General features: G+C 65.1%; 50 protein-coding genes and 1 tRNA gene (2 of these 51 only partly in view). 20 read left to right on the forward strand and 31 right to left on the reverse strand.

Annotation, left to right across the window (positions count from 1 at the left end):
* From ACE10X_RS33230 to ACE10X_RS33255, 6 genes are all read right to left on the reverse strand, one after another.
* Positions 1-260 carry the 5' end (the start) of a response regulator gene (locus ACE10X_RS33230; RefSeq protein WP_038382946.1) on the reverse strand. The gene continues 430 nt to the left of window position 1, outside the view, so only the first 260 of its 690 coding nucleotides appear in the window; its start codon is at positions 258-260; the stop codon falls past the left edge of the window.
* The gene (locus tag ACE10X_RS33235) at positions 257-2,968 is read right to left on the reverse strand and encodes a sensor histidine kinase KdpD (RefSeq protein WP_304557582.1); all 2,712 of its coding nucleotides are present in this window, start codon (positions 2,966-2,968) and stop codon (positions 257-259) included. The genes ACE10X_RS33230 and ACE10X_RS33235 overlap by 4 nt, the downstream gene beginning before the upstream one ends.
* Positions 2,969-3,007: 39 nt before the next feature.
* Complete coding sequence (locus ACE10X_RS33240; protein ID WP_375763404.1) at positions 3,008-3,613, reverse strand: K(+)-transporting ATPase subunit C; 606 nt, start codon at positions 3,611-3,613, stop codon at positions 3,008-3,010.
* A 12-nt stretch (positions 3,614-3,625) separates the two neighbouring features.
* Complete coding sequence (kdpB, locus tag ACE10X_RS33245) at positions 3,626-5,737, reverse strand: potassium-transporting ATPase subunit KdpB (RefSeq protein WP_038382939.1); 2,112 nt, start codon at positions 5,735-5,737, stop codon at positions 3,626-3,628.
* 23 nt (positions 5,738-5,760) lie between these two features.
* The gene (kdpA, locus tag ACE10X_RS33250) at positions 5,761-7,464 is read right to left on the reverse strand and encodes a potassium-transporting ATPase subunit KdpA (protein WP_375763405.1); all 1,704 of its coding nucleotides are present in this window, start codon (positions 7,462-7,464) and stop codon (positions 5,761-5,763) included.
* Positions 7,465-7,583: 119 nt separating this feature from the next.
* Positions 7,584-7,673: a K(+)-transporting ATPase subunit F gene (locus ACE10X_RS33255; protein WP_063709650.1), complete on the reverse strand. Its 90-nt coding sequence runs from the start codon at positions 7,671-7,673 to the stop codon at positions 7,584-7,586.
* Positions 7,674-8,160: 487 nt separating this feature from the next.
* Between ACE10X_RS33255 and ACE10X_RS33260 the strand changes: the two genes are divergently transcribed.
* The 6 genes from ACE10X_RS33260 to ACE10X_RS33285 all read left to right on the forward strand — a co-directional run bounded on the left by ACE10X_RS33260 (position 8,161) and on the right by ACE10X_RS33285 (position 12,561).
* Positions 8,161-8,625 (forward strand): hypothetical protein, encoded by a 465-nt coding sequence (locus ACE10X_RS33260; RefSeq protein ID WP_038382936.1) that lies wholly within the window; start codon positions 8,161-8,163, stop codon positions 8,623-8,625.
* A 13-nt stretch (positions 8,626-8,638) separates the two neighbouring features.
* Positions 8,639-8,914 carry a hypothetical protein gene (locus tag ACE10X_RS33265; RefSeq protein WP_375763406.1) on the forward strand — a complete coding sequence of 92 codons (276 nt, stop codon included), beginning with the start codon at positions 8,639-8,641 and terminating at the stop codon, positions 8,912-8,914.
* Positions 8,915-9,087: 173 nt separating this feature from the next.
* Positions 9,088-9,342 (forward strand): hypothetical protein, encoded by a 255-nt coding sequence (locus tag ACE10X_RS33270; protein WP_038382935.1) that lies wholly within the window; start codon positions 9,088-9,090, stop codon positions 9,340-9,342.
* A gap of 7 nt (positions 9,343-9,349) precedes the next feature.
* Positions 9,350-10,279 carry a 4-hydroxy-tetrahydrodipicolinate synthase gene (gene dapA / locus ACE10X_RS33275; protein WP_038382934.1) on the forward strand — a complete coding sequence of 310 codons (930 nt, stop codon included), beginning with the start codon at positions 9,350-9,352 and terminating at the stop codon, positions 10,277-10,279.
* A 114-nt stretch (positions 10,280-10,393) separates the two neighbouring features.
* Positions 10,394-11,803, forward strand: a complete 1,410-nt coding sequence (locus ACE10X_RS33280) for a nodulation protein NfeD (RefSeq protein ID WP_038382933.1) — start codon at positions 10,394-10,396, stop codon at positions 11,801-11,803.
* Entirely contained in the window at positions 11,800-12,561 is a 762-nt protein-coding gene (locus ACE10X_RS33285) for a slipin family protein (RefSeq protein ID WP_028332707.1), read from the forward strand. Before ACE10X_RS33280 ends, ACE10X_RS33285 begins: the two co-directional genes overlap by 4 nt.
* A 246-nt stretch (positions 12,562-12,807) precedes the next feature.
* Here ACE10X_RS33285 and ACE10X_RS33290 read toward each other — a convergent pair whose 3' ends face one another.
* Positions 12,808-12,972 carry a hypothetical protein gene (locus ACE10X_RS33290; protein ID WP_157345484.1) on the reverse strand — a complete coding sequence of 55 codons (165 nt, stop codon included), beginning with the start codon at positions 12,970-12,972 and terminating at the stop codon, positions 12,808-12,810.
* Between the two features lies 1 nt (position 12,973).
* Positions 12,974-13,246: a hypothetical protein gene (locus ACE10X_RS33295; protein ID WP_375763407.1), complete on the reverse strand. Its 273-nt coding sequence runs from the start codon at positions 13,244-13,246 to the stop codon at positions 12,974-12,976.
* A 256-nt stretch (positions 13,247-13,502) separates the two neighbouring features.
* Between ACE10X_RS33295 and ACE10X_RS33300 the strand changes: the two genes are divergently transcribed.
* Entirely contained in the window at positions 13,503-13,910 is a 408-nt protein-coding gene (locus ACE10X_RS33300; RefSeq protein WP_028332710.1) for an Hsp20/alpha crystallin family protein, read from the forward strand.
* 11 nt (positions 13,911-13,921) lie between these two features.
* Positions 13,922-16,300, forward strand: coding sequence for an endopeptidase La (gene lon, locus ACE10X_RS33305; protein WP_038382931.1), 2,379 nt, complete (start codon positions 13,922-13,924; stop codon positions 16,298-16,300).
* An 81-nt stretch (positions 16,301-16,381) separates the two neighbouring features.
* Here the strand turns inward: lon and ACE10X_RS33310 are convergent, their stop codons facing one another.
* The 5 genes from ACE10X_RS33310 to ACE10X_RS33330 all read right to left on the reverse strand — a co-directional run bounded on the left by ACE10X_RS33310 (position 16,382) and on the right by ACE10X_RS33330 (position 20,102).
* Entirely contained in the window at positions 16,382-16,630 is a 249-nt protein-coding gene (locus ACE10X_RS33310; RefSeq protein ID WP_028342462.1) for a hypothetical protein, read from the reverse strand.
* A gap of 153 nt (positions 16,631-16,783) precedes the next feature.
* A complete protein-coding gene (locus ACE10X_RS33315; RefSeq protein WP_038382942.1) occupies positions 16,784-18,439 on the reverse strand; it encodes an OFA family MFS transporter in 1,656 nt (551 codons plus the stop codon).
* 331 nt (positions 18,440-18,770) lie between these two features.
* The gene (locus tag ACE10X_RS33320) at positions 18,771-19,040 is read right to left on the reverse strand and encodes a sulfurtransferase TusA family protein (protein WP_038382930.1); all 270 of its coding nucleotides are present in this window, start codon (positions 19,038-19,040) and stop codon (positions 18,771-18,773) included.
* Positions 19,041-19,094: 54 nt separating this feature from the next.
* Positions 19,095-19,622: a molybdopterin-guanine dinucleotide biosynthesis protein B gene (mobB, locus tag ACE10X_RS33325; protein ID WP_375763408.1), complete on the reverse strand. Its 528-nt coding sequence runs from the start codon at positions 19,620-19,622 to the stop codon at positions 19,095-19,097.
* Between the two features lie 177 nt (positions 19,623-19,799).
* Positions 19,800-20,102 carry a hypothetical protein gene (locus ACE10X_RS33330; RefSeq protein WP_244435704.1) on the reverse strand — a complete coding sequence of 101 codons (303 nt, stop codon included), beginning with the start codon at positions 20,100-20,102 and terminating at the stop codon, positions 19,800-19,802.
* Positions 20,103-20,627: 525 nt separating this feature from the next.
* Between ACE10X_RS33330 and ACE10X_RS33335 the strand changes: the two genes are divergently transcribed.
* Entirely contained in the window at positions 20,628-20,939 is a 312-nt protein-coding gene (locus tag ACE10X_RS33335) for a hypothetical protein (protein WP_028342466.1), read from the forward strand.
* A 183-nt stretch (positions 20,940-21,122) separates the two neighbouring features.
* The gene (locus ACE10X_RS33340; protein WP_157787878.1) at positions 21,123-23,684 is read left to right on the forward strand and encodes a fused MFS/spermidine synthase; all 2,562 of its coding nucleotides are present in this window, start codon (positions 21,123-21,125) and stop codon (positions 23,682-23,684) included.
* 230 nt (positions 23,685-23,914) lie between these two features.
* On the opposite strand, the gene ACE10X_RS33345 is transcribed toward ACE10X_RS33340, so the two are convergent.
* Positions 23,915-25,864, reverse strand: a complete 1,950-nt coding sequence (locus ACE10X_RS33345) for a molybdopterin biosynthesis protein (RefSeq protein WP_038382921.1) — start codon at positions 25,862-25,864, stop codon at positions 23,915-23,917.
* Between the two features lie 9 nt (positions 25,865-25,873).
* Complete coding sequence (locus tag ACE10X_RS33350) at positions 25,874-26,983, reverse strand: molybdopterin-binding protein (RefSeq protein ID WP_038382920.1); 1,110 nt, start codon at positions 26,981-26,983, stop codon at positions 25,874-25,876.
* 185 nt (positions 26,984-27,168) lie between these two features.
* On the opposite strand from ACE10X_RS33350, the gene ACE10X_RS33355 reads away from it, so the two are divergent.
* Positions 27,169-28,380, forward strand: a complete 1,212-nt coding sequence (locus tag ACE10X_RS33355) for an ABC transporter substrate-binding protein (RefSeq protein ID WP_038382919.1) — start codon at positions 27,169-27,171, stop codon at positions 28,378-28,380.
* Positions 28,381-28,463: 83 nt separating this feature from the next.
* On the opposite strand, the gene ACE10X_RS33360 is transcribed toward ACE10X_RS33355, so the two are convergent.
* Positions 28,464-29,432, reverse strand: a complete 969-nt coding sequence (locus ACE10X_RS33360; protein WP_038382918.1) for a TAXI family TRAP transporter solute-binding subunit — start codon at positions 29,430-29,432, stop codon at positions 28,464-28,466.
* A gap of 119 nt (positions 29,433-29,551) precedes the next feature.
* On the opposite strand from ACE10X_RS33360, the gene ACE10X_RS33365 reads away from it, so the two are divergent.
* Together ACE10X_RS33365 and ACE10X_RS33370 are read left to right on the forward strand one after the other, a co-directional pair.
* Positions 29,552-30,520, forward strand: coding sequence for a tripartite tricarboxylate transporter substrate binding protein (locus ACE10X_RS33365; protein WP_038382928.1), 969 nt, complete (start codon positions 29,552-29,554; stop codon positions 30,518-30,520).
* Between the two features lie 186 nt (positions 30,521-30,706).
* Positions 30,707-30,782: transfer RNA gene (locus ACE10X_RS33370), tRNA-Ile, on the forward strand.
* A 17-nt stretch (positions 30,783-30,799) separates the two neighbouring features.
* Here ACE10X_RS33370 and ACE10X_RS33375 read toward each other — a convergent pair.
* From ACE10X_RS33375 to ACE10X_RS33400, 6 genes are all read right to left on the reverse strand, one after another.
* Entirely contained in the window at positions 30,800-32,026 is a 1,227-nt protein-coding gene (locus ACE10X_RS33375; protein WP_038382917.1) for a Zn-dependent hydrolase, read from the reverse strand.
* Positions 32,023-32,853 carry a type 1 glutamine amidotransferase gene (locus ACE10X_RS33380; protein ID WP_375763409.1) on the reverse strand — a complete coding sequence of 277 codons (831 nt, stop codon included), beginning with the start codon at positions 32,851-32,853 and terminating at the stop codon, positions 32,023-32,025. The genes ACE10X_RS33375 and ACE10X_RS33380 overlap by 4 nt, the downstream gene beginning before the upstream one ends.
* A gap of 3 nt (positions 32,854-32,856) precedes the next feature.
* Positions 32,857-34,029: an iron-containing alcohol dehydrogenase gene (locus tag ACE10X_RS33385; RefSeq protein WP_038382915.1), complete on the reverse strand. Its 1,173-nt coding sequence runs from the start codon at positions 34,027-34,029 to the stop codon at positions 32,857-32,859.
* A gap of 9 nt (positions 34,030-34,038) precedes the next feature.
* A complete protein-coding gene (locus ACE10X_RS33390; protein ID WP_375763410.1) occupies positions 34,039-35,424 on the reverse strand; it encodes an aldehyde dehydrogenase family protein in 1,386 nt (461 codons plus the stop codon).
* A gap of 33 nt (positions 35,425-35,457) precedes the next feature.
* Positions 35,458-36,765, reverse strand: coding sequence for a glutamine synthetase family protein (locus ACE10X_RS33395; protein WP_244435703.1), 1,308 nt, complete (start codon positions 36,763-36,765; stop codon positions 35,458-35,460).
* 110 nt (positions 36,766-36,875) lie between these two features.
* Positions 36,876-38,219, reverse strand: a complete 1,344-nt coding sequence (locus ACE10X_RS33400; RefSeq protein WP_038382926.1) for an aspartate aminotransferase family protein — start codon at positions 38,217-38,219, stop codon at positions 36,876-36,878.
* A gap of 352 nt (positions 38,220-38,571) precedes the next feature.
* Here ACE10X_RS33400 and ACE10X_RS33405 point away from each other — a divergent pair, with 352 nt between their 5' ends.
* The 3 genes from ACE10X_RS33405 (at position 38,572) to ACE10X_RS33415 (ending at position 41,297) form a co-directional block, all read left to right on the forward strand.
* A complete protein-coding gene (locus ACE10X_RS33405; protein ID WP_038382913.1) occupies positions 38,572-39,393 on the forward strand; it encodes a DeoR/GlpR family DNA-binding transcription regulator in 822 nt (273 codons plus the stop codon).
* A gap of 13 nt (positions 39,394-39,406) precedes the next feature.
* Entirely contained in the window at positions 39,407-40,438 is a 1,032-nt protein-coding gene (locus tag ACE10X_RS33410; protein WP_038382912.1) for a helix-turn-helix domain-containing protein, read from the forward strand.
* Positions 40,439-40,505: 67 nt separating this feature from the next.
* Positions 40,506-41,297 (forward strand): inositol monophosphatase family protein, encoded by a 792-nt coding sequence (locus ACE10X_RS33415; protein WP_051002816.1) that lies wholly within the window; start codon positions 40,506-40,508, stop codon positions 41,295-41,297.
* Positions 41,298-41,324: 27 nt separating this feature from the next.
* On the opposite strand, the gene ACE10X_RS33420 is transcribed toward ACE10X_RS33415, so the two are convergent.
* Entirely contained in the window at positions 41,325-42,281 is a 957-nt protein-coding gene (locus tag ACE10X_RS33420; protein ID WP_038382911.1) for a choline/ethanolamine kinase family protein, read from the reverse strand.
* Entirely contained in the window at positions 42,278-43,234 is a 957-nt protein-coding gene (locus ACE10X_RS33425; protein WP_038382910.1) for a phosphotransferase family protein, read from the reverse strand. Before ACE10X_RS33425 ends, ACE10X_RS33420 begins: the two co-directional genes overlap by 4 nt.
* Before the next feature lie 216 nt (positions 43,235-43,450).
* Here ACE10X_RS33425 and ACE10X_RS33430 point away from each other — a divergent pair, with 216 nt between their 5' ends.
* Positions 43,451-44,857, forward strand: a complete 1,407-nt coding sequence (locus ACE10X_RS33430) for an amidase (protein WP_038382909.1) — start codon at positions 43,451-43,453, stop codon at positions 44,855-44,857.
* Between the two features lie 4 nt (positions 44,858-44,861).
* Here the strand turns inward: ACE10X_RS33430 and ACE10X_RS33435 are convergent, their stop codons facing one another.
* From ACE10X_RS33435 to ACE10X_RS33450, 4 genes are all read right to left on the reverse strand, one after another.
* A complete protein-coding gene (locus ACE10X_RS33435; RefSeq protein ID WP_304556653.1) occupies positions 44,862-46,682 on the reverse strand; it encodes an ABC transporter ATP-binding protein in 1,821 nt (606 codons plus the stop codon).
* A gap of 1 nt (position 46,683) precedes the next feature.
* On the reverse strand, positions 46,684-47,601 hold the full coding sequence (locus ACE10X_RS33440; protein ID WP_038382903.1) for an ABC transporter permease: 918 nt from the start codon (positions 47,599-47,601) through the stop codon (positions 46,684-46,686).
* 2 nt (positions 47,602-47,603) lie between these two features.
* Positions 47,604-48,584: an ABC transporter permease gene (locus tag ACE10X_RS33445; RefSeq protein ID WP_038382902.1), complete on the reverse strand. Its 981-nt coding sequence runs from the start codon at positions 48,582-48,584 to the stop codon at positions 47,604-47,606.
* Between the two features lie 101 nt (positions 48,585-48,685).
* Positions 48,686-50,248, reverse strand: a complete 1,563-nt coding sequence (locus tag ACE10X_RS33450; RefSeq protein WP_038382901.1) for an ABC transporter substrate-binding protein — start codon at positions 50,246-50,248, stop codon at positions 48,686-48,688.
* Positions 50,249-50,589: 341 nt separating this feature from the next.
* Here ACE10X_RS33450 and ACE10X_RS33455 point away from each other — a divergent pair, with 341 nt between their 5' ends.
* The 3 genes from ACE10X_RS33455 to ACE10X_RS33465 all read left to right on the forward strand — a co-directional run bounded on the left by ACE10X_RS33455 (position 50,590) and on the right by ACE10X_RS33465 (position 54,716).
* Positions 50,590-51,399: an HAD-IIA family hydrolase gene (locus ACE10X_RS33455; protein WP_038382907.1), complete on the forward strand. Its 810-nt coding sequence runs from the start codon at positions 50,590-50,592 to the stop codon at positions 51,397-51,399.
* Complete coding sequence (locus ACE10X_RS33460; RefSeq protein WP_038382906.1) at positions 51,396-52,379, forward strand: phosphotransferase enzyme family protein; 984 nt, start codon at positions 51,396-51,398, stop codon at positions 52,377-52,379. Before ACE10X_RS33455 ends, ACE10X_RS33460 begins: the two co-directional genes overlap by 4 nt.
* A 177-nt stretch (positions 52,380-52,556) precedes the next feature.
* Entirely contained in the window at positions 52,557-54,716 is a 2,160-nt protein-coding gene (locus ACE10X_RS33465) for a N,N-dimethylformamidase beta subunit family domain-containing protein (protein ID WP_051002810.1), read from the forward strand.
* 119 nt (positions 54,717-54,835) lie between these two features.
* Here the strand turns inward: ACE10X_RS33465 and ACE10X_RS33470 are convergent, their stop codons facing one another.
* The 3 genes in view from ACE10X_RS33470 to ACE10X_RS33480 are tightly spaced (each overlapping or abutting the next) and all read right to left on the reverse strand, a layout consistent with a single transcriptional unit that may run on beyond the window.
* Complete coding sequence (locus tag ACE10X_RS33470; protein WP_038382900.1) at positions 54,836-55,873, reverse strand: tagatose 1,6-diphosphate aldolase; 1,038 nt, start codon at positions 55,871-55,873, stop codon at positions 54,836-54,838.
* A complete protein-coding gene (locus ACE10X_RS33475) occupies positions 55,870-56,829 on the reverse strand; it encodes a sugar kinase (RefSeq protein WP_375763411.1) in 960 nt (319 codons plus the stop codon). Before ACE10X_RS33475 ends, ACE10X_RS33470 begins: the two co-directional genes overlap by 4 nt.
* A protein-coding gene (locus ACE10X_RS33480; RefSeq protein ID WP_304556660.1) for an ABC transporter ATP-binding protein crosses the window boundary here: on the reverse strand, positions 56,826-57,671 show its 3' portion. 228 nt of this gene lie beyond the right edge of the window; only the last 846 of its 1,074 coding nucleotides appear in the window; its start codon lies beyond the right edge, outside the window; it ends in the stop codon at positions 56,826-56,828. Before ACE10X_RS33480 ends, ACE10X_RS33475 begins: the two co-directional genes overlap by 4 nt.

Genomic DNA, 57,671 nt, shown 5'->3' on the forward strand with positions numbered 1-57,671 from the left:
TCGCCGCGGCTCGACAGCACCACAATCGGCACGCTCTCGTTGCGGCCGCGGATCATGCGCAAGAGATCGTGGCCCTGGATGTCGGGCAATCCGAGGTCGAGGATGATGAGCGCCGGTTGCTCGGCCAGCATCTCCAGCGCCAGCTTGCCGTTGGATGCCTCGAGGATGTCATAGCCCTGCGTGCTCAGCCCCATCCGCAGCAGCTTGCGGATCGGCGGCTCGTCGTCGATGACCAGGACCTTGATCGGCGTCGCGTTCATGCAGCAGTGTCCAGCGCGTTGGTGTCGGCGGGAATCGGCAGGCGGATGGTGATGACGGCGCCGCTGCGGTCGGCGCGGTTGGCCGCCGCGATCGTGCCGCGCATCGCCTCGACGAAGCCGCGCGAGATCGCAAGTCCGAGGCCGGTGCCGGGGCGGACATGGTCGCCCTTCTCGGCGCGATAGAATTTGTCGAACACGCTTTCGAGCTCGGCCGCGGGAATCCCGTTGCCTTCGTCGAGGATCTGCAGCGCGATGGTGTCGCGGTCGCGGGCGCCGCGGATCGAGATCGTGGTGTCCGATGGGGCGTATTTGGCGGCGTTGTCGAGCAGGTTGAACAGCACCTGCTCGAACAGCACGGCGTCGAGCTCCAGCATCGGCAGGTCGGCCGCGAGCTCCAGCGACACCCGGTGATGGACCAGGATCTTGCTCGCCCGGCGCAGCGCGCTGCCGACGATCTCGCCGACATCATGCCGCGCCGTGTTCGGCACGATCGCACCGGATTCCAGCTTGGTCATGTCGAGCAGATTGGCGATAAACCGATTCAGCCGCTCGGACTCGTCGATCACGGTGGCGAGCAGATCGTGCTTCTGGGCATCGCTCAGATTGACGCCGAGATCGCGCAGCGCCGAGGCCGAGCCGAGCACCGAGGCCAGCGGGGTCTTGAGATCGTGCGAGATCGAGGTCAGGAGCGCGCCGCGCAGCCGGTCGGATTCCACCGTGCGCTTGACGCGGTCCATGTCCTCGACCAGCAGCACGCGCTCGATCGCCAGCGCGCCCTGATCGACCAGCGCGTCGAGCAGCCGGCGCTGGTCCGGCGTCAGCAGGGGCCCGGTGCGGTCGTCATCGATACCGATCACCCCGATCGGACCACGGCCGGTGCGCATCGGCAGGAACAGCCGCTTGCCGCCCGGCAGCGTATCCGAGCCGCGGCCGGCCGGGCGATCGTTGCCCCAGGCCCAGTTGGCGGCGGCGAGATCGGCCTGATCGAGCTGATCCTCCGGCGGATAGCCGCTCTTGACGGTCAGCATCCCATCCTCCGGCAGCAGCAGCACCACGCGCACCTTGAGCATCAGCGCGATCTGATAGGCGGTCGCCCACAGCACGTCGTCCAGTGTCGCGGTGCCGGCGAGCTTGCGGCTGAAGGCGTAGAGCGATTCGGTGGTGCGGACGCGGCTGATCGCGGTGTCAGCCTGCGTGCGCACCCGCGCCGCGACGTTGGAGACCAGGAGCGCGATCAGCATGAAGAAGAAGAACGCCGCGACATTGGTCGGGTCGGTGATGGTGAAGGTATAGACCGGCGGCAGGAAGAAGAAGTTGTAGCACAGCGAGGCCGCGACGCTCGCCAGCAGCGACGGCCCGAGGCCGTAGCGCGCCGCGGCGCCGACCACGGCGGTGAGGAAGACGAGGTCGACATTCTCGATGCCGAAAAACGGCTGGATCAGCTTGGCCGCGCCGAGCCCGAGTGCCGCCAGCAGCAGCGCCATCAGATAGGGCCGCGGATTGAACGGCTCCTGCCGCTGTGCGGTCTGCACCGCCGCCTTGCCGACCGGCAGCTCGTCGCCGGCGATCACGTTGACGCTGATATTGCCGGCACGGCGCACCAGATCGTGTACTACGGATCCATGCGTCAGCTCGAACCAGCGCGAGCGCGTCGACTTGCCGATGATGATCTGGGTGACGTTGTTGGCCTGGGCGAAATTGATGACGTCGTCGGCGATGCGGCGGCCGACGCCGGGAAGCGTCAACGCCTCGCCGCCGAGCGATTCCGCGAGCCGCATGCTGTCGGCCAGCCGGTCGCGCTGCTCGTCGCTCAGCTGCAGGCTGCGCCGCGTCTCGATGCTAACCGCGGTCCATTGCGCGTGCAGCCGGTCGGCGAGGCGCTTGGTATAGCGCACGAGGCCGGCCGCGCGCGGGTCCTCGCTCAGGCACACCAGGATGCGCTCGCCGGCCGCCCAGGGCCCCTGGATCGCATTGGCCTGCATGTGGTTGAGCAGCTGCTCGTCGACCCGCTCGGCGGTGCGCCGCAGCGCCAGCTCGCGCAGCGCGGTGAGATTGCCGGGCGAGAAATAGTGTTCCAGCGCCCGCTCGGCTTGTCTCGGCACATAGACCTTGCCCTCCTTCAGCCGCTGGATCAGATCGTCGGGCGTCAGGTCGATCAGCTCGATCGCATCGGCGCGATCGACCACCGAGTCGGGCACCGTCTCGCGCACCCGCACATGGGTGATCTGCGCGACGACGTCGTTGAGGCTCTCGATGTGCTGGATGTTGATCGCGGTGTAGACGTCGATGCCGTGCGACAGCAGTTCCTCGACGTCGAGGTAGCGCTTGGGATGCCGGCTGCCCGGCGCGTTGGTATGGGCGAGCTCGTCGACCAGCGCCAGCTGCGGCCGCCGCGCGATCAATGCGTCGAGGTCCATCTCCTCGAGCGTCTGGTCGCGGTAGGCCAGCCGCTTCCGCGGCAGCACTTCGAGACCCCTGAGCAACGCCTCGGTCTCGATCCGGCCGTGGGTTTCGACGACGCCGACCACGACGTCGACGCCCGCCTTGAGGCGGGCGTGAGCGCTCGAGAGCATCTCGTAGGTCTTGCCGACGCCGGGGGCGGCGCCGATGAAGATCTTCAGCCGTCCCGATCGATCGGTCTCCCGGCGTGCCGCCTCCAGCAGCGCATCCGGCGAGGGTCGTTTGTCAGGGTCGCGCTGATTGGCCATACCGCAATATAGTCATCCTGCGAGAGACAGCCTACTCCCCTATTTTGCGTTTGCCGCGTCGAGCGCCAGGTTGAGCGCAAGAACGTTAACGCGGGGCTCGCCGATCACGCCGGCGAAGCGGCCCTTCGTGTTCTGCGTCACCAGCTCGCGCACCGCGTCCTCGGACATGCTGCGCGCCTTGGCGACCCGCGGCACCTGGAACAGCGCAGCGTCCGGCGAGATATCCGGATCGAGCCCGCTGCCCGACGTGGTCACAAGATCGACCGGGACGCGGGCGGACGGGTTCTCCGCCTTCAGCTTCTCGACATCCTCCTTGACCCGGTCGTTCAGCGCCTTGCTGGTCGGACCGAGGTTGGAGCCGCCGGAGTTGGCCGCGTTGTAGGGCGCCGACACGGTCTTCGTGGAGTCGTTCGGGTCGGGCGCGACCGTCGCCGACGGCCGGCCGTGGAAATATTTGTCCTCCTTGAACTCCTGCCCGATCAGGGCGGAGCCGATCACCTTGCCGTCCTGCTCGATCAGGCTGCCTTGCGCCTGCCGCGGAAAGATGACGCCGGCAATCCCGGTGATGGCGAGCGGATAGGCAAGGCCCGTGATCGCGGTCAGCAGGACCAGCACGAGGACGGCGGGGCGGATTTCTTTCAGCATGATTGCAGCTCCTTAAGCCAGACCCAAAGCGGCGACGACGAGGTCGATCGCCTTGATGCCGATGAACGGGATGATGATGCCCCCCAAGCCGTAGATCATCAGGTTGCGGCCGAGCAGCGCGCCGGCACCGACCGCGCGATACTTGACGCCCTTCAGCGCCAGCGGGATCAGCGCGATGATGATCAGCGCGTTGAAGATGATCGCCGACAGGAACGCGCTCTGCGGGCTCGCCAGGTGCATCACGTTCAGCACCTGGAGCTGCGGATAAAACGCGAGGAACATCGCCGGGATGATCGCAAAGTACTTCGCGACGTCGTTGGCGATCGAGAACGTGGTCAGCGCGCCGCGAGTCATCAGCAGCTGCTTACCGATCTCGACCACCTCGATCAGCTTGGTCGGGTTGGAATCGAGGTCGACCATGTTGCCGGCCTCGCGGGCGGCCTGCGTGCCGGTGTTCATGGCGACGCCGACATCGGCCTGCGCCAGCGCCGGCGCATCGTTGGTGCCGTCGCCGCACATCGCCACCAGCTTGCCCTTGGACTGCTCGTCGCGGATCAGCTTGAGCTTGTCCTCGGGGGTCGCCTGCGCCAGGAAGTCGTCGACGCCGGCCTCAGCCGCGATCGCGGCCGCGGTCATCGGGTTGTCGCCGGTGATCATCACGGTGCGGATGCCCATCCGGCGCAGTTCGGCAAAGCGCTCGCGGATGCCGCCCTTGACGATGTCCTTGAGATGCACGACGCCGAGCAGCTTGCCGTCCTTGGCGACGGCCAGCGGCGTGCCGCCGGCCTTGGCGATCTCGTCGGCGATCGACTGGATCTCACGGGCTTCGGCGCTCATCGTCGCCGCGACCGCGCGGACGGTGTTGCCCGAGGCGACGGTGCGGGGCGAGCCGCCGTCGACATAGGCGAGGATGGCGTCGACTGCGCCCTTGCGGACCGACGAGGAGCCTGCATCGATGCCGCTCATGCGGGTCTGCGCGGTGAACGGCACGAAGGTCGCGGCCAGCTCATGCATGTCGCGGCCGCGGATGCCGTATTTCTCCTTGGCCAGCACCACGATCGAACGGCCTTCCGGCGTCTCGTCGGCCAGCGAAGCAAGCTGAGCCGCGTCGGCGAGATCCTGCTCGGAGACGCCGCGGATCGGACGAAATGCGGTCGCCTGGCGGTTGCCGAGCGTGATGGTGCCGGTCTTGTCCAGCAGCAGCGTATCGACGTCGCCGGCAGCCTCCACCGCGCGGCCGGACATCGCCAGCACGTTGAAGCGCACCAGGCGGTCCATGCCGGCGATGCCGATCGCCGACAATAGCGCGCCGATCGTGGTCGGGATCAGCGTCACGAACAGCGCCACCAGCACCACGACCGAGATCGAGCCGCCGGCATAGGCCGCATAGCTCGGGATCGTCACCGTGGCGAACACGAAGATGATGGTGAGGCCCGCCAGCAGGATGTTGAGCGCGATCTCGTTCGGCGTCTTCTGCCGCTCGGCGCCCTCCACCAGCTTGATCATGCGGTCGATGAAGGTCGAGCCCTGGGCTGCGGTGATGCGGACGCGGATCCAGTCCGACAGCACCTGGGTGCCGCCGGTGACCGCGGAACGATCGCCGCCGGACTCGCGGATCACAGGCGCGGATTCACCCGTGATCGCGGCTTCATTGACCGAGGCCACGCCTTCGATCACCTCGCCGTCGGACGGGATGTTGTCGCCGGCCTCGACCAGCACGATGTCGCCGACCTTCAGCGAAGTGCCGGGCACCATGCGATAGGTCCGGTCGGTACCGGTGAGCAGCTTGGCCTGGCTCTCGGTGCGGGTCTTCTTCAGCGATTCCGCCTGCGCCTTGCCGCGGCCCTCGGCGACGGCCTCGGCGAAATTGGCGAACAGCACCGTGAACCAGAGCCAGAGGATGATCTGGAAGGTGAAGCCGAGATTGGCGCTGCCGGTGACGAGGTCGCGGACGAAGATCACCGTGGTCAACGCGGCCACGACCTCGACCACGAACATCACGGGGTTCTTCGCCATCAGGCGGGGATCGAGCTTGACGAAGGCCGAGCGGATCGCCGGCACCAGGATCTTCGGGTCGAACATGGTCGACGCCGTCACCTGCTTTTGCAGTCTTGTGGTTTCCATGGTTGTCACTCCGGACAATTCGATCAGAACAGGGTGTTGGCGTTCATCGCGAGGTGCTCGACGATCGGCCCGAGCGCCAGCGCCGGGAAGAATGTGAGACCGCCGATAATCAGGATCACGCCGATGACGAGGCCGACGAACAGGCCGCCGGTGGTCGGGAAAGTGCCCGCCGAGGCCGGGATCGACTTTTTCTCGACCAGCGAACCCGCGATCGCCATCGCCGGTACGATCATGAAGAAGCGGCCGACGAACATCGCGGAGGCGAGCGTCAGATTGTAGAACAGGGTGTTGCCGGTGAGGCCCGCGAAGGCCGAGCCGTTGTTGCCGGTCGCCGAGGTGAACGCGTACAGCACCTCGGTGAAGCCGTGCGGGCCGGAGTTCGCCATCGAGGCCACCGCCGACGGCAGCACCACGCTGACCGCGGTCCAGCCGAGATACATCAGCGGCAGCACCAGGATCGCGAGCATCGCCATCTTGACCTCGCGCGCCTCGATCTTCTTGCCGACATATTCCGGGGTACGGCCGACCATCAGGCCGGCGACGAAGATCGCCAGCACGACGAACAGCAGCATGCCGTAGAAGCCGGCGCCGACGCCGCCGATGATGACCTCGCCGAGCTGCATGTTGATCAGCGGGATCATGCCGCCGAGCGCGGTGAAGCTGTCATGCATGGCATTGACCGCGCCGCAGGAGGCCGCGGTGGTGACGACGGCGAACAGCGACGACGCGACGATGCCGAAGCGGACCTCCTTGCCCTCCATGTTGCCGCCGGAAAGGCCGAGCGCGTGCAACGCGGTGGTGCCATTGGCTTCCGCCCAGTAGGTGACGGTGACGCCGGCGACGAACAGGATGCCCATCACGGCGAAGATCGCCCAGCCCTGGCGCTCGTTGCCGACCATGCGGCCGAACACGTTGGTCATGGCAGCGCCGAGCGCGAAGATCGAGACCATCTGCACGAGGTTCGACAGCGCGGTCGGGTTCTCGAACGGATGCGCGGCGTTGGCGTTGAAGAAGCCGCCGCCATTGGTGCCGAGCATCTTGATCGCGACCTGCGAGGCCACCGGACCGAGCGCGATGGTCTGCTTGCCACCCTCCAGCGTGATGGCGTCGACATAGGCGCCAAGCGTCTGCGGCATGCCCTGCCAGACCAGGAACAGCGCGTAGACGACGCAGATCGGCAGCAGCACGTAGAGCGTGCAGCGCGTGACGTCGACCCAGAAATTGCCGACGGTGCGCATCGACGAGCGGGTAAAGCCGCGGATCAGCGCCATCGCCAGCGCGATGCCGGTCGCCGCCGACAGGAAGTTCTGGTGGGTCAGGCCGACCATCTGGACCAGATAGGACAGCGTGCTCTCGCCGCCGTAATTCTGCCAGTTGGTGTTGGTGATGAAGGAGATCGCGGTGTTGAAGGAGAGATCCTCGGCAACCGCGGACTGGCCGGCCGGGTTGAACGGCAGCACTGCCTGCAGCCGCATCAACCCGTAGATGATGGCGAAGCCGCCGACGTGGAACAGCAGCATGGAGACCGTATAGGTCAGCCAGTGCTGCTCGCGCCGCTCGTCGACGCCGCCGACCAAGTAGATGCCGCGCTCGACCGGGCGCAGCACGGGCGACAGGAAGGTGCGCTCGCCATTGAACACGCGGGTCATGTACCAGCCGAGCGGTTTGACCAGCGCGGCAACGATCGCGCAAAACAGAATAATTTGAATCCAGCCGATGACGGTCATTGCGTCAAACCTTTCGAATGGGAGCGAAGCGCAGCATCGACGCGAACAAGCCGAGCAACAGCCCGGTCAGCATCGCGTCGGCTAACAGAATTGTGCAAAGCGTGAGCATCGCAGGCCGCCTAGAAGCGTTCGGGCCGCAGCAATGCGTAAGTGAGGTAGAACAGCAGGCCGAGCGAGACGAGGCCGGCGAGCGAATCATCGAAGATCATCGCCGCCTCCATTACAGCCGTTCGCAGGCGTAGGCGTAACCGATGCCGGCCGCGAAGAAGCCGACCGCAAGCGCCGCCATGAGAATGTCCATCATGAAAGACTCCTATGCATCCGAGAGGGCGCGGGGCGACCGTATAAACGCTCCGCGCCGGATGGCCGTGAGGTGCCATCCGGGGCATAGGTTTTCGAGAGGTGGCGAATAAGGACGTTATAGGAATCCTATAAAGGCGGCAGGCGCTCTCCGCAGTCGTCCTGGCGAAAGCCAGGACCTATAACCACAGGTCCGAGTTTTGCGATGGCTGGGGCCCCAACCTGATCTCACAAGCAGATTCGGTGGTAATCGGTCCTGGCTTTCGCCGGGACGACAGCTTGGCCTTTATGGAATCCCTATATCTCCGTCCCCCGCCTCATCTCGTTTTCAAATGGCGGTCCGGCCATTTTTGGCTTGCGGCCAATACCCTGGGCCGCGCAAGACGAGATGACGCCATGTCAGTGCTTTCCCAAAACACCTCCATCGATCTCGGCGAACGGCTGCGCGATGCCTATGCGGTGACAGCCGAATTCATGGCCGACATCATCAGCCAGACCTGCCGGCGCTTTCCCTCGGTCGGACAGAGCGGCAAGACCCACCGCGTCGAGCGCCTGATCCAGTCGGGCGCCTGGACCGACGCCGCGATCGCGCTGCTCGATCTGGAACTGCCGCAATGGCAAATCCGCCGTCTGGTCTATGACGAGGGCGAGTGGCACTGCGCGTTGTCGCGCGAACGCGAGCTGCCCGACTGGCTCGACCAGTCGATCGAGACCCACCACACCGATCTTGCACTCGCGATCCTCAGCGCCTTCGTGGAGGCGCAACGGATCTCCACACCCGATAGCCGAACCAGCGTGCCGACCGTCCGTCGCGATACGCCCGCGCTGTACGAGCCGCTGTTCGTCGACAATATCGGCTGAAGGCGTCGCGGCCGTGGACACCAAACAACTGCCGCGGGAGCTGCAGTCGGCCCAGGTCATGGTCCGGTTCGGCTTCCGGCTTGCCATCATGATCGGCTTTGCCGTGTTCGCCGGCGCCGGCTTCAGCAAGGGCCTCGTCACGCTGTTGTGGATGTCGGCCGTGATCTGCGCCTTTGCCGGGATCGCCAGGCGCGAAATGCCGTTTGCCGCAAACCTCAACCACTGGGACGAGATGACCGCCTATGTCGCGCTGTGTGCGCTCGGGACCGGCATCGTCCAGCGCCTCTGAATCCATCCCGGAAAATCCTATGCCGCTCCTATGAAGTCGGCCGTCCTTCGCGCTCGATTTCATATCCGGCAAATCAGACATTGATCGCGTAACTGTGACTGAAGCGTTTTCGAGCGAACCGGATACCGGTCCGCGTTCGGAAAACGCGTCAGAACGAAAGAAGGACTACAACCGTGAAACTCGTCGAACCTCCCTCGTGTAGCGCCGCGTCCACCATCGTCTTCATCGGCCGCAACCATCGCGGCCAGTGGGTCGCCCAGCAACAGAACGGCCTCTATGGCGGCCTGTTCGTCAACCGCGCCCAGGCCGTCAAATACGCGCTGTTCGAGAACGGCCGGCATCCCGAAATGATCGTCGAGCTGTCGCGTGAGATCGAGCTCGATATGCGCGGCGAGACCGCGAGCCTCCCCGCAAGCCGTGTGGCGTGAGCCGCCCATGACCTGGCAAACGGCTGCGAAAGCCGACACGGCCGGATGGCTGTCGGGCTTCATCCCCGATCTTCCGACTCCCTTCAACCATCGGGGCGAAATCGACGCGGACGCGTTCGGCCGGCTGTGCGAGCGCCAGATCGCGGCCGGCGCCACCGCGCTGGTGGTCGGCGAGACCGCCGGTGAAAGCGCGACGCTTGAGCCCGCGGAACGCGCGCAGCTCGTGCGCATCGCCGCAAGCGTCGCGCGCAAGCGGGTTCGCATCATCGCCGGCGCCGGATCGAACGCGACGGATCGCGCCGTCACATTCACCCGGTCCGCGGAAGCCGCCGGTGCCGACGCGGTCATGTCGGTCGTGCCCTATTACAACAAACCGATGCCACGGGGCACGGCGGCGCATTTCCGCGCCGTCGCCGCGGCCACCACACTGCCCGTCATCCTGCACGACATTCCGTCGCGCACGGTGAAGGGCCTTGCCGACGAGACGCTGCTCGAGCTCGCCGCATCGCCGCGCTTCGTGGGATTGCGCGACGGCAGCGGTGACGTTGCCCGGCTGGCGCGCCTGCGCTCACGCCTGCCGGCGACATTCCGGATACTGACCGGCGACGACGCCTCCTCGCTGGCCTGGCTCGCCGCCGGCGGCGATGGCTGCATCTCGGCCGTGACGAACGTCGCGCCCGATCTGTATGTGGCCGTTCACAGGCATTTCCGCGAGGGACGGTTGTATCAGGCGCGGGAGTTGCACCAGCGGCTGGTGCCGCTTGCGGCTCTCCTGGAGCGCGAGCATCCCGCCGCATTGAAGTTCGCGCTGGCGCTGTTGGGATTCATGCAGCCGACGACGCGGCTGCCGATCGTGCAATTGAACGGGTCGGCAAAGGCCGAGGTCTCGCAGGCGATGGCTGAGCTTGCCGACGAGTACCTTGCAGCCGCGCATTGAGATTTGCCGACCCGACATAAGCCATCGCAATGCACAATGCGATCAGCACACGGTGCCCGTGACACGACGCCAACTTGAGGTTCCGAAACGACGCCCCATATCCACGGCAAGGGAGTGCTTGCCGTGCACACCACCTTCAAGGCGGCCCTCGTTATTGCGACCGTCCTGGTCGCTCTGGTTATCTCCATCCGTCCCGGTCCGGCCGCGGACAACAGCCATCTTGCCCTGACCATTTCAATCGACGGGGCAATCGGGCCGGCAGCGGCCAGCTACGTCAAGGACGGCCTGGCCAAGGCCGTCGAGCGACGCGCCGAAATTGTCATCCTGCGTTTGAATACGCCGGGCGGTCTCAGCACCAGCATGCGTGAGATCATTGCCGACGTGTTGGCATCGCCCGTTCCCGTGGTCGGCTACGTTGCGCCATCCGGCGCCCATGCCGCGAGCGCCGGGACCTATATCCTCTATGCGACCCATCTCGCGGCCATGGCACCCGGCACCAACATCGGCGCCGCGACGCCGGTGCAGATTGGCGGCCCGATACCGGGGCTGCCAGGCAGCACACCGGACAAGGGCGGCAAGGACCAGAAGGACGGCGGCCATCCGTCCGAAACCAAGGATGCCATGACGGCGAAGGTGACGAATGATGCCGTTGCCTTCATCCGCAGCCTCGCCGAATTGCGTGGCCGCAATGCCGACTGGGCCGAGAAGGCGGTGCGCGATGCCGCCACCCTCTCCGCCAACGCCGCGCTGCAGGCCAACGTCATTGATCTCACCGCGCGCGATCCGGCCGACCTGCTCAGGCAGGTCGATGGCCGGACCATCGAGCTCCCCGGCGGCAAGACGCAACGCCTGGCGACCAGGGACGCCGCGATCGAGGCCATCGATCCCACCTGGATCGCGCGCGCGCTCGCGGTCATCACCGACCCCAACATCGCATTCATTCTCCTGATGGTGGGCATCTACGGCCTGATCTTCGAGTTCATGTCGCCCGGTGCCGTGGCGCCCGGGGTTGTCGGGACGATCTGCCTGCTGCTCGGTCTCTACGCGCTCAACATGCTGCCGATCAACTACGCCGGCTTCGCCCTGATGCTGGTCGGGATCGCGCTGCTCGCAATCGAAGCCTTCAACCCGACCGTCGTGATCGGCCTCGGAGGAATAGTCGCCTTCGTGCTTGGAGCAGCCATGCTGTTTCGGATCGAGGCGCCCGGATACCGGCTGTCATGGCCGGTCATCGGCATCGTCGCCGCGATGTTCACGGGGCTCATTCTCGTCGTGCTCGGCGCGCTCCGCCGCGCGCGCAAGGGCCCGGCGCGGATCGGAGCGCAAGCCATGCGCGGGCTATCGGCCGAGGTGCTCGACTGGTCGGAGACCACGGGTCACGTCTTCACCAACGGCGAACGCTGGCAAGCGCGCAGCAACGAGACGTTCACGGCGGGAGACACGGTCGAGGTCGCCAACATCATCGATTTGACGCTGGTGGTACGGCGTGCGCCGGCCTCCCCCGGCGAAGGAGGTACAGCATGATGCTTGATTATTTCACCTATGCGGCGATCGCGCTGCTGATCATCGTATTCCTGACCCAGGCCGTGCGCGTGCTGCGCGAATACGAGCGCGGCGTCATCTTCACGCTCGGCCGTTTCACCGGGGTGAAGGGCCCGGGGCTCATCATCCTGATTCCGGTGGTGCAGCAGCTGGTGAAGGTCGATCTCAGGGTGGTGGTCCAGGTGGTGCCGCCGCAGGACGTGATTTCCCGCGACAACGTCTCGGTCAAGGTCAACGCCGTGCTCTACTTCCGCATCGTCGATCCCGAGCGCGCCATCATCAAGGTCAGCGACTACATGGCTGCGACCAGCCAGCTTGCGCAGACCACGCTGCGCTCGGTGCTCGGCAAGCACGAGCTCGACGAGATGCTGGCGGAGCGCGACAAGCTGAATGCCGACATCCAGGAGACCCTCGACAGGCAGACCGACGTCTGGGGCATCAAGGTCACCGGGGTCGAGATCAAGGATATCGATCTCAACGAAACGATGGTGCGGGCGATCGCCAAGCAGGCCGAGGCGGAACGGCTGCGGCGCGCCAAGGTGATCAACGCGATGGGCGAGCAGCAGGCCGCCGAGAAGCTGGTCGAGGCCGGCCGGATCCTCGCCCAGGAGCCGCAGGCGATGCAGCTGCGCTACTTCGCGGCGCTGCACGACATTGCCGGCGAGCGCTCCTCGACCGTGGTCTTCCCGCTCCCGATGAACCTGCTCGATCATCTGGCGCCGCGACGTGAAGCGACGTGAACTGGTTTGCTAAGGCGCGATGAGATTGGACCGTGTAGCGACTACGACGGCACCGCGCTCCCTCTCCCCGCTCTTGCGGGGAGAGGGTTGGGGTGAGGGGCCGTCTCCGCTCACACGGTGATAGCTGCGTTTGCGGCAGCTCCCCCTCACCCGGAACGCATCTAACGATGCGTTCCGACCTCTCCCCGCACGCGGGGCGAGGTGAAGCGGAGTCCGGTCGCCGATTCCGAGTAAAGTCATCTCGTTCTAACGCCCGCGATGCTTGGCCCGCCACGCAGGTCCCGGACCGCGCATGTAATGCGCCTCGGGCCGGTAGCCGCTGATCGGCTCCTCGCCGATCCAGGCGAGGAATGCGAGCAGCCCTTCTGCGGCGCGGCGCGGCAGGGCAGCGATGAACGAAACTGCGCGCATCTCAGTAGTCCCACTTCTCGCCGAGCACGACCGGCGCCCGTGGATATCTCTCGGCGTCGCCGCCGAGCATGCCGACATTGAGATGGGTCCGCGCCCAATCCTCGTGGCCGCGATGCAGCAGCAGCTCATTGCGCAGCCGATGAATCTTGGCGGCGGCGATCGCGCGGTGAACAGTCCTGAAGACGAGGCCGATCCGCCTGACGGCCGCCGCAGCATCAAGGGCATGGCGCCGTGCGGCCGGGCATCGTGGTAATGGAGCAAGGTCATGTGCCACCTTCCCGTTTGGCGGCGCGCGCGAGCGCACCGCATCACGGCAAAAGATGCGGGGAAGGCCGTAGGAATTCGAGAGCAGCCGCAGCCCTGTCACATAGCCGCGGCATAAGCGTCCGGTCGCGGTCCGTGCATCGCGGTCATGCCGCAAATCGCGACATTTCGGACAATTTTACCCCCGATCAGCCGCGCGAGGGGCCGGTTTACGGTCGGCGGCAAGACCGGTAACCTCGCCTCCCAATGCGACCTGGAGAGTGCTCATGCGGCCCAAGGATCAGATCAACTGGATGCTGTCGGATGCGATCGAGGCGCTCGCCCGCGCCGAACGGTTGCACCAGAGCTTCCTCAATTTGCACCCGCGCGCGGGAAGCACCGAGCCGAGTTGGGAACCGCCGACCGACGTGATCGAGACCGAGGATGAAATCCTGATCCTGGTCGCGCTGCCGGGGGTCGATCCCGACGAGGTCGAGGCCGCGCTCGACGGCGGCACGCTGGTGATCTCCGGCCGCCGCACCCTGCCCCCTGAACTCCGCAACGCCCGCATCCTGCGCCTCGAACTGCCGCAGGGCCGGTTCGAGCGCCGCATCGCGCTGCCGACCGGCCGCTACACCATCAGCCGCTTTGCCGCGCATGGCTGTGTCGGCCTGCGGCTCGGAAAGTCGAGCTAAAGGATTTCGACATGGCTGCCTCAGACGTTTCAAGCCCAGCATCGACTTCGACGCCGATCCCGAGCGACGCGCTGATCATCGTCCCGGTGCGCAACACCGTGCTGTTTCCGGATGTCATCATTCCGATCACGATCGCGCGCGCGACGTCGATCGCCGCGGCCCAGCAGGCGGTGCGCGAGCAGCGGCCGATCGGCATCCTGCTGCAGCGCGATCCCGAGACCAACAATCCCGGTCCCGACGGGCTTTACCGCGTCGGCACAACAGCCAACATCGTGCGCTACATCACCGGCGCCGACGACACCCACCACCTGGTCTGCCAGGGCGTGCAGCGCATGCGCGTGCTCGACTATCTGCCCGGCACGCCGTTCCTCGCGGCCCGCGTGCTGCAGATCCCGGAGCCGACCACCACCTCGCCCGAGATCGAGGCGCGCTTCCTCAATCTGCAGCGCCAGGCGCTGGAGGCCGCGCAATTGCTGCCGCAAGTGCCGCAGGAGCTGATCGCCGCGCTGCAGGGCACCACCTCGCCGGCGACCCTCGCCGACCTTGCGACGTCCTACATGGACATCAAGCCGTCGGAGAAGCAGGACATCCTGGAAACCATCGATCTCGTGGCGCGGATGGACAAGGTGTCGCGTCACCTCGCCGAGCGCATCGAGGTGCTGAGGCTGAGCCAGGAGATCGGGCAGAAGACCAAGGCCGTGTTCGACGAGCGGCAGCGCGAGGCGATCCTGCGCGAGCAGATGGCGACGATCCAGCGCCAGCTCGGTGAAGGCGACGGCAAGGCTGCAGAAGTCGCCGAGCTGACCAAGGCGATCGCAGATGCCAAGATGCCGCCGGAGGCCGAAAGCCAGGCGCAGAAGGAATTGCGGCGCTACGAGCGGATGCCGGAGGCCGCGGCCGAGTCCGGCATGGTGCGCAGCTATCTCGACTGGCTGATCGACCTGCCCTGGAGCCTTCCGGAGGAGAAGCCGATCGACATCGCGGAGGCGCGCAAGATCCTCGACCAGGACCATTATGGCCTCGAGAAGATCAAGAGCCGCATCATCGAATATCTCGCGGTGCGCAAGCTCGCGCCCGGCGGCAAGGCGCCGATCCTGTGCTTCCTCGGCCCGCCCGGCGTCGGCAAGACCTCGCTCGGCCAATCGATCGCGCGCGCGATGTCGCGGCCGTTCGTTCGTGTCTCGCTTGGCGGCGTGCATGACGAGGCCGAAATTCGCGGCCATCGCCGCACCTATATCGGCGCGCTGCCCGGCAACATCATCCAGGCGATCAAGAAGGCCGGCGCGCGCAATTGCGTCATGATGCTGGACGAGATCGACAAGATGGGCCGCGGCATCCAGGGCGATCCGTCGGCCGCGATGCTCGAAGTGCTCGACCCCGAACAGAACAGCACGTTCCGCGACAATTATCTCGGCGTGCCGTTCGACCTCTCGCGCGTCGTCTTCATCGCCACCGCCAACATGCTCGACGGCGTGCCCGGGCCGCTGCTCGACCGCATGGAGCTGATCAGCCTTGCCGGCTACACCGAGGACGAGAAGCTCGAGATCGCCAAGCGCTATCTGGTGCGGCGCCAGCTCGAGGCCAACGGGATCAAGGCCGAGCAGGTCGAGATCGATCCGGATGCGCTGCGGCTGATCATCCGCAGCTACACCCGCGAGGCCGGCGTGCGCAACCTGGAGCGCGAGATCGGCAAGGTGCTGCGCAACGTCGCGGTGCAGATCGCCGAAGGCAGCACCAGCCACGTCACGATCGCGCCGAAGGACATCGTATCGCTGCTCGGCCAGCCGAGGTTCGAGAACGAGATCGCGATGCGCACCAGCATTCCCGGCGTTGCCACCGGGCTCGCCTGGACCCCGGTCGGCGGCGACATCCTGTTCATCGAGGCGTCACGCACCCCGGGCCGCGGCGCGCTGATCCTCACCGGCCAGCTCGGCGAGGTGATGCGCGAGAGCGTGCAGGCCGCGCTGACCCTGGTGAAGAGCCGGGCGTCCCAGCTCGGCATCGATCCCGGCGTGTTCGAGAAGAGCGACATCCACGTCCACGTTCCGGCCGGCGCAACGCCGAAGGACGGCCCGAGCGCGGGCGTTGCGATGTTCACCGCCCTCACCTCGCTGCTGACCGACCGCACGGTGCGCAGCGACACCGCGATGACCGGCGAGATCTCGCTGCGCGGCCTCGTGCTGCCGGTCGGCGGCATCAAGGAGAAGGTGGTCGCCGCCGCGGCCGCCGGCCTGACCCGCGTGATGCTGCCGGCGCGCAACAAGCGCGACTTCGACGACATCCCCGCCGGCGCCCGCGCCAAGCTGGAGTTCATCTGGCTCGAACGGGTCGACGAGGCGATCGCAGCAGCGCTGGAGGCCGCCAAGACGACGCCCGCCGCCGCGGAGTGATCGCATCTCAAACGCAACAAGAGGGCGTGACAGCGATCGCTGTCACGCCCTCCTGCGTTGCAGATACCGGAGCGGTGTCGCTCAGCTCTTGCCCATGCATTCTTCGATGTAGAACCAGCGGTCGTCGCCGGTCAGGCCCTTCGACTTCACCTCGGCGCGGCAGGCCTTCAGCTTTGGCTTGTTGGCCTTCCACTTCGCCTTCATGTCCTTCAGCTTCTGCATGGTGAGCTTGACCTTCGACGGCTTGGCCTCGGTGGTCTGGGCTGATGCGGTGTGCAGCGAGCCGGCGAGAAGCAAGGCGGCCACAAGACAGCTTGCGGTACGAAACATGACTGAAATGTCCCTTGATTATCTGTTGAATTGAACGGCGTAGCGCTTCTTGTCTGACGCGTTTTCTTCACGCGAACCGGCATCCACTTCGCTCGAAAACGCTTCGGGCCGCGCGCGGGATGCCAGATGTCCCGCGCGCGGCCCGGTCTGCGATCAGAGGATTTTGACCGCGCTGAGCAGCGTCATGTAGACGCCCCACGCCAGCGGAATGCCGACGAACAGCCAGAACAGCGCCGCCTTGACGTCGAGCCCGCCGAACCCGATCCCGTAGGAACCGTGCGGCCCGGCCGCCGCGGCGCTGGCGCTCGCATCCTGCAGCTTGGCGACCTCGGCGTCGCTCATGTGCCATTTCGAATCGACCGGCTTGATCAGGTAGTTGCAGATCAGGCCCGCGATCAGCATGGCGCACAGGATGTACATCGTGGTGTTGTAGAGCTGGTCGCGCGGCACGCCGGCGGCCAGCTGGAACTCACGGATGTAGTTCACCACGACAGGACCGATGATGCCGGCGGTCGACCACGCCGTCAGCAGACGGCCGTGGATGGCGCCGACGAACTGGGTGCCGAACATGTCGGCGAGATAGGCCGGCACGGTGGCGAAGCCGCCGCCATACATCGACAGGATGATGCCGAAGCCGAGCACGAACAACAGCTTCGATCCCATCGCGGCGAAGGTCGGCGCCAGCGCATAGAGCGCGATGCCGAGGATGAAGAACGTGTAGTAGGTGTTCTTGCGGCCGATCTTGTCCGACAGCGACGCCCAGAAGAAGCGGCCGCCGATGTTGAACAGCGACAGCAATCCGGCAAAACCGGCCGCGATCGCCGCGATCTGCGCCTTCTGTCCGGCATCGAGCTGGTTGAAGCCGACATTGGGCAGGCCGATCAGCTTGCCCGCGAAGATCTCCTGCAGCATCGGCGAGGCCATGCCGATCACGCCGATGCCCGCCGACACGTTCAGGCAGAGCACCCACCAGATCAGCCAGAATTGCGGCGTCTTGTGCGCGTTGTCGAGATGGACGTTCTTGGTCGAGATCATCGCGTTGGCCTTCGTCGGCGGCGTCCAGCCCTCGGGCTGCCAGCCGGCCGGCGGAATGCGATAGCGGAACGCGCCGATCATCATGAACACGAAGTAGATCGCGCCCATGGCGAGGAAGGTCTCCCAGACGCCGACCGAGGTCGGGGTCTTGAAGTAGTTCATCAGCTTGTCGGCGAGCGGGGCGCCGATCATCGCGCCGCCGCCGAAGCCCATGATCGCCATGCCGGTCGCCATGCCGCGCCGGTCGGGGAACCATTTCACCAGCGTCGACACCGGCGAGATGTAGCCGAGGCCGAGGCCGACACCGCCGATCACGCCGGAGCCGAGCCACATCAGCCAGAGCTGGTGCGTGTAAACGCCGAGCGCGCCGATCACGAGACCGCCGGCCCAGCACAGCGCCGCGACGAAGCCGGCCTTGCGCGGGCCGACCTTCTCAAGCCAGCCGCCCCAGATCGCGGCGGAGACGCCGAGCAGCACGAAGAACAGCGTGTACATCCACCCGAGGCTCGCGACCTTCCAGTCGCAGGTGGTGGTGAACAGCTCCTGCACCAGCGAGATGTCGGGGCACGCCTTCGGCGCGGTCAGGCCGATCGCGCGCGACAGCGGCAGCCAGAACACCGAGAAGCCGTAGGCCATGCCGATGCACAGATGGATGCAGAGCGCGGCCGGCGGCACCAGCCAGCGGTTGAAGCCGGCGGTCGCGATTGTATGTTCCTTGTCGAGGAAACCTGCACCTGACGCGGATACGCGTCCGGCGCTGCTCACTGTGGTCATTGACACCTCCCCTGCAGCCGCCATTACGACAGGCGCATCTGCATCTTCGATCCCGTCTCAGCCCCTTGCGGCCGCCGTCAGCCGGCTGCGCCGCACATTCCCTCAATGCGCCGGGACCAACCACGCGCATTCCCGAAATGCTAACCCCCAATGCGGCCGGATATTGCCGAAGCCGTGCAGCCTCTGATCTGGATGCAGGCCGGCATTTGTCCGTGCACGTGCCTCCGTTCAGGCACAACTCGACTCTATCTCCGCGACCCGGCGGAGATTATCAATTCGCGCAGAAGGCGAAATAGGTGTCGATAGGCAAAAGGTAGATATCAAGCTGCATCTAGCTGGTACGCGGCAACGCAGCATTCGAATTGCCTATCGCTCCATTGATCTTCTCGATCAAGAAGACGATCCGGGCGTCGCTGCGTTCGGTGATCTCGACCCTGTCACCGGTCTCCTGGATCAGGGCCGGGATATCGATCACCGAAAGCGGATCGGTGCAATGCACCTCGAGGAAATCTCCCGCCGTCACGCTCCTGAGGGCCTTGCGCGTCTTCAGCGCCGGCAGCGGGCATTTCAGGCCGGTGAGATCGAGCTTCGTCGTTGTCATGGTTCGACCATGGCGAAGCCGTCCTGCATCGTCAACGCCGCCTCCTCATCCGCTTCAGCCTTCGGCCGGAGCCTGCGCGAGCACGTCGTCGACGGGGATCGCGGCGCGCAGCATCAATTCGGCAACGTCTTCGATGTCGTCGAGATGCGCGACCGGCAGCGTGGTTGCAACGGCGACGTCGCTGGCGATCCCGACCACGCGCGGGTCGTCGGGAAACAGCAGCGGCTTGCCGTTGGCGGCGCGGTACACCTCGATCTTGTTGACCGGCTCGCGCTTGAAGCCCTCGACCACGACCAGATCGACGTGCGCCATCTTGGCGAGCAGCTCCGGCAGCCGCGGCTCATCGGCGCCGCGCAGCTCGTGCATCAGCGCCCAGCGCCGCGTCGAGGATACCAGCACCTCGGTCGCACCGGACTGCCGGTGCACCCAGGAGTCCTTGCCGGGCACGTCGACATCGAATTCATGGTGGGCGTGCTTGATCACGGAGACGCGCAGGCCGCGGCCCAGCAGGCAGGGGATCACCCGCGACAGCAGGGTGGTCTTGCCGGCACCGCTCCAGCCCGCGAGGCCAATCACTTTCATCCGCGTCTCCGAAGACATACCAATCGTTAGGGCATCCACGCCTGCTGTTCCGCCCGACATCGATGGCCGGGACCAGCGGTGACGACGGGAAGCCGCGACTTGCGCCCAACGCTGCTTATATCAGCCTTGAAGCAATGTCATGCCAGGCTTGCCGGCGGATGAGGATCGCCTGGCTCGCTAGAGGACGGCCCTCGGAAACTCCTGCAGCAGCTGTGCCCACAGCACCGCGAACGCGATCAGGCCACAGACCCCAAGCGCCGCGGTGAATCTCGGCAATCGGCCGATGGCGACGAGCAGCCAGGCCGGCAGGAAGAACAGGCCGAACACCATGCCGAGCGGGAACACCGCCAGCCACTGGAAGCCGGTGCCGTCGCCCGGCGGCACATGGGCGATGGCGTAGAAGGTGTAGAGCCAGAACAAGGTGCCGGCCGCCGCGACGAGCGCGGCGATCTTGCGAAAATTGACGGTGTCGAGTGCCATGACGGGTTGGTCGCCGCAATCGGCGAACCAGTTCAGGGGCCGCTGCGCAAGTCGGGCGCACTCAAGCCGGGCTCACCAAGTGAGGCTCGGCAGCGTCGGCTCGCCCCGCGCGGCGCGCTATCCCGCAGGATCAGTCGGTCCGTTGACTGACCGGCCGCCCCGGCTTGGCAAGCCTTGCCGATCGGCTCTCTCTCGGGGGCTGGTCACGCATCCGCAGCCTCTTCCGCGGCCGCTGCGTATCGACTGCCAGCACTTCTTCCAGCGTTGTATTCCTAAAACGAAGCCTTCTTAACATCGCTCCGCTCCTCGAGCGGGTGGGAGCCCCATCGGTCGCTCAACCACCGACGTCCGCAACAGGGCCCATGTCGGTGATGAGAGATAACCAGCGACGGGACGCTTTGCTCCAAGGGAGCCACTGCATCCTTCGTCTGACGGCGCGCGATCGCGCTATCCACCGGATTTACCTCAAAATTTCCAATGCGCAGGGCGATCGGAACACGATAATGTGCACCGTGGAGACCATGTATGCCTCGCTCGCCATCTATCGTGCCGCATTCAATCGACCACGACATCTATCTGGTGCTGAACGATTTTGGCCGACTGGGTCGTGCCTGGAGCGAAACCGATGAGGAAGGCACTGACCGGAAAACGTTGATCCGGCGGTTGCTGGATGACCAGTACAGCCGTCCGGTCCGCATCGTGGCCTTCAATACCAACGAGGGATGGTCGCGCGACGTCACGACCGACATTGCCGACGAGCTTCGGCGCCGTTTCGTCGAATACGAAGAGGTCCCGCGCTCCGTGCTGGAGTTCGTCGAGACGGCCATGCGGCACTGAGCTGGATCCACAACGCACAGGCCCTCTCACAGCGCGATCGTCGGCCCCGGCAAGCATGCGCCAAACGGCAATTTTCCGAGCAATTTCAACGCGATTCGGCTGCCGCGCAGCGTCGCTCCGCCATAAGGCAATATTAAGAGCATTTGCCTTACCTGTTCTCCCGTTCAACGGGAGACCGGTCCAGTGCGCAATCGTGGTGGCGTTCGAGATGCCGTAAGCCTGAAAAACCGGGTTCTGGTCACGGCGATCTTTTTGGCATCGGGCGCGGCATCGCTGATCCTGCAGGTTCTCTGGTTCAAGCAACTGCAATTCGTGCTGGGAAGCGCGACCGTCTCCGTCAGCGTCACGGTGGCAAGCTTCTTTTTCGGTCTCTCGCTGGGCAGCGCCCTGGGAGGCCGGATCGCCGACACCGTCAGCCGCCCCCTGAAAATTTACGGGTTTCTCGAACTCGCTCTCGCCCTCGTTTCTCTCGCGGTCACCGCGTTTCTGTCGCATTGGCCGACATGGGTGGGCTGGCTGTCACCGATGCTGGATCTGGAGTCGCCATTCCGGCTGCCTCTCATGGTCGCCGTGTCGCTCGCCATCCTGTCGCTGCCGACGATGTTGATGGGCGCGACCCTGCCCTTCCTGGTGAAATTCCTGACCCGCGCACAAACCGACCTCGCCAATCGCATCGGTCTGCTCTACGGGTTCAACACGCTGGGCGCCGCCATCGGCACCCTGGCTGTCGGCTTTGTGCTGATGGGTCTTTGGGGCATCGCAGGATCGAGCCTGGTTGCGGCAGCGCTGTATATCTGCGTCGGCGTTGTGGCCCTGTTCGTTGCGCGCGGCGCAAGCCCGCTCTTGCCGGTCGCGGCACGGGCGCCGGTGCAAACCGCCGCGACCGCGGGTGACAGGACGTCGATCCTGATCTGGATTTTCGCGTGCTCCGGTTTTGTGTCGATCGCCTATGAGGTCGTCTGGTTCCGGTTCCTGACCAATGTCAGCACCTCGAGTGTCTACGCGTTCTCGGGCATGCTCGGCGTTTACCTGCTGGGGCTCGTGATCGGCGCCCTGATCTGCGCCAGGCTGCTCGCCCCCCGCAAGGATCAATTGCTGCGGTACTTCGCCGTGACGCAGCTGCTGATCGCGGTTGCGGCCACGCTGACCGTCGGAATACTCGGCAAGGCGCGGACCATGGGAGTAGCGCTGTCGCCCGTCGTATCGGGCCTGCTTCCAGTCCCGGTGCAGGAGCTGTTGGGGGGTGACGTTTCATTCTTCCTGGTCTGCGCTGTTGCCCTGTTGCTGCCGACGACGCTGATCGGCATCAGCTTTCCGCTGGCCAGCGAACTGACCGTGATGCAGATGAGCGCGCTGGGCCGCAGGATCGGCACGCTCTACGCCTTGAACACGATTGGCGGCGTCGTGGGCTCGCTGGCGGCGGGGTTTCTGCTGATCCCCTGTCTGGGCAGCCAGGGCGCGCTCACCGCGCTGATTGTCGTGAACGTCCTGCTGTTCGTCGCGACGACCGTGTCGCAGCCGGATCTTCTGAGAGAAAGGAGCCTGTGGCGGCAAGGGACAATCGCCTCGAGCGTCATCGCCGTAGCGCTGCTGCTCTTCACCCCACACTATCTGGAGCGGGTCCTGACCGCGATCGAAGGCGCCAATGTGCTCGAGTTGCGGGAAACCCGGCAAGCGACCTTTGCGGTGGTCGAGTATCGCGAGAAGGCGGCGGGCACGTATCAGCAGTTGGTGGTGAATTCGAAGAGCTATGCCAACAACCGTCCCGAGGGCAGACGCTACATGGCCGCGATGGGGCACTATCCCATTCTGCTGCACCAGGGCCCGGTTGAAACGGCTGTCGTCATTTGCATCGGGACCGGGACCACGGTGGGAGCGGTCAGCACCCATGAGGAATTGCAATCCATCGACGCGGTCGATCTGGCATCGACGGTTTTCGAATTTGCGCCCCACTTCGTGCCTATCAACAAGCAGTTCTATCAAAATCCCAAAGTTCATCAGATCGTCGCGGACGGGCGCCACTTCCTGCTGGGGACCAAGGAGACATTTGACGTCATCACGCTCGAGCCGCCACCGCCTCATGATGCCGGCGTCATCAACCTCTACACGGAGGAATTCTATGCGCTGGCAAAGCAGAAGATGCGTCCCGACGGCGTTCTCGCGCAATGGGTGCCGCTGGATTTCAACCGCGGCATTCTTCCGAAGATGATACTCAAGGCCATGATGGGCCAGTTCAAGCATGTCTCGCTGTGGCTGCCGTCCAGAATGGAAGGCGTGGCGATCGCCTCAGATGAGCCGTTGAACATCGATCCGCGCGAGCTCGCCATCCGCATGTCGAAGCCCGCGGTGGCTGAAGACCTGACGGCAAACGGCCTCGGCTCGCCCGAGGATTTCCTGGCGACATTCATCGCCGCCGATGAAAAACTCGCGGCCTTCGTCGGGGATGTGCCGAGCCTCACGGATGATCGGCCGCGTCTCGAATACTACAACTGGTATCCGCTGAGTTCGGTCAGCGTGGACGAACTGAAGCGCCTCCGCGAGCCGGTGGAAGCCTATCTTGCCGACCGGTCCATCGACGGGGCCCGTCTCGACACCGCGCGCACGGTGGCCAATGCGATCCTGGATGAGCACAAGGCCACGGCCGACGGCGACAAATCCGCCGCCCGAGCAGCGCTTCGCCTGGCCGTCAAACTGGACCCGGACAATTCCTACGTCGACTTCCTGGACCGCAAGCTAAGCGAGTGATCAGGGTGCCTCCGGCAGGACAATTCATGTCGCGAGAACGCGGATGTGTGATCCTCTGGCCGCGCAACGCATTCAGTGTCGTCCCTGCGAAAGCAGGGACCCATAACCACAAATGCAAGTTGTTACGCGATGCTGGAACGACGAGTCCCGCCTGTAACGCCCGCCGCGGCGTAGGGTCCCTGCTTTCGCAGGGACGACAGCTGTGACTGGTGCGGCAGAGCGGCACACCGCTACGCCGGCCTGAACCCCGCCTTCGTCAATGCGGCCCGCCCTTCATCCGACGCCAGTGCATCGAGAAAGGCCTGCACCGCGGGCCGCTGCTTGCGCGCCGTCACCAATGCGAAGTCATAATGCTCTTCGGCGAGCGGTATGAAGCCGAGTCCCGACGCATCGGCGACCGGCGCGATGGTCATGCCCCAGTCGGCGCGGTGCTGCGCCACGGCGGCTGCAACCGCATTGTGCGAGCGCGGCTGATTCCAGTAACCGTCGGGCCGGCTGCCCGCCAGCAGGCGATCGATCAGGATGCGGGTGCCGGCGCCCTGGTTGCGGTTGACCATGATGCAGGTGGGATCGGCGAGCGCGGCGCGCACCGCCTGCTCTGCGCTCAAGCCGGCAAAGCGCGTGTCGTCCTTGCGAAACACGATGCCCTGCATGCGCCGCCAGCCCGGCACCAGCTCGAGCCCGTCGGTCAGATACGGCGTGTTGTAGGTCTCGGTCTTGTCGTCGAACAGGTGGATCGGGGCGAGATCGCATTCGCCGCGCTTGGCGGCAGCGAGCCCGCCGAGGCTGCCGACCGCGATCGAACGCACCACAAGCCCGGCATGCGCCAGCGGCGCGGTGACGAGATCGAGCCCGGTGCAATGGCTGCCGACGATGACGAGATCGGGCACCCGCACATGCGGCGTGAACAGCGTCACCTCGGCGTCGCTGCCGGCCGGCAGCTGGTCGGCCAGCGCCTCGATCTTCAGGAAGCCGTCGGCCTGCGCGAACGAGGTGATCGCGCCCGAACCCTTGCCGCTCGGATAGGCGATCAGGCCGTCGGCGCCCTCGACCAGCGACACCATCACGAACTCGGTGCGCCCGAGCTCGGAGGCGATGCGCACCGGCACCTTCGCCGCCACCTTGGCATCCGACCGCGGCGGCAGCCCGGCCATCCGGCGCAGCGCCGGCACGATCATATCGTGGAAGGTGAACATCGCCGAGGTCGGAAACCCCGGCAAGATGACCACCGGCTTGCCGTCGCACACCGCAAGGCACAGCGGCTTGCCCGGCTTCAGCGCCACGCCATGCGCGATGATGCCGGGCTTGCCGAGGCGAGCGATGATCCGGTGCGAGACGTCGCCCGCGCCCTTGGAGGTGCCGCCCGACAGCACCAGCATGTCGCTGTCCGCCAACGCCTTGCGCATCGCGGCCTCGAGCATCGCCTCGTTGTCGGCAATCGCGCCAAGGAACGCCGCGTTGCCGCCATTCTCGGCAATCGCCGCGGTGACGATCGCACCATTGGTGTCGTAGATCGCGGCCGGCCGCAGCTTCTCACCCGGCTGCACCAGTTCGTCGCCGGTCGAGAGGATTGCGACGCGCGGACGGCGCGTCACCGCAACCTCGCTGATACCGCAAGCCGCGAGCATGCCGATCTCGCGCGACCCGATCATCGTTCCCGCGCGCAGCAGCGCCTCGCCGCGCGCGATGTCGGAGCCGGCATAGGACACGAACTGGCCGGGCGACGCCGCACGCCGGACCTCGATCATGCCGTGGCCGGCGGGCTGGGTGTGCTCGACCATCACGATGGCATCAGCGCCGCGCGGCACCGGACCGCCGGTCGCAATCGCAGTTGCAGTACCCGGGAGCACCGGCAGGGTGGGCGCAGTCCCGCACGAAATCGTCTCGTCGTTCAGCGCGAGCTGCACCGGCGCGGCCTCGCCGGCGCGCGCCAGATCGGCCGAGCGCACCGCAAAGCCGTCGACATTGGAGCGATCGAATGGCGGCACGTCGATCGGCGCCACCACGTCCTCCGCCAGCGCACGGCCGAGCGCATCGGCGAGCAGCCGTCTCTCGGACGGCAATTGGCGCGGGAACAGCGCCGCCTCGAAGCGTGCGAGCGCCTCCTCGCGCGACAGGATGGTCAGGAACTGGTCCTGCTCGACGGATGGATTGGGTTTCGACGTGAAACTGTTGGTCATCTCGGGAACTCACTCCCGCAACATATAGGCATCGACCACCGTGCCCGCAGGGAAGCCCTCGGCGGCGCCAGGCACGATCAGCAGGGCTTCGGCGCGCGCAATGGCATCGAGCGACAGGTCGCCGGTCGCAAGCGCCGCCCAGGAACCTTGCTCGCGTATCAGAAGCACGACCTCGGCAACGCCGACGCCGGAGGCGATCTTGCGTTCCAGCGGCAGCGCCAGCGTTTTGCGCGAGCGCCGACCCGACAGGCGGTCGAGCAGGGGAAGCGCAATCGCCCACCAGGCCGCGAAAGCCTGATCCGGCGCGCCCGGCAAGGCGACGACCGGCGTTGTATGGATCCGTCCGATCGCCATGGTGCGCCCGGGCTGCAGCGCGATGCCGTGCGCGATCAGTGCGCCACGCGTTGCCAGCGCATTCACTGTCGCATCGGTGTGACCAACGCCGGTGCCCCCGATCGTGACCATCAGATCGCAGCCGTCGGTATCGAGTGCGTTTGCAATCGCCGCCACATCGGGTGCCGCCTCGATGCCGACGACCTCAACGCCCGCGAGGCGCGCGATGTCAGCGATCAGTTGTGCGGTCAGCTCACCATTGGCGATGTTGACGATGCGAAGCCGCGGCCGTCGCACACGCAACACCTGCAGTCCGGCCGCGCGCGCGAGCAGCAGGCCGCGCGGCAGCAGCGGCTCCCCTGCTGCGATCACGGTGCGCCCAACGGCGATGTCGCTGCCGGCACGCCTGACGCCCTGCCCCGGGATCGCTTCGGCGAGCACCTGCGGAAGCGGACCGGAGGTATCGACGGCATCGGCATCGACCACGCAGTCGGTGCCTTCAGGCATCGCGGCCCCTGCCGCCACCCAGACCGGAGGTTCGGCCAGCGGCAACGGCGCATAGGACGACGCGCCGACCAGGTCATTGGCGCGCATCGCCCACCCGTCGCTAACCGCGACATCGTGCGGCGGGTAGGCGCGCAAGGCCGGCATCTCGGCTGCAATGCAGCGCAAGGCGTCGGCCGGCGGCAACGCGATCGGCTGGACCGGCCCGACGTCGCGCAGCACGGCCGCCAGTGCCGCATCGAGCGGGGTGAGCGAAGGCGGAAGGCGCTGGGCGGTGACCATGGCCCGCTATGGACTGAATCGGCCCCGAAAGAAACTGCCTCTCGCCGCACCGGGGCTGCGTCATTAGACCGATGGCGCGTTGACGCAGTCCCCAATATAGTTGCAAAAGAAACCAATATGACCGGGTCCCCGAAGGCCCGGCACAACCAATAATGGCCAATGCGCCAATTCAGGAGGGAGACAGAATGAAGGCCACCAGACTAGCCATGTTCGGGACGCTCGCAGCCGCGCTGCTGGCGTCCCCGACCGTATCGGCGCAGGTATCCGACGACATCGTCAAGATCGGCGTGCTCACCGACATGAACGGCCCCGCCTCGACGCCGACCGGCCAGGGCTCGGTCACCGCCGCGCAGATGGCCGTCGACGATTTCGGCGGCAAGGTGCTCGGCAAGCCAATCTCTGTGATCGTCGGCGATCACCAGCTCAAGCCGGATATCGGCGCGACCATCGCGCGACGCTGGTATGACGTCGATCAGGTCGACCTCATCGTCGACGTGCCGGTCTCGGCGGTCGGGCTCGCGGTGCAGAACATCGCCAACGAAAAGAAGAAGCTGTTCATCACGCACTCGACCGGCGCGACCGATTTCCACGGCAAGTTCTGCTCGCCCTATGCGATACAGTGGGTGTTCGACACCAGGGCGCTCGCGGTCGGCACCGCGCAGGAAGTGGTGAAGCGCGGCGGCGACAGCTGGTTCTTCATCACCGACGATTATGCGTTCGGCCACTCGCTGGAGAAGGACGCCTCCGCGATCGTGACCAAGAACGGCGGCAAGGTGCTCGGCGCGGTGCGGCCGCCGTTTGCGACGCCCGATCTGTCGTCTTTCATCCTGCAGGCGCAGGCCTCGAAGGCCAAGATCATCGGCATTGCCGGCGGACCGCCCAACAACACCAACGAGATCAAGACCGCCGCCGAGTTCGGCGTCTTCGCCGGCGGGCAGCAGATGGCGGCGCTGCTGGCGCTGATCACCGACATCCACTCGATCGGGCTGTCGGCCGCGCAGGGCCTGCTGCTGACCACCTCGTTCTACTGGGACATGGACGACAAGACCCGCGAGTGGTCGAAGCGCTATTTCGCCAAGATGAACCGGATGCCGACGATGTGGCAGGCCGGCGTCTACTCCTCCGTGACCGCCTATCTGAACGCGATCAAGGATGCCGGCACCGACGATCCGCTGAAGGTCGCGGCCAAGATGCGCGAGAAGCCCGTCGAGGATTTCTTCGCCCGCAACGGCAAGCTGCGCGAGGACAATCTGATGGTGCACGACCTCTGGCTGGTGCAGGTCAAGACCCCGGCCGAGTCGAAATATCCGTGGGACTATTACAAGATCCTGGCCAAGATCTCCGGCGATGACGCGTTCGGCCCGCCGGACCCGGCCTGCGCGATGGCGAAGAAATAGGACAGGCGAATGACGAATAGAGAGTAGCGATGGCGATGGATCAGAATTTCCATTCGCCATTCGCTACTGGCTATTCGCCCTCTTCATTTCGCCACCCCGATCTCGCGGAAGTATCTGAGCACGCCGGGGTGGATCAGGTCGGTATCAGGCGCGGCGGCGACGGTGTTCGCCGCCGTGGTCTCGCACGCCTGGGCGAGCTTGTTGCAGAAGGTCGCCTCGACGCCGTGCAACGTCTTCGCCAGCCGATAGGCGACATCGTCGGGCAAGGTCTCGCGCACCAGGATGTAGCTCCAGGAGCCGACCGAAGAGATTGCCGCGGTCTGCTTCGGATAGCTGCCGGCGGGGATCGTCAGCGGCTTGAGGAAAGTGTGCTTGGCGCGGATGCGGGCGATCTCGTCCGTGGTCGGTGCGATGAAGCGCGCGCCGGTGGCGCTCTCGGCCATCTTGGTGAAGCCGGGCCAGCCGATGCCGGCGCCCCACAGCGCGGCGGCGCGGCCGTCCTCGACCATCGCGGGCCCGTCGCCGGCGCGATCGAGATAGATCGACTTGAAGTCCTCGTCCTGCTTCAGCCCGATGCCGTCGAGGATGTAGCGCGACAGGATCGGCAGGCCGGAACCCTTGGCGCCGAACGCGACGGGCTGGCCGACCAGATCCTGGATCGTCTTGTAGGGGCTGTCCGCCCGCACCACGAACATGCCCGGGCTCGAATACATCGCGGTGAGGATCTTGAGCTTCGTGGCCTTCGGCCGGCCGATGCCCATGAAGGCTTCATAGGACGGCTCGCCGGCGACGGTTGCGATATCGATGTCGCCGGCCTCGAGCAGCGGGATGTTCTCATTGGAGCCCTTGGTGTTGCGCGGCTCGATCGACAGCGTCGGGTCGGCCGCATTCATCACCTCGGCGAAGGCATTGCCATACAGCGGAAAGCCGCCACCCGGCGTCGCCGTGGCGAAACTGATCGTGGTTTTGGAAATGGTCTTGCTCCCCTCCTGCGCCGCCGCCCCGCCCGCGAGCAGCAGCGCGCCGGCGCACACCATAACAGCAATTTTCATCCCGACCCTCAAGCATTCCACACGAGCCCGACTATCGTCGCACGGGCGACGTCGTAGGCAAAGCCAGCGTTTTGTGAAACCATGCCGGCAACAGTCACAAGAAAATGACGGGAGAGACGATGATCCGGTTCGCGCGTGCTGCCTTGCTTGGTTTGATTTGCTGCCTCGCCTCGATTGCCCCCTCATCCGCATCCGACTATCCGAACCGCCCGGTGCGCTGGGTGATCGGGTTTGCCGCCGGCGGCCCGGTCGACATCGTCGCCCGCATCATGAGCCAGTGGCTGTCGGATCATTTCGGCCAGCAATTCATCGTCGAGAACCGCACCGGATCGGGCGGCAACATCGCGGCCGCCGCTGCGATCAACTCGCCGGCTGACGGCTATACACTATTGTTCGTCGCACCCAACAACGCGATCTCGACCTCGCTCTACAAGAAGCTGCCGTTCGACTTCCTGCGCGACACCACCCCGGTCGCGAGCATCATGCAGCTCACCAACATGCTGGTGGTCTCGAACGCGATGCCGGTGAAGACCGTCCAGGAGTTCATCGACTACTGCAAGGCCAATCCGGGCAAGATCTCCTATGCCTCTTCGGGCAACGGCACCTCGGTGCACATGTCGGCCGAGCTGTTCAAGGCGATGACCAAGTGCGACATGCTGCATGTGCCGTATCGGGGATCCGCGATCGCCTTCCCCGACATCATCTCCAACAAGGTGCAGCTGATCTTCGACAATCTGCCGTCGGCGCTGGAGCAGGCCCGCGGCGGCAGCGTCCGCGCGCTCGGCGTCACCTCGCCGAAGCGCTGGGCGGGCGTGCCCGACGTGCCGGCGATCGCCGAGACCGTGCCGGGATTCGAGGCGGTCGGCTTCTACGGCATCTCGGCGCCGAAGGGCACCCCGCCGGAGGTCGTCGATGCGCTCAACAAAGCGGTGGGTGAAGCGCTGAAGGATCCCAAGCTCGTGGCGCGACTCGCCGAAGTCGGCGGGATCCCGAAGCCGATGGCCCCGGCCGAATTCGGCAAGCTGGTGGCCGACGAAACCGAGAAATGGCGCAAGGTCGTCGAGTTTGCCGGCGTCTCGGTGGATTGAGGCGCCGGTCGCCAGGGAGCCAAGCAAGATGGCTGCCGGCCGCTGTTCCAGCGTGCCGGCTGCCAGACGTGGCTGGCCCGGCGGCGATGGCACAGGGACGCGGGGGCAGCATTGCCGAAACCGCGGTCACCCTGTAAACGGAGCCCGCACCGTTGCCGGCCGCGCCCCGCGGCCCGCAAGGCGGCGGGGCCTGTAGCTCAATGGTTAGAGCCGGCCGCTCATAACGGTCTGGTTGCAGGTTCGAGTCCTGCCGGGCCCACCAACCGCACCCGCAACGCCTCACGCCTTCGCAGTTACCATTCTCCACAGCACCTCGGTCAGCACGGCGTAGCCCTTGTCGAGGGCCGCGGGCGCCGTGAACTCGCGCGGATTGTGGCTCAGCCCGCCCTGGCTCGGGACGAAGATCAACGAGGACGGAACAGATTTCTGGATCGCCAGCGCGTCGTGGCCGGTAATGGTCTTGAGCGTCATGGCCTTGAAACCGAGATCCGCGGCGGCAGAAAGGACCAGTGCCACGCCGCCGGGATCGAGCACGGTCCCCGCTCGCCTCTCGTCGGCTACGATCGAGACACCAACGCCAATCTCGCCCGACTCACGCTCAATTCGCCGCAGAAAGCGGTCGCTGATCGCTGAGACCACGGCTTCGTCCTCATGCCGGATCTCGAACCAGACCCGAACACGGCCCGCCACGACATTCGGCGAGTTGGGATAAACGCTGATGCGCGCCGCGGAGGCATGGGCGCCCGCTGTCTCGCTCGCGATCTCCTGGTATAGCGCCTCGATCGCCCGGGCCGCTGCGCGCAGGGCGTCGCGGCGGAGCGCCATCGGCATCGGTCCGGTGTGCGAGTAGTCGCCTTCGAACATCACCGATATCTTGCGCGTCATCCAGGCGCCGGACACTGCGGCAATGTCGGCGGCCGCCTGCTCCAGGCGATCGCCCTGCTCCACATGCAGCTCGACATAGCGCACCGGATTGTGTTCGAGCGGCGTCGTCCCGCAATAGCCGATCGCGGACAGCGCCTCGCCCAGGGTGACGCCCTCTGCGTCGCTGCACGTATATGCATCCTTCAGGCTCAGGGCGCCGGCGAAAACCGAGCTGCCGGTCAGGCTGGGCTGGAAGCGGGCACCCTCCTCATTGGTCCAGTTCACGACGGCGAGGTTGCGTCGCGCGGCGCCGGGATTGGCACGGCAACGCTCCCTGACGGCCTCGACCGCAAGGATCCCGGCGAGCACGCCGAAGACCCCGTCATATCGTCCTCCCGTCGGCTGGGAATCGAGGTGCGAGCCGGTCATGACGACGTCCGTGGACGCCGGCGCCAGCATCGCCACGCCAAACAGATTGCCGATCGCATCGATCCTCGGAACAAGGCCGCGATCGGCGATCTCGTGCAAGAAGAGGTCCCTCGCCTCCTTGTCGCGCGCCGTTCCAGCCAGCCGACACACGCCACCGTCGTCGGTCGCACCGATCCTGGCAAAGCGCGCGATGAGGTCATGCAATGCGGTCATGTCTGCTCCAGCGATGCGATCCAGTTCCTCAGCTCGGTCTGCCGGCAATCATGGCTCAGAATGTCGCGGTGAAGTGCCAATTTCCAGGCGAGATCGCCACGCCGTTCGTCCACGTCGAGCGCCGAAAGGTCGGCGGCATAACGCGCGAGCGCGTCCAGATCGGCAAAGAAACCCTCGTCAACCAGGAGCTGTCCGTAGCGCCGGATGACGGCGACGACGTCGTGCAGGCGATATTCGGGATGATACTGCACGCCCCAGAATAGCCCGCGACCGAAACGGATCTCCGCCGCCTGAACCTCGCACATGGTATTCCAGGCGGTGACGGTTGCGGACTGGGGAAGGCGGGTGACAATATCGCTGTGGATGGCCGGCGCGTCGAAAACCGCCGCACGACCAGCATGCATGGGATGAGTGCGGCCTTCAGCCGTCAGCATAATCCTTCGCGCGAATCCGACCTCGCGTCCCGCCGGGTTGAGACCGACCTCGCCGCCCGCCGCGACCGTCGCGAGCTGCAAGCCCCAGCACGAGCCGAACATTGGCACGCCGCGAACGAAGATCTCGCGCACGAGGTCGATCTGCCGCAGCGCTTCGACCTCCCGCTGGTAGATATTGAGGGCCGATCCCGTGATCGCGATGCCGTGGTAAGCTTCGAGCGGTTGCGGCAGCGCGAAGCTCGCATCCGCCGGCGTCGCGATGTCGACGACGACGCGAGGTGCAAGCGACCGCAGGACCGCCGCATAGCTCTCCGCAGGCATTGCGCCCGCCGTCTCGGCGATCCGTCGCCGGCCGGCCAGAGTATTGCCCTCGAGAACGAGCAGCCTCAGCACGGTTCAGCTTCCAAGATCGCCTCGAATGGCGGCCAGCGTCAGCTGCTTGAACTCGGGCTCGGTCAACGGCCGCGGATTGGCACCCGCCGTCGGATCCTTGACGGCATCCGCCGCGATCGTTCCGGCATCGGTCTCCTTCACCCCGAGCTCGGCGAGCGTATGCGGCACGCCGAGCTTCTTGCGGAAGGCCAACAGCCAGGACAGCACGGCATGGAAGTCTTGGCCCGGCAGGTTGAGCGCGCGGGCAATGTGCGGAATCTTGTCGGCGATCGCAGCCTTGTTGCAGACCAGGACATAAGGGAAGACCACACCATTGGTCAGCCCGTGATGAGTATCGTATCGGGCGCCGACCGGATGGGATATCGAGTGGATCGCGCCCAACCCCTTCTGGAACGCAGTGGCTCCCATCGAGGCCGCAGCGAACATGTAGGCGCGAGCTTCGAGGTCGCGACCGTTCTCGACCGCACGCGGCAGATAGCTGTCGACGATCTTCATCCCCTCCAGCGCGATGCCGTCGGCAAGCGGGTGAAATGCGTTGACGCAGTAGGCCTCGAAGCAGTGCGACAGCGCATCCATGCCGGTTGCCATGGTGAGAAACGGCGAGAGACCGACCGCGAGCTCGGGATCCTCAATTGCGATCCTGGGCATCATCATGGGATGGAAAATGATCTTCTTCTCATGGGTATCCTCACGGGTGATCACGCCGGCGCGGCCGACCTCGGACCCCGTGCCCGCCGTCGTCGGCACCGCAATGATCGGCGCGATGCCCTCAGTGTTGGCGCGCGTCCACCAATCGCCGACGTCCTCGAAATCCCAGACCGGCCGCGACTGCGCCACCATGAAGGCCACACATTTTCCGACGTCCAGCGCCGAACCTCCACCCACCGCTATCACGCCGTCATGACCGCCGGCCTTGAAGGCTTCGACGCCGGCCGTCAGGTTGGTTTCGGTCGGATTGGCCTTCACGTCGGAAAACACGGCGAGCGGAATGCCCGACTCGCTCACGCGGTCGACGATGCCGGCGATGAGATCGGTCTTGGCGAGCCCGTGATCGGTAACCAGGAGCGGCCTGGTGAGGCCGTTGGTCCTGCACGCCTCGGGAAGCTCGGCAATGCGGCCCGCACCGGTGACGACGCGCGTCGGAAAATTCCAGGCGCCGGTGATCTGAACGTCCATGTGCTGCTCTCAGTGCTCGATGCGAAGGTGGAATGATTTGGGTCTCGTCAGCGCCTCGAAGCCGAGGCGCGACATGGCGGCACCACGTCCGGTGTCCTTGACGCCGGTCCATGCCAAGGCGGGATCGACATAATCGCAGCGGTTCATGAATATGGTGCCCGTTGCAATACCGTCACCGATGCGTTCGGCTGCGGCGGCGTCCTCGGTCCAGACCGATGCAGTCAGGCCATACGGGCTGTCGTTCATCAGGCCAATCGCCTCCTGATCGGAGGAGACCTTCATGAGGCCGACCACGGGCCCGAAACTCTCCTCCATCATCACCTGCATGGAGTGATCGACGCCGACCAGGACCTGAGGCATCAGATAGGCCGTACCGACCTTGTCCGCCGGAAACCGGGCCGGATCGATCAGAGGCCGCGCGCCTTTTGCCACGGCCTCGCCGATATGGGCGCGGACGGTATCGGCAAAGCGTGTCGCCGCCATCGGGCCGAGCGTTGTGTCCTGCGACAGCGGATTGCCGAGCCGGTAGCGCGCGGTCAGGCCGGCAAAGGCGTCGACAAAGGAGTCATAGATGCGCTCATGCACGTAAATCCGCTCGATGCCACAGCAGCACTGGCCAGAATTGTAGAAGGCGCCGTCCACGAGCTGCTCGATCGCGAAATCGAAATCGGCGTCCGGCCGTACATAGGCCGGATCCTTTCCGCCGAGCTCCAGCCCAAGGCTGATGAATGTCCCGGCTGCTGCCCGTTCGACCGCCCGGCCGCCGGCGACCGAGCCGGTGAAGTTCACGTGGTCGACCGAGCGCGATGAGATCAACTCCCTGGTCATGCCATGGTCGAGGGTGAGCATCCTGAACAAGCCCCTGGGCAGGCCAACGCGGTCCAGTGCCGCCTGGAAGCGCTCGCCGACCAGCAGGGTCTGTGCGGCATGCTTCAGGATCACGGCATTGCCGGCCAGCAGCGCCGGCACGATGGTGTTAGCCGCCGTGAGATAGGGATAGTTCCAGGGCGCGATCACCAGCACGATGCCGGCAGGGACGCGCTTGATCATGCGGCGGAAGCCGGGACGCTCGGCCGGCACGATCGGCGCCAGCGCCTCATCGCTGAGCTCGACCAGTGCGCAGACGCGCTCTTCCAGGCTACGCAGTTCGCCGCCATGGCGCACCGGCCGGCCCATCTGCATCGCGAGTTCCGGAACGACCTCGTCGTTCTGCACCCGCATCTCGTGCAGGAAGGCGAGCATCATGGCCTTCCGCTCGGCGAGCGGCACCCTTGACCATTCCTGCTGCGCTTTCCGCGCTTGCGCGAGAGCCGCTGCGACCTCAGCACCGGTTGCGACGGGCCGCCGCGCAACCTCGTTGCCGTCGACCGGAGAAATGCAGACGATATCGTTCACGTGATGTCACTCGTCTTCGAAGCAAGATCGGTCTCAGATGATCTCAAAGTAGCGCGCGAGCTCCCAGTCGGTGATGGCCTTGCGAAACTCGCGCTCCTCCCACTGCCGCGTCATCGCGTAGTGATCGACGAAGACGTCGCCGAACAGGTTGCGCGCCGCCTGCGAAGCGACCAGCCGATAAGCCGCTTCCGACAGTGTACGCGGAAACGCGCGCTCGGGCGGATGCTTGCGGTCATAGGCATTGCCGGTGATCGGCTCGTCCGGTTCGATCCGGTGCTCGATTCCCCAGAGGCCCGATCCAAGCGCAGCCGCGATCGCGAGATACGGATTGATGTCGGCGGCGGCGACGCGGTACTCGACGCGCTGGCTCGACGGCTTGCTGGGAATGACGCGCAACGCACAGGTCCGGTTCTCGATTCCCCAGGTCGCGTCGGTCGGCGCCCAGAAGCCGGGGATCAGGCGCGAGTAGCTGTTCACGGTCGAGGCAACCATCGCAAGCAGCTCCGGCAGCAGCGCCTGCTGGCCGCCGACGAACCAGCGCATGATGTCGGACATGTCGCCGGGTCTGCCGCCCTGGTGAAAGACCGGCTTGCCGTCCCGGTCGCGCAGCGACAGATGCAGATGCCCGGATTGCCCGGGATAGGTGTTCGACCACTTGGCCATGAAGGTGAGCATCTTGCCCTGACGCTCGGCCCAGACCTTGGAGAAGGTCTTGAACAGCACGGCGCGGTCGGCAGCGGCGAGCGCATCGGTGTATTGGATCGCGGCCTCCAGCACGCCGGGTCCGGTCTCGGTGTGCAGGCCTTCGACCGGCATGTCCATCTCGTTGCAGAGCTTGAGCAGCGAACGATGAAATTCCGACTCGACGGAGGCGCGCAGCATGGAATAGCCGAACCAGCCCGGCGTGAGATTCTTCAGGCCGCGAAAGCCCTTCTCGCGCACGCTGTGCGGTGTCTCGTCGAACACGAAGAACTCGAACTCCGCGGCCACGGACGGCGAGAACCCCATGGCTTCGGCGCGATCGATGATGCGGCGCAGCAGCCGGCGCGGACACAGCCCGGCCGCGGCGCCCTCGAACTCGCCGAGGAAGAACAGCATGTTCTCTTCCGTCGGCACATCGCGGCAGGTCGAAGGATCGATGCGCGCGGTCGCGTCGGGAAAGGCCGTATGCCAGCCGGTGAACGCACCATTGTCGTACATCTGGTCGTTGGAGTCCCAGCCGAACACGATGTCGCAGAAGCTGAAGCCCGCCTCAAGCGCACCGACGAACTTGTCGCGCGCGAGATATTTTCCGCGAATGACACCGTCGAGATCGACGATGCCAAGCTTGACGTGGGACAAGCCCCGCTCCTCGACAAGAGCCTTCGCCTCGGCGGCGGTTTTTATGCTTCTTGCATCCATGGTGATCAAATCTTCGGCTTTGGTGACATCGCGGGCTATCGGCGATCGCGTCAGGACGCGGCGATCTCGCGCAACTCCTCGTCGCAAGCGGTGATGAATATGTCGGCGTGGTCCTTGCCGAAGCACAGCGGCGGACGAATCTTGAGCGTATTGCCGAAGGGACCCGCAGCACCGATCAGGATGCCGCGCTGGCGCAGGCGGTTGATCAGCAGGCTCGCATGCTCCGCCGCGGGCTCCTTGCTGTCGCGGTCGCGCACCAGCTCGAGCCCGATGAACAGGCCGGCGCCACGAACGTCTCCGATGGTCACGTGGCGATTGCCGATCTCACGCAATCCATCCATCAGTTGACGGCCGGCCTCGCGCGCGTTCTGCATCAGGCCCTCGTCCTCGATGACGTCGAGCACGGCAAGGCCTGCGGCCGCGGCCACCGGGTTGCCGCCGAAGGTGTTGAAGTACTTCACCTCCGCGGCGAAGCCATCGAGCAGCGCGGCGCGCATGGCGACGCCGCCCATCGGAAAGCCGTTGCCCATGGGCTTGCCCATCGTGACGATGTCGGGGACGACGCCATGGCGCGCGAAGCCCCACATCGCCGCCCCGGTTCGTCCGAAGCCGGGCTGGACCTCGTCGGCGATGAACAGTCCCTGACGGTCGTGGACGAGCTTCACGGTGGGTGCCAGGAAGCCGGCAGGGTCGGCATAGATACCGTCGCTCGAAAAGATCGTGTCGACCAGCAGCGCGGCAAAGCCGAAGCCGCTGCGCTCAAGATCGGTGATCGCTGCGGCAACGCTCTCAGCGAAGCGCTGGCCAGGATCGCCGACCGGATTGCGATACATCTCGGGTGCGGGAACGGCGCGCACGTGGGGCGGCAGCGGCTGACCGGGACGCGAAGACGGCGAGACATCGGTCACGGCTGTGCTGTTGCCGTGGTAGGCGGTCTCCGTGACGATGAAGCCCGTCCGCCCGGTCGCCACTTTCGCAACCCGCAGCGCCAGGTCATTCGCCTCGCTGCCGGTGCAAGTCAGAACCAGATGATTGATCCCGCGCGGAAACGTCGCAAGGAGACGCTCGGCATAGCCATCGACGACGTCGTTGAGATAGCGTGTGTGCGTGCTGAGCAGGCCGGCCTGACGGCTGATCGCTTCGACGACGCGCGGATGCGAATGCCCGACCGACGGGACGTTGTTGTAGAGGTCGAGATAGCGCCGGCCATCGACGTCGAACATGTAGACGCCTTCAGCGCGCGCCATCCGGATCGGCTCCTGGTAGAACAGGACCGAGGCCTTTCCGAAGGAACGCAGGCGCCGTTGCACCGCCTCGCCGAGCGCCGGGTCGATTGACGACACCCGGCCCTGATCGAAGGCGTTCAACGCCAGAATCTCTTTTTCCTGCTGCATCGCCCGCCTTCCCTTTGGCCCGCGGCCTGCGCGGACCAAAGCCGTCCCCTGCAGAGATCATGCCCCAGCCGTTCCGCTACGACCTTGGGTCCATGTGCGAATTCCCACAATTGAAAAGCGGATTGCAGGCACAAGACATCAGAACGTCAGGCATGCGTTCCGCATTCCAAAAACATATTACATATGTTTCAGTACCTTATGCGATCACTGCGATCCCTTTGCGAAGAGCATAGGCAGCGCGGCGCCCAAAAAATGGGGAATTTGCCACATAATTGGTGTGGACTCACAACATCGCTTGGGGAACGATCATGAGGCGGACGCTGGAGAGGTTTGCAGCCGGAGAGACAGCGGAATGACTGATGACGTCCCTGCTGCGGCCGACAAGCGGCCACGAAAGGCCGACGGCGACCGCCTCTCGAAGCTCGCGCGCCACAAGCACATCATCTCGCAACTCACCGCCGCGCCGACGCTGCGGGCTTCCGAGCTCGCCGCCGTGCTCGGCGTCTCCGGCGAGACCATCCGGCGCGATCTGATGGAGCTTCAGGAGCAGAAGCTTATCAACCGCACATATGGCGGGGCGTCCCGTCCCTTCGCACTCGAGCCGGCGCTGACCGATCGCAAGGCGATCATGATCGCCGAGCGCGAGGCGATGGCCGCGGTAATCGCCGACCTCATCCTGCCGAACGAAGTGCTGATGCTCGGCGCCGGCGCTACCACGTTTCACATCGCAAGACGGCTGGCTTCGCGCGCGCACGATGTCACCGTGATCACCCATGATTACGCGATCGCGGCCGCGCTGGCCGTCAATCCGTCGATCCGCGTGCTCTGCTGTCCCGGCCGCTATCACCCCAACGAAGGCTATGTGTTCGGCACGCAGACGATCGCGAACATCAACAGCTATGAGGCCAACCGCGCCATCGTGAGCGCGACCGGCATCAGCGCGCGCGGTGCGAACGATGCCGACGACGAGGCCGGGGCAATCTATGGCGCGATGGCCAAGCGCGCCGCAGAAGCCATCCTGGTGGCCGATCACAGCAAGTTCGACCAGCGTGCGCTCACCGTCTTCGCGCATTGGACCGATATCGATCGTCTGGTTACCGATCGGCAACCAGAGGGAGCCCTGGCAACCGCTCTCCGTGCGGCCGGAACGGAGATCATTGTTGCGCAACCCTGAGAAAGGCCCAGCCATGGCACGCCTGACATCTGTTGCTTCCTGCGAGGACCACACCGGCCTTCATGCTGGCAACAACAAGGACCCCGGTCCCACGCAGGATTGGCGGACCCGGATCGGACGCCTCGATCTCGAGCTGATCGGGCCGGATCATGCCTTTGCCCGCAACTGGGAACGCGTCGCCTGCATCCACGATGCCGCCTATGTGCTGGTGTTTCCCCTGACCGGATGCGTCGCATTCAGCCAGGACAGCCGCATCGGGATCGCCCGTCCCGGCGAATATGTCCTGCTCAGCGAGCTCGCCTTCTACGAATTGTCGTCTGACAAGACCGCGCGCTTCCTGATGCTGCGCATTCCGGCCGCCGAGCTGCGCGGCCGGCTGGTCTCGGTTGAAGATCACATCAGCCGGCGCTTCAAGCCGAACGAACAGATGACGCACCTGCTCGCGGGCATGATCCGCAGCGTGGCCGAGCTGTTCGTCGCCTCGCCGCCGCCGAACCCCCAGGCGCTCGCGACCGAAATGATCAGCTTCGTCGCGCTGACGATCGGATCAGAGGATCGCGGCGCGGCAACCGATGTACGCAACGCGCGCTATCATTTGCGCCGCCGGATCGTCGATTTCATCGAGAGCCATCTCGGCGACCAGTCGCTGTCGCCGAAGAAGATCGCGGCTTCGAGCCGCATCTCGCTCAGCTATCTCTACAGCCTGTTCAACGACAACGAGACCACGGTCAGCCAGTTCGTTCAGACCAAGCGGCTGCAGCGGGCTTATGAAATCCTGGTCGCCGACCCGAAGGGCCGGCGGACCGTATCGGAGGTCGCCTACGAGGTCGGCTTCAAGAACGTGTCGCATTTCTCGCGCTGCTTCAGCCGGCACTTCAAGGTGGCGCCGCGCGACGTTCGCCAGACGCCGGTGGCGCCGCCGCAGCCGGCCGCAAGCGCGCGCTCGCCGCAGCCGAAGAGCCCTGCTGCCCGGGTGGCGCCGCGCAACGGATACGGCTCCCCCTATTGGGAGATCGACAAGCAGCCGGTCCACGAGACGGCGTAGCGCCCCATCCCAAGGCAAGGCGTCGAGCGTCCCGCGACGCCGGCGTGCCTCCCGACCGGAGCGATCATTGGACGACATTCAAGACAAATTATCCGCAAGCGAGCTCGCTTCGTTCTTCAACGAACTTGCCGACGTCGCCGGTAGGATCGCCGTGACGCACTTCCGCTCCAGCGTCGACTTCGAACGCAAGCAGGATCTGACGCCGGTCACCATCGCCGATCGTGCGATCGAGATGGAGCTACGGCGACTGATTGGCGCGCGCTTCCCCGATCACGGCATCCTCGGCGAGGAGACGGGATCGACTGCCGGGGACCGCTACACCTGGTATCTCGATCCGATCGACGGAACGAAGAGCTTCATCTCCGGCATGCCACTGTTCGGCACGCTCGTCGCGCTCGCCGACGAGAAAGACGGCTCGGTCGCCGCCGGCATGATCGATATGCCCGCGCTGGCGGAGCGGTGGTACGGCACCCGGCAAGGCACCACCTTCAACGGCAAGCAGGCAAAAGTGAGCCGCACGACGCGACTGGAAGACGCACAGATCTACACGTCATCGCCGGACTTCTTCACGCCGGGCGACTGGGCTCGCTACGACGCGCTGAGCCAGAAAGCCATGTTCCGGCGATTTGGCGGCGACTGCTACCAATATGGCCTGCTCGCATCCGGCCACTGCGATCTCGTGGTCGAAACCTCTCTCAAGTCGTTCGACTTCATGGCGCTGATTCCGGTGGTCGAGGGCGCCGGCGGCATCGTCCGCGACTGGCAGGGGCAACCGCTGTCGCCGGACTCCGATGGCCGGGTCATCGCGGCTGCGAACGACAGCCTGCTCGAGCAGGCACTCGCGATCCTCGATCAATAGGTCGCGGAGACCATCCTGCGGCGCGGCTCAGACGAGCCGCAACCAGCCGTCCCAGCGGGGATCGTACATCACGTCACGGGCGCGCATGTATTTCCAGACGCCGTACTTCTGATAGTCGAAATCCCAGTCCTTGAGCTTCCGGTTCACGACCGCCCATGACGCCCATTTCATGTCGGCGAGCGCCCGGTTAAGGATCACGCGCGCGACCATCTGCGGCCGCGCCTCGCCCAGATATTGCTCGATCAGGGCCTCCGTCAGATGCTCGTCGAAGAACATCTCGGCGAACAGGACGCCGAGCTCATAGCTACGCTCGTTGTTGGAAGCGAACTCGTAGTCGATCAGCTTCATCGGCTTTGGGGCGCCTGATTCCGCCGAGATCAGGAAATTGCCCGGCATCGGATCGTTGAAGCACGGCACAAGATCGAGACCCGACGCCAGGAACGCCGACTTGGCCTGATTGTAGCGATGCATCAGCCAGGGCATGTCCTGCGGGAAATGCGCGCCGAGCTCCCTGCCCTGCTCGATATGTTCCTCGATCATGTCGAAGATGGTCTTGGTCTGGCCGAGCTTCGGGCCGGCATGCAGGCGGCGGTAAAGGTCGAGAACGTCGGCCTGGATGGCGGCATCGCCGAAATCGGCATTGGTGCAGGCGCGATAGCCTTCGAGGAACTCGCTGATCTCGAGCCCGTCCGCGGCGTCGAAAAAGATCACCTCGGGCGCAACGCCCATGGCGTGGGCATTGCGCGCAGCCTCGTTGGCTGTCACGCGATCGATGAACATCTCCGAGCCCTCGCCGGGCACCTTGATGAAGTAGCGCCGTCCATCGCCGGATATCTCGACCAGCCAGTTCTGATTCATGAGGCCGCCGACCAGCGGGGTATAGGCCGCCCCCTTGCCGTGCCATTGCGGCACGCGGGCGATCGCCGCCTCGACATTGCGCTCGTGGACTGTCGCTCCCTCGCCGAGCTTCCTGCGGACAGTCATGCGATCCTCCGAAGCATCTCGCCAAAGCGCGGCTCTCGGACCGTCATGCGGCAACGCACGAAGCGCCAGCTGGCGAACTTGTAGAACTCAAAGGTGTTGCGCGCCGACCGCGCGGCGAGCACGGCGCCGATCAGGCCCCAGCGCAGATCATCCGCCACACCGTAGATGCGGGCGCGGCTGAATGCGCGCTCGTCGAATCCGCCGGCATTGCGGCTGAAGGCCTCGCGCGCCTCAGGCTCCTGCGCGAAGGCTTCGACGAGGAAGCTGCCGAGGTCCTCCAGCGGGTCGGCCGTCGTGGCGCGATCCCAATCGATCAGGCGAACCTCGCCGGTGTCGCTGATCAGGATGTTCGAGACATTGCCATCGCCATGGATCGGCACCGGTTTGATGTCGAGTTTCCTCAATGCATCGGCCGCAAAACGTAGCTCCTTGACCAGCCATCCCGCATCCGAGGGCAGTTGCGCCTTCGCGGCCTTTGCCGCCTTGTAGAAATGCTCGATCTCGTCGAAGACTCCCATGCGCCGCGGCAGAGGCGCCCCTGCTTGGAACAGGCGCCGCGCCGCGATGACCGCGTCGACGATCTTCGGCTCCAGCATCCGCTCCAGCGTGCCGACCCGCCAGCCACGGTTGAGATCCTCCATGACCAGAAGTCCCGCGTCCGGATCCGCCGCAAGCACCTTGGGACCGATACCGAGATCGGATGCGCGCCGGGCCGCCTCGAAGGCGCAGGCAACGTCGATGTAGAGCTTGGCATCCACATCCATGCTCTTGATGAAGATGCTCTCGCCGCTTCCATTCCTGGTGGCGCGCCAGGGAGCGCCGTCGACCCCGCGCCAGCTTGGCGAGGCGAGGACCGGAATGGCGGGCTCGATCACGATATCGCCCGTCCCCCATCCCGGGAGCCCGGCAATGTAGTTCCGGACCGTGACGATTTGCGTTCCAGACTGGCTCATGACGACTTCTGATCTCTCGCGGGTGCCATTCGGCCAGCTTGTCGCGGGCCTCCCGGTTTGATGACAAATTCGATCAAGACAAATTCGATCAAGACAGATGCAAAAGGGATGCCTCGCACTCCACCAAATCATGCCCTTGCGGCAGCGGCACTACCCCGACGGGGGCGACTTTCGCTATCCGGACACTGATCCAAAACACCATTTGTCGAGGCCAAGATGTCTGCTGCGGAACTGATCGGGATGAGCCTTGCGGGGCTGACGGAGGCCTACGCATCGCGCGCATTGTCGCCGGTGGAGGTGTTGCAAACCGTGCTCGGCCATGCCGAGGCGGTCAATTCCGCGATCAATGCGCTGTTCTGCTTCCGTCCGGAGCAAGCCATGGCAAGCGCGCAAGGCTCGGAAGCGCGATGGAAGGCGGGAGCGGCGCTGGGTCCGCTCGACGGCGTCCCCATGACCGTCAAGGACAGCGTCGCCATGATCGGCTGGCCCTATTTTCACGGCATCGGCGCCAACCGTGCCCTGCTGCCCTCCAACTACGATTCGCCGCCGGCGATCGCGCTCCGCGAGGCCGGCGCGGTGATCTTTGCCAAGACCACGATGCCGGATTGCGGCCTGATGGCGTCGGGCATCAGCTCGCTGCACGGCGTTACCCGCAATCCCTGGGGGCTCGCCTGGAATACCGGCGGCTCGTCGGCCGGCGCAGGCGCCTCCGTCGCCGCCGGCGCCGGCTATGTTTCCGTCGGCACGGATATCGCGGGCTCGGTCCGCCTTCCGGCCGCCCATTGCGGACTGGCCGGACTGAAGCCGACCCATGGCCGTGTGCCGCATTTGCCGGCCGACACCATGCGCATGGCAGGCCCGATGGGCCGCAGCGTGGATGATATCGCGCGCCTCCTGACCGTGCTGACGCGGCAGGACGAGCGCGACACCTGGAGCCTGCCCGCCAATGGCGTGCGCTATCACGAGCATCTGAAGCGCGACGTGAAGGGACTGAAGATCGGCGTCCTCACCGACATGGGCTTCGGCATGAAGGCGGAGGCGGCGGTTCGCAGCGCGGTCGAAGCGGCCGGCAAGCTGCTCGCGGGCGCCGGCGCGATCGTCGAGCCGTTCACCTCTCCGCTCACCGACGACGCCTATGCGCCGATCGACCTGCTCCTCCAGGTGCGCGGCTATCTCGAATATGCGTCGCTGCCGCCGCATGGCGACACCGCACGCGACATCAATCCCTACGTTCGCGCATGGTGCCTTGGTGGGGCGAAACATTCGGGCGCCGACCTCTACCGGGCGCTGGGCCAGATCGCCAAGATGAAGGCGGCGATGCTCGCGGCCTTCGAGGGCTGGGACTATGTCATCGCCCCGACGCTGCCGGTGGTGAATTTCCCGGCCGAGGAGCCCGGCGTGTCGCGCGAGATGCCGCTCGCGCACACGCTGTTCACCGCAATGTTCAACCAGACCTGCCAGCCCGCCTCCACCGTCTGCATGGCATTCGATTCCCGCCATTTGCCGATCGGCGTCCAGGTGACCGGGCACCGCTTCGACGATCTCGGCGTGCTGCAGGTGACCAAGGCGCTGGAAGACATGCGCTCGTTCGCGATGAACTGGCCGTTCAAGCCGCGCCCCTGAGAGCTCAGGCCGCGGCCTGCGCCGGCTCGCCGTCGAGGAGGTGGCAGGCGGCAAAGCGCCCCGGCGCGCGTTCGACCAGATTCGGCGTCTCCAGCCGGCAGCGGCCGAACGCCTTCGGGCAGCGCGAGGCAAAGCTGCATCCCGCCGGGATATCGATCGGGCTCGGCGGCTCGCCCTCCAGCAGGAAGTCCGCGGGGTTGAACGGCTTCTCCTCCAGCGTGGGGGCGGCCGAGAGCAATGCCTTGGTGTAGGGATGCTGGGGATCGAAGAACAGCTCGCGGTTGTCGGCGATCTCGACCATCTCACCGAGATACATCACGGCAATGCGCGTGCAGACCCTGCGCACCATTGCGAGATCATGGGAGATGAAGACATAGGTGAGGTCGTTCTTCTCCTGCAGCTTCGAGAAAAGGTCGATCAGCCTTGACTGCTCGCGTTGATCCAGCGCGGACAAGGTTTCGTCGAGGATCAGCAGCTTGGGATCGAGGATCAGGGCGCGCGCGATCGAGATGCGCTGGCGCTCGCCGGTGGAGAGCGCGTTCGGGAGCTGGTCATAGAGCTCGGCGGCAAGACCGACCTCGGCCATCGCCGCGATGACCCGGCTGCGCAGCTCCGCACGGGCGACATTGCCGCGGATCAGCAGGCTCTCCTCGATCATGCGGCCGACGGTGGTGCGCGGCGGCAGCGCGTTGTACGGATCCTGCAGCAGCAGCTGGAATTCGCTGCGGGTGCGGATCAGCTGGCGCGGCGACAACGTCCCGAGCGACGTGCCATTGAGGACGATGCTGCCGTTGTCGGGAATCTCGAGCCAGGCCAGCAGGCGCGTGAGGCTCGACTTGCCGCAGCCGGATTCCCCGACGATCCCGAAATTCTCGCGCGGCATGATGTCGAGCGTCACGCCGCGTACTGCCTGCACGTTGCTGTAGGTATTGAACGTGCCCCGCTTGCGTGCGCGATAGGTCCGAACAACGTGTTCCACCTTCATCAGGGGCAATTCGTCTTGCGCTTTGCGGCGGGCCGGCGGGCCCTCCGTGGTCGCCCACATGCGCGGCACGCTGGCAATGGCCTTGCGCGTGAAGTCGGTCTGCGGCGCGGCGAGCAGGTCGGCGAACGCCTGCTGCTCGACGAACCGGCCCTGATGGAGCACGGCCGTGCGGTCCCCGAACTGGCCGAGCGTGGGCAAGGACGACGAAAGGTAGATCGTCGCCATCCTGTGGCGCAGGCACAGGTCGTGCAGCAGCGCCACGATCTGTGCCGCGATGGTGACATCGAGCGGCTGGGTAATGTTGTCGGCGATCAGAACGGCGGGCTCGGCGCAGATCGCATCCACGATCATCGCGCGCTGCATCATGCCGCCGGAGAATTTTGCCGGGTAGTCCCAATAGCGCTCTTTCGGCGATGGAATCCGGACCTCGCCGAGGAGCTGCACGACCCGCTCGCGACATTCGCGCGGATTCCATTCGGGCCTGACGCTGTGCAGCTTTTCCGCGATCTGGGTCCCGACCGGTATCGTCGGATCGAGCGAGCTTTGCGGCTTGGAGCCGATACAGGCGATGTCGCGGCCGATCCGCACCTCGCGCGCCCCGGCGCCGAGAATGTCCTGGCCGGCGAAGGTGACCCCTCCGGAGCGATACGCCAGACTTTGCGGCAGCCAGTTCGCCAATGCGCGGCTGAGCACGGTCTTGCCGGCGCCGCTTTCGCCATAGATGCCGAAGATCTCCGACGTGTTGAGGCGGAAGGAGATGTGATCGAGGATCGGCGCAGCGCCCGGTGTCGCAGAACCGACCGTGAGGTCGTCAACCTCCAGAATGAGCGAGAGATCCATCTCAGAGACCTCCATAGATCCGGTTGCGCGCCTTCTCGAGCGCCGACCCCATCAGGTTGATCGAGGTAAGCGCGATAGCCAGGAACACGCCCGGCGTGGTCGCGATCCACCAGGCATTGATCAGGTATTTGCGGGAGTCGGCGATGATGCTGCCGAAGCTCGGCGTCGGCGGCTGGATGCCGAGCCCCAGGAAGCCGAGGATCGCTTCGAAGATCATCATGCGTGCGACGTCGAGCACGGCGACGAATGCGATCGGCGGCAGGATGTTCGGCGCGGCGAACAGAAACAGGATCCGCCAGTCCCCGGCGCCGAGCACGCGCAGGCCGCGGACATATTCCTTGCCGCGCTCGGTGACCGCGGCGCTGCGCGCCACACGCGCGTAGAGCGGCCAGCCGGACAGCGCCAGCACGATGATGATGGTCGGCACCGTCGGCCGCGACACGCCGAGAATGGTGATCGCCAGGATGATCATCGGAATCGACAATTGGGCATCGGTGATCCGCATGATGACGGTGTCCCACCATTTGCCCTTGAAGCCGGCAAACAGGCCAAGGCCGCAGCCGATGACGAAGATGAGCAGGACCGTGACGACGCCGACCAGCAGCGAATAGCGCAGGCCGATCAGGCTGCGCATCAGCATGTCGCGGCCGAGCTGATCCGTACCCAGCGGATGATCCCAGGTCCATTTGTCGCCGAGAAAGACCGGCGACATGAACTTGTCCTTCACCACCATCTTGGTCGCACTGATCGAGGACACCTCGGGATAGATGGCCGAGGCCAGCACCAGCGCCATGAAGATGATGAAGCCGATCTTGAAGCTCGGCATGCGCCAGGCGGCGGCCACGATACGGCGGTTGACCGAACGGGTTGGGGCCGCCGGTAAGGCGGGCTCCTCGGCGATGATCGTGGTAGCCGTCATGATCAGATCTCCACGCGGGGATCGATCAGATAAGCGACCAAATCCACGATGATATTGATGAAGACAAAGACGGCGCTGGTCGTGATGGCGATGCCCTGGATGACTGGAAAGTCGCGCCCGACGACGGAGACCACGGTCAGATTGCCGAGGCCAGGATAATCGAAAATGTATTCGATCACGAGAACGCCGCCGATCAGCGTCGAAAGCTGGATCCCGAGCAGGTTGACCAGCGGCACTGCCGCGTTGCGTAGGGCGTGCGAATAGACGATGCGGCGGCGAGACAGGCCGCGCACCCGCGCCTCATCGATGAACGGCGCTTGCATGACCTCGCCGAGCGAGGTCGTCAGCGTGCGGATGATGAAGGGGGCGATCTCCACCGCGAGCACGAAGGCCGGCAGGATGACATAGGAAAATCCCTGGTAACCGAGTGCCGGCAGCAGCTTCAGTTTCACCGACAGAAACAGGATCAGAACGATCGCGAGCCAGAAATTCGGAATCGAGACGAACAGCGACTGCATTCCGAACGCCAACGCATTCTGCCAGCGATGCTGGTGCAGCCCGCCCGCGATGCCGATCGGAAACGACAGCAGTAGCGCGAACACGAGCGCCATGCCGCCCAGTTGCAGCGTGAACGGCAGGCGTTCGAGGATGAGATCGATCACCGGCGCCATATCCGACTTGGTCGGGTCAACATACTGCCCGCCGGTCGCGATCATGCCGCTGCGCGGCCGCAAATAGGATTGCCCGAGATCGCCCTGTACCAGCCCGCGCATGTACCGACCATATTGCACGATGATGGGGTCGCGCAGCCCCATCTTGGTCGCGACCTTCTCCACCACGTCGGGCGGCGCCATGCCGCCGACGATCAGGCGCACGGGATCGCCCGGCACCACGCGCAGCAGCGTGAAGATGATCAACGAGGTGATGAAGACGATCAGGATGCCCTGCGCGATCCGCTTGACCAGGAATTCCAGGATCAACATCGAGAAGAGCTACCTTTGCAATTCATGAGGACCAGGCCCGACCAGTCCGGCCTGCGTCCGCGAACCGGCAGGTCGGGCGTACCCGGCCTGCCGAGCAATCATCATGCCAGTGTTGCCTTGGTCATGTCCTGCATGCCGTTCGGATAGATGTACAGACCATCCAGCTTCTTGCTGTAGGCATGGATGAAGACCGAGGTGAACAACGCGAGCGCCGGGGCCTTCTTGGCGATGGTCGGCAGCGTCTCGGTCTGCAGGATCTTCTTGCGCTCCTCGATTGTCGTGGCGTTGCGCTCCTTGTCCAGCACTGCATCGATGTCCTTGTCGACGATGCCGGTGATGCGCTTGGAGGAGGAGTGGAAGTGGGTGCGCAGGACGAGATCCGGCTCGGGCGAACCGGTGCACCAGCCGCAGTCGATCATGTTGCCCTCACCGCCGCCGGGCTTGTCGTAAAGCAAATTGCCCCACGCCGCGACTTCGAGCGTCTGCAGATTGACCTTGAACCCCTGCTCCTGGAGCATGCCGGTAATCAACTCGGCATATTCCTTCGTCTTCGGATAGAAGCCGACCGACGTGTAATAGGTGAGCTCGGGCAGGCCCTGGCCTTTGGGGAAGCCGGCCTCCGCGAGCAGCTTCTGCGCCTTGTCCGGATCGAATTCAGGATAGTCGGCCACCTCGGCATAGCCGAACTTGACCGGCGAGATGTGCGCCTTGGAATAGATGCCGGAGACGCCGAGCACGTCGAGCACCTGCTTGCGGTCGATCGAGTAGCATGCGGCGAGGCGAATGCGCGGATCGTCGAACGGCTTCTTCGAGCAGCGGAAGAACAGGTATTTGTTCTCGACCGAAACCGCCTTGTGGATGCTGAAGCGGGCATCCTTCGAGATGGTCTCGACCTGCTCCTGCTCGAGCCGCTCGATGATGTCGGCCTCGCCGTTCAACAGCGACAGCGTGCGCGTCGTGGTGTCACCGACGAAGTGATACTCGACACCCGGGATCTTCGCTGCGCCGAGGAAGAAGTCGGGATTGGCGGCGAGAACGGTGGTGTCGCCCTTCTGCTCGACATATTTGTAGGGGCCCGTGCCGTTCATGCGCGCCGAGAGCTGCGCCTTGTTGGCAACGTCCTTGGCCGACATGATCGGCAGGAAGGACGACAGGTAGTAGTAGAGCGTCGCCGGATAGCCCTGCGCCTTGGTGTTGATGTGGCAGGTGTAGTCGTCGACGACGTCGACCGTGACGAGACCGGGGTACCACTGCGCCGGACGATCGGGTTGGCAGCCATATTCATAGGTCGCCTTGACGTCGGCCGCTGTGAACGGGGTCCCGTCATGAAATTTGACGCCCTTTCTGAGTTTCACCTCCATCGTATAGATGTCGATGGGCTTCATCGATTCAGCCAACTCGAAGATCAACTCGTCCGGCTTCTCCGGCCGCATCGGCGCCCGCGTCAGATAGCCGAACACAAAGCCCTCGACGATGAGCTGGCCGAGATTGGTATGGGTGGTTGGGTCCCAGTTGCCGGTCAGCGCTTCCGCGCCAAGAAAGCGCAGTATCTTGCCTTCGGCGGCAAAGGCGGAATTCACAAGAAAGTCGGGATTGACCCGCCCGAAGCCGAACGCCGCGGCCCCGGCCAGTCCCCCTAACATCAAGTCTCTGCGGTTGATCATATGGTAATCCCTCGATGATTTCGGCAACGCTGAAACTGCTCTCGAGGCCACAAGGCACTCAGCCGTTTCGATCGTCTTGCACAAATCGTGGCTTTCACGCCTGCAAAGCCTAGACCAAAGGCCGCAATCGCCCGATTCCTGCTGCTCCACGATTCCGTTGCTGACACTCCCGGGGCGCCGCAGTCGCGCACGGAGATTTTCGGCTCCTGGAAGCATGGCGCACAACGGCAAGGCAAGGACGCCTCTCCAATGTGCAGCACACAAATGATGGATGCACAGAGCAGCAACGCCATGCCGGCAACCATATGATCATGCTCGCGGAACTGAACGGAATCCCAGCATTGGAACAGCGCGTTGCTTCGGCCGACCATCCCATTCGCGGCATCATCTCGGATCTCGACGGCGTCGCCTATCGCGGCGACAGTCCGATCGAAGACTCCGTCAAGGCATTTCGCGGATGGAGCGAGCGGGGCCTGCCCTACGCGTTCGTCACCAACAATTCGACGAAATCCGCCGCGCAATTTGCCGCCAAGCTGAGCCGCATCGGCATTCCGGCCGAGACGTCACAGGTCTTCACGACGATTTCGGCGGTCACGTCCCTGCTCGAACGGCGCTGGCCGCGCACCACGCCCGTGTTTGCGATCGGCGAACGACCACTGCTCGAGGCGATCGAGGACAGTGGCTATCGCCTGACCTGCGTCGAGCCCAAGATCGTCGTGCTCGGATTCGATGCCGCGCTCGACTACGCCAAGCTGCGCACCGCGGTCAGGGCCGCACTCGCCGGCGCAACCGTCATCGCCACCAATCCCGATGTCCTGACGCCGGTTCATGACGGCTACGATCCCTGCGTCGGCGCGATCACGGCCGCGGTTGCGGCGGCCGTTCCCAATACCAAGCCGATCGTGCTAGGCAAGCCGCAACCGTTCCTGATCGAACAGGCGCTGGCGCATCTCGGCACCGCCCGGCATGAGACCGTCATGGTCGGCGACCAGATCGGCACCGATATCGCAGCAGGAAAGGCCGCCGGCATGCGGTCGATCCTGCTCGCCAGCGACGTCCCTTTCAATGCGGTTGCGGACGTCGTTCCCGATCGCATCATCGCGAGCCTTCTTGACCTCGCGGACCCCGAGACGGTCGGTTGGCCGCGATGATGACTCCCGGCCTTATCGAGAGCATGCAGGCCTCTCTTGCCGCGAGCCTGCCGCGCTGGGGACTATCATCGCAATCGACGCTCGCCTTTCTCAGCCATTCCGAGAACACCACCTTTCTCGCGCAGGATCCGGCCGCTCGGCAAAAACTCGTGTTGCGCGTGCAGCGGCCCGGCTATCACTCGCCTGACGAGATTGCGTCCGAGCTCGCCTGGATCGACGCCGTGATCGCAGACAACGTGGTGCTCACGCCGCGCCCGGTCGCCGATCGGGAGGGACACCTGTTATGCCCCATTCCCCTGAGTGGCGCGACACGACACGTCGTTGCGTTCGAATTCCTCAGCGGCAAGGAGCCGGACGCCTCGGACGATCTGGCCACCTGGTTCGGCAAGCTCGGCGCGACCAGCGCGCGGCTTCACGCGCACAGCCGCCGATGGACAATGCCATCAACGTTCCAGCGCAAAGTCTGGGATTTCGATACCATGCTGGGCCGCCGGCCACTATGGGGTGACTGGCGCGCCGGTCTTGGCCTGCGCGACGATAGCCGCAGGCTGCTGCAGAGGGTCGCCGACCAACTTGAACGGCGCGTCGAGGCTTACGGACGGGGCGAGCAGCGGTTTGGCCTCGTTCACGCCGACCTCCGCCTCGCCAACCTGCTCGTCGAAGGCGACCGGCTCGGCGTCATCGACTTCGACGATTGCGGCTTCTCGTGGTTCTTCTATGACTTCGCCGCGGCCGTCAGCTTCATCGAGCACGAGCCGGTGATAGACCTGCTCCAGCAGTCGTGGCTCGCGGGATACCGGACCGTCGCACCGGTCTCGCGCGAGGACGAGGCCATGCTGCCTGCGTTCGTGATGCTCAGGCGCATGCTGCTGACGGCCTGGCTCGCTTCGCATTCGGACACCGAAACCGCACGACGCCTGGGTACGGGCTACACCGACGGAACGGTCGCGCTCGGCGACCGGTTCCTGCGCGGATTGTGACGCGGACTTTCGGGACCAGCCGTGGCGCGCCTGTCCTCTTCTCCAGTGTTGTTGCTCCCGGACTCCAGAATGCCGCAACAGATGTTTCCCCGCCGGCTTTGATCCGCGAATGATGGGCGCGCGTTCGGACATCGCGCGTCCGAAGCGGACTTAACCAGCGAGCGTGGGCGGCGTCAGATGGATATCCAGGCTTATTTCGAGGAGTGGTCCTGCGAGCCCGGCGATGTCGTCCGGCTCGCGATCAGCACGCCGCACGCCACCGCCCGCGCAAGCCTCGTGCGACTGGTCTCGGGTCCCGGGCGCGACGAAGCCATCGAGGGCAAGGTGATCGATTTCTCGTCGGTGCTCGACCGCACCGTTTCCGGCGGCGTGCAATCCACAATGGTCGGCTCGCACGCCGAATTTCCGCTTCCCTCACCGATCAACGATGCGGCGATCAGCGTCCATTGCTGGGCATGGCCGACCGTCCCCGAGCGGAGCGCGCCGCAGGCCATCTGGTCGATTGGCGACGTTGCGCTCGTCATCATCTCAGGCGGTCTTGCGCTTCGAATGGGCAGCGCAACGCTCGCGGTCTTGCCGGATGCGATCATCGCCAAACACTGGTATTCGATCCTGACTTCCATCGGCGACGGCGAGGTCTGCATCGACCTCAGGCGTCTTGATGCCAAGGTTGGGGCACAACGCACGCTCTGCGCGGCAACCGGCGCGACGGCAAATGCGGCGACGCTCCTGCTCGCGGCGGCCGGCATCGGCCGGTCCGGGTCGCCGCTGGAGCCATATAACGGCAAGATCGACTCGCCAACGCTGCACCTCGCGAAGCCATCCGCCGAGATGATCGCCGCATGGCACGCAGGGAAGACTCCCACGCAGCCGGCATGGGCAGCATGGAAACTCGGCAGGGACTTCGCGTCAGAGACGATTGAGCCGGACGCTGGAGGCAAACAGGGGCACCTTGTCAACGGCGTCGAGCGCGGTGTGACTGGACGCAACTGGGACGGGCGAAGCGACTCCTTCGTCGAAGTTCCCGAGCAGTACTGTGCGCTGCAATTCCACGACGACGACATGGTGGATGCCGGCTGGAGGTATAATCTCGAATTCCGCCTGCCGGAGGACCTTCAAAGCGGAGTCTACGCAGTTCGGCTCGAGGCCGGCGGAAGCCGCAATCATTTTCCGCTGTTTGTCAGGCCAGTCCTGGGCACTTCGGCACCCGTGCTGTTCCTGGTGCCGACCAACACCTATCTGGCCTATGCGAACGACCACCTGGCCTCGCTCGATTTCTCATCGGTGATGCCTCATGACAAGGTGGTGCCCGAGGACGAACAGTACCTGTTCTCACATCCGGAGCCGGGCCGTTCCTGCTACGATACCCATGCCGACGGAACGCCGGTTCGCTATTCGAGCCGCAGACGACCGCTGTTCAACGTCCGCCCTGGTTTTCCGAACTGGCTAACGGGCTCGTACCGTCACTTTCCCGTCGACATGTACATCATCGAATGGCTGGAGCACCTCGGCATCGAATACCACGTCGCAACCGACGAGGATTTCGAACGTGGTGGCCGCAACCTGGCCGACCGGTACGCGGCGATCGTCACGGGCTCGCACCCGGAATACTGGACACGAACCGGCCTCGATATCCTCGACGGATACCTGCATGACGGCGGACGGGTCATGTATCTTGGCGGCAACGGCTTCTACTGGGTGACGAGCCGGCTCGGTGCAAAGCCCTGGGTCATAGAGGTGCGCCGCGACAACAGCGGCACGCGCTGCTGGGATGCCCCCTATGGCGAACGGACCCATGTTGCGACGACTGAAGCCGGCGGCATCTGGCGCACGCGCGGCCGCGCCCCGAACAAGATGCTAGGTGTGGGCTTCGCATCGGAGGGATGGTCGAAGGGCTGCGGATATCGGCGTCTGGAGGCGAGCTACAATTCGCCCGCCGCGAAATTGTTTGACGGCATCACTGAGGAAATCGTCGGCGATTACGGCTATGTGCTGGGTGGAGCAGTGGGAGACGAGGTCGACAGGTACGACGTTGCGCTCGGAAGTCCCGAGCATGCCTATGTGCTCGGGACGTCGACCGGGCTTGGCAACGAGTATCAGCTCGTCATCGAGGATCTCACACTTTCGCTTCCGGATCAGGGAGGCGCTCAGCGGCCTGACGTGGTGAGATCGGACATGGTCCTGTTTCCGATCGATGGAGGCGGCTGGGTGTTTTCGGTCGGCTCCATCGCCTATGCCGGCACCCTGGCCTGGAACGGCTGCGACAACGGTCTTTCGCGCCTCACGGCGAATATACTCAGGGCCTTCACCGGCAAGGAGCCGGTGCTCGGAGCATGAGACCGTCAGCGCGACTTCGCCCCTGAAACGAAAGGTCAACGACCTTCGTTCGCCACTCATAACGGTCTGGTTGCAGATTCGAGTCCTGCCGGGCCAAGACACGTTGAGCCGTTACCGTTTCAATAGGCGCGCGCGAAGTCACCCTCCTGCTTAATATCGGTGAATACCGGAAAGCGCGCCTTCCAAGGCGCACCCTTGGCCGTCGTCAGCTTGTTGAGCCGCTCAAGCACGCCGAGGCCATCCTTGCGCAGGCTCGTCGAAACCGCCGCAAGGTCCGGGAAATTCTTCAGGACGGCATCGAGCCAGATGGTGCGGCCCGCCAGGAAACCGCCCGCGCCCGCGGCATGGGCGAAGTCGAGGACGCGCTCGAATTTTTCCGGCGCGGCGCCGCCCGACAGCAAGACCCAGGGAATGCTCCGCGCGCGGCAGATATCGCCGATCGCATCGAATTCCTTCTGCGCGGCCCTGGCTTCGGCGCTGCCGTCACGGGCCGGCAGGCTGTTTGCCGCGAGAGGGCTCTCAAGCTTCAGGAGATCGACGCCGTATTCGGGCTTGGCAAACTCGCGCACGCTATCGATGACGAGGCCCGGGAGCTTGCCAGGCGATTCCACATAATCGGCGGTGTGATTGGCGCTGCCAAGGAACGGATAGACCAGCAGTTCAAGAACATAGGGAACGTCGTGGCGGGCGCACTCCTCGCCAATCTCGCGCACGAAGTGCTTCTGATGCTCGTTTACCGCCGCGTCCGCATCCGGCCGATACCACGCCAGCACCTTGACGGCGTCGCCGCCCATGGCGCGAATTTTCTCCACACTCCAGTTGGCGATCGCGCGCGACTTGCGACCGCCCGCGGTCTCCTCGACGCGATGCTCCTCCAGCGTCATGATCAGGCCGCAGCGCGGCGGCAACAGATCGATCGCGGCGGGCACGGCAAAATTCGGGTCGAACAACATCGAGCTGCAATGCGGCGCAAGGTTTTCCACGAGGAGCCGCTTGGCCGCGGTGACGTCGGAATATTCGACCTGATCCCGCGTGATTCCCTTCGCCTTCGCAATGGCATCGAACAGCGGCGGCCGCTGATCCAGCGCGACCATGCGAAAGTGGCCTTCCGCGTCAGCAAGGCGGCCCAGTCCGCGGTTCTTTCCAATCGTTCTCATGGCTTCGTCCTCATGAATGCAACACACTCGTTGATGGTAGGGATTCCGTTGCGGCCACCGGGGTGGCGACATTTCATCGCGGCCGTGGCTGCAGAAAACGCCATGGCGTTGCGCACTTCGAGACCGGCGCCGATCGCCAGCGCATAGGCGCCATGGAAGACGTCGCCGGCGCCTGTGGTATCGACGACATCGACGGCATAGGCGGCGTGCCGGTGCACCTGGCCATTCTCGTACCAGCTCACACCGTCCTCGCCGCGTGTGACGGCAACAACACTGCAGCCGAAGCGCCCCAGCGCTGCGAGAGATTCGTCTTTGGCAGATCCGGCGAAAGAAGCGAGCGCGGGCTCGGAGAAGATCGCGTGGTCGGTCAGGGGCAGCACTCGCTCGAATACCTCGGCATCAGCCATGTCGCCGTCGAGCACCGTCGGAATGCCGCGCGCACGCGCCTCGCGAAACAGCGTCGCGGCGCCCTCCACCCAGCGCGGATCGGCCAGCACCGAGGATGCGCGAGCGACGGCTTCAAGCGGAAGCCAATCGGCCGCTTCCGGAAAGAGACCACGGAAGTTTACGATCTGCCGCTCGCCCGAACCGTCGACAATGATCCCCGAGACCGATGAGCGGCCATCGGGAAACAGCCGGAAATTCTCGACGTCGACGCCTTCGGCCGCAAAAGCCGACCGCATCTCGTGCCCGGCGGCATCGTCCCCTGCCCGCCCCCAGAACGCGACGGAGGCACCGAGCCGTGCGACCGCAACCGCGGCATTGGCGGCCATTCCGCCGCCAATGGTACCGTAGTCGATGGCCTTTATCTTCTCGCTGTTGCCCGCAAAGAGCCGATCGACGCGCCAGACCTGATCGAGCGCCGATAGCCCAAGGCAGATCACCTGGACACGCCGGGCTCTCGACGCCACGTCCGCGAGCGCCGAAAGACCTGCTATGTTCGCCGATGCGCTCACAGCAAGACCTGCCCGTTCGCTGCATCGAACAAATGCGTCTTGCCCGGCTGCGGCCGCAAGCTGAGGCGATCGCCGAGCTTTGGTCGCAACGACGGATCGACCCTTGCAATCGCGGAGACGCCGGCGAGATCGAAATGGATCAGCGTATCCGAGCCGAGCGGCTCGACGAGCTTGACGTTGATGGCAACGCTATCGGCCGTATCAGTGGCCGCGACGAAATGCTCGGGACGAACGCCGAGGATCGCGCTGCCGGCCCGGCGCAGCCGGCTTGCGGTCTCGCCATCCAAGGGCACCGCCGTAGCGCCTTGCGAAAGGATCGCGCGCTCCCCACGCCATTCGACCGGGAAGAAGTTCATGGCGGGCGAGCCGATGAAACCCGCGACGAACTGGTTGGCCGGCCGCTCGTAGACCGTCTCCGGCGTGTCGTATTGCTGGATCGTCCCGTTCTGGAGCACCACGATCCGGTCGGCCATCGTCATGGCCTCGATCTGGTCATGGGTCACGAAGACCATTGTGGTCTTGAGCTCCTGCGATAGCGCCTTGATCTCGGCCCGCACCTGCCCGCGCAGTTTTGCGTCGAGGTTGGACAGCGGCTCGTCGAACAGGAACGCCTTGGGATTGCGCACAATCGCACGGCCCATGGCGACGCGCTGGCGCTGTCCGCCGGAGAGCTCCTTCGGCTTGCGATCGAGATAGGGCTCGATGTGCAGGAGCCCGGCGGCACGCTTCACACGCGCATCGATCTCCGCCTTCGGCGTTCCCCGCAGCTCCAATGCGAACGACATATTGTCGTAGACGCGCATGTGCGGATAGAGCGCGTAGTCCTGGAACACCATCGCAAT

The sequence above is a fragment of the Bradyrhizobium sp. Pha-3 genome (assembly GCF_042258325.1).
Classification (GTDB): Bacteria; Pseudomonadota; Alphaproteobacteria; order Rhizobiales; family Xanthobacteraceae; genus Bradyrhizobium; species Bradyrhizobium elkanii.

Bases quoted from the DNA above. Each gene is read 5' to 3' on its own strand.
- ACE10X_RS33460 (WP_038382906.1), top strand. From the start codon at position 51,396: ATGATGACTCCCGGCCTTATCGAGAGCATGCAGGCCTCTCTTGCCGCG.
- ACE10X_RS33330 (WP_244435704.1), bottom strand. From the start codon at position 20,102: ATGGCACTCGACACCGTCAATTTTCGCAAGATCGCCGCGCTCGTCGCG.
- ACE10X_RS33235 (WP_304557582.1), bottom strand. From the start codon at position 2,968: ATGGCCAATCAGCGCGACCCTGACAAACGACCCTCGCCGGATGCGCTG.
- ACE10X_RS33345 (WP_038382921.1), bottom strand. From the start codon at position 25,864: ATGACCAACAGTTTCACGTCGAAACCCAATCCATCCGTCGAGCAGGAC.
- ACE10X_RS33405 (WP_038382913.1), top strand. From the start codon at position 38,572: ATGACTGATGACGTCCCTGCTGCGGCCGACAAGCGGCCACGAAAGGCC.
- kdpA (WP_375763405.1), bottom strand. From the start codon at position 7,464: ATGACCGTCATCGGCTGGATTCAAATTATTCTGTTTTGCGCGATCGTT.
- ACE10X_RS33285 (WP_028332707.1), top strand. From the start codon at position 11,800: ATGATGCTTGATTATTTCACCTATGCGGCGATCGCGCTGCTGATCATC.
- mobB (WP_375763408.1), bottom strand. From the start codon at position 19,622: ATGAAAGTGATTGGCCTCGCGGGCTGGAGCGGTGCCGGCAAGACCACC.
- ACE10X_RS33260 (WP_038382936.1), top strand. From the start codon at position 8,161: ATGTCAGTGCTTTCCCAAAACACCTCCATCGATCTCGGCGAACGGCTG.
- ACE10X_RS33445 (WP_038382902.1), bottom strand. From the start codon at position 48,584: ATGTTGATCCTGGAATTCCTGGTCAAGCGGATCGCGCAGGGCATCCTG.
- ACE10X_RS33350 (WP_038382920.1), bottom strand. From the start codon at position 26,983: ATGGTCACCGCCCAGCGCCTTCCGCCTTCGCTCACCCCGCTCGATGCG.
- ACE10X_RS33255 (WP_063709650.1), bottom strand. From the start codon at position 7,673: ATGATCTTCGATGATTCGCTCGCCGGCCTCGTCTCGCTCGGCCTGCTG.
- ACE10X_RS33435 (WP_304556653.1), bottom strand. From the start codon at position 46,682: ATGGATCTCTCGCTCATTCTGGAGGTTGACGACCTCACGGTCGGTTCT.
- ACE10X_RS33335 (WP_028342466.1), top strand. From the start codon at position 20,628: ATGCCTCGCTCGCCATCTATCGTGCCGCATTCAATCGACCACGACATC.
- ACE10X_RS33430 (WP_038382909.1), top strand. From the start codon at position 43,451: ATGTCTGCTGCGGAACTGATCGGGATGAGCCTTGCGGGGCTGACGGAG.
- ACE10X_RS33315 (WP_038382942.1), bottom strand. From the start codon at position 18,439: ATGACCACAGTGAGCAGCGCCGGACGCGTATCCGCGTCAGGTGCAGGT.
- ACE10X_RS33365 (WP_038382928.1), top strand. From the start codon at position 29,552: ATGATCCGGTTCGCGCGTGCTGCCTTGCTTGGTTTGATTTGCTGCCTC.
- ACE10X_RS33465 (WP_051002810.1), top strand. From the start codon at position 52,557: ATGGATATCCAGGCTTATTTCGAGGAGTGGTCCTGCGAGCCCGGCGAT.
- lon (WP_038382931.1), top strand. From the start codon at position 13,922: ATGGCTGCCTCAGACGTTTCAAGCCCAGCATCGACTTCGACGCCGATC.
- ACE10X_RS33310 (WP_028342462.1), bottom strand. From the start codon at position 16,630: ATGTTTCGTACCGCAAGCTGTCTTGTGGCCGCCTTGCTTCTCGCCGGC.
- ACE10X_RS33240 (WP_375763404.1), bottom strand. From the start codon at position 3,613: ATGCTGAAAGAAATCCGCCCCGCCGTCCTCGTGCTGGTCCTGCTGACC.
- ACE10X_RS33450 (WP_038382901.1), bottom strand. From the start codon at position 50,248: ATGATCAACCGCAGAGACTTGATGTTAGGGGGACTGGCCGGGGCCGCG.
- ACE10X_RS33290 (WP_157345484.1), bottom strand. From the start codon at position 12,972: ATGCGCGCAGTTTCGTTCATCGCTGCCCTGCCGCGCCGCGCCGCAGAA.
- ACE10X_RS33375 (WP_038382917.1), bottom strand. From the start codon at position 32,026: ATGACCGCATTGCATGACCTCATCGCGCGCTTTGCCAGGATCGGTGCG.
- ACE10X_RS33410 (WP_038382912.1), top strand. From the start codon at position 39,407: ATGGCACGCCTGACATCTGTTGCTTCCTGCGAGGACCACACCGGCCTT.
- dapA (WP_038382934.1), top strand. From the start codon at position 9,350: ATGACCTGGCAAACGGCTGCGAAAGCCGACACGGCCGGATGGCTGTCG.
- ACE10X_RS33470 (WP_038382900.1), bottom strand. From the start codon at position 55,873: ATGAGAACGATTGGAAAGAACCGCGGACTGGGCCGCCTTGCTGACGCG.
- ACE10X_RS33400 (WP_038382926.1), bottom strand. From the start codon at position 38,219: ATGCAGCAGGAAAAAGAGATTCTGGCGTTGAACGCCTTCGATCAGGGC.
- ACE10X_RS33425 (WP_038382910.1), bottom strand. From the start codon at position 43,234: ATGAGCCAGTCTGGAACGCAAATCGTCACGGTCCGGAACTACATTGCC.
- ACE10X_RS33320 (WP_038382930.1), bottom strand. From the start codon at position 19,040: ATGACAACGACGAAGCTCGATCTCACCGGCCTGAAATGCCCGCTGCCG.
- kdpB (WP_038382939.1), bottom strand. From the start codon at position 5,737: ATGGAAACCACAAGACTGCAAAAGCAGGTGACGGCGTCGACCATGTTC.
- ACE10X_RS33300 (WP_028332710.1), top strand. From the start codon at position 13,503: ATGCGGCCCAAGGATCAGATCAACTGGATGCTGTCGGATGCGATCGAG.
- ACE10X_RS33355 (WP_038382919.1), top strand. From the start codon at position 27,169: ATGAAGGCCACCAGACTAGCCATGTTCGGGACGCTCGCAGCCGCGCTG.
- ACE10X_RS33420 (WP_038382911.1), bottom strand. From the start codon at position 42,281: ATGACTGTCCGCAGGAAGCTCGGCGAGGGAGCGACAGTCCACGAGCGC.
- ACE10X_RS33385 (WP_038382915.1), bottom strand. From the start codon at position 34,029: ATGGACGTTCAGATCACCGGCGCCTGGAATTTTCCGACGCGCGTCGTC.
- ACE10X_RS33440 (WP_038382903.1), bottom strand. From the start codon at position 47,601: ATGACGGCTACCACGATCATCGCCGAGGAGCCCGCCTTACCGGCGGCC.
- ACE10X_RS33360 (WP_038382918.1), bottom strand. From the start codon at position 29,432: ATGAAAATTGCTGTTATGGTGTGCGCCGGCGCGCTGCTGCTCGCGGGC.